We start from the raw sequence: 57,245 nt of genomic DNA on the forward strand, positions 1-57,245 counted from the left end.
GCGAAGACGAGCGGCAGCCCGGTTTCGATCACCTGCCTGATCGCCGTCTGATGGCGCACCTCCACCTTGCCGCGATAATAGGGCGAGCCATTGGGCACGAGCAGGATTTCCGCCCCGCTTTCGGCGAGCGTCTCGCAGACGCCGAGATCGCCCCAGATATCCTCGCAGATGGGAATACCAAGCCTAACGCCGCGGAAATTGACCGGCCCCGGCAAGGCGCCCGCCTGGAACACCCGCTTCTCGTCGAACTCGCCATAATTCGGCAGATCCACCTTGAAACGCTCGGCGATCACCTCGCCGCCATCGAGCACCATAACCGAATTATGGAGGCCGCTCTCGCGCCGCAATGGCGTACCGATAATGACGCCCGGCCCGCCATCCGCCGTGTCGGCGGCGAACTCCCGCACCGCCCTCTCGCAGGCGGCAGTGAAAGCCGGGCGCAGCACCAGATCCTCAGGCGGATAGCCGGAGATGAAAAGCTCGGTGAAGAGCACGATATCCGCCTTCTGCCGCGCGGCGTCGGCGCGTATTTCGCGTGCCTTGGCGAGATTGCCATTTATGTCGCCGAGCACGGGATTGAACTGGGCGACGGCGATGCGAAGTATATCGGGAGAGGAAGACTTTACAATCATAAGTGAACTTTTTACTAAGAGGTTGGAATAACCGCATCTAAACTTATGGATCGTCAGGAAACAAGCAATATTTTAGTTTTAAACCCCTTGCTGATATTGGTCGATGCCTCGGAAAGCAGGGATGAACATCCAGCTCGGAATAAAGAATAATAATCACTTTGGCCGACCGCCGAATGCGGACAGCCGCTCTATCAGAATTTACTTGGAAATCTTAGTGTCGCATCGCGATCGTCAGCGCCGCGCCGGCCATGAAGGCGGCGGCGGTGCGGTTGAGGCGCTTCAGCGCGCGCGGGGCTTGCAGCAGCATGCGCGCCTTGGCGGCGAGGATCAGATAGGGCACCAGCACCACCAGCAGAACGACGACCGTGCAGGCAACCAGGCCGCCATAATCGGAAAAAGTCAGATGCTGCAGATCGACCAGGGTCGGCGCGAGCGCGAGATAGAAGATCATCGTCTTCGGATTGCCCAGCGTCACCAGGAGGCCGGCCATGAAGCTGGAGAAAGCGCCGCCGCTCGCCTTCTTCGCCTCGATCTTTTCGGCGGTAATGCCCGCGTTCCAAAACGTCCAGGCGAGCCATGCGAGATAGGCGACGCCCAGCCATTTGATGACGAGAAAAGCCGTTCCGAAAGCCTGTGCGACGAAGGCAAGGCCCAGAACCGTGGCGGTCAGATAGGTGAGGTCGCCGAGAACGAGGCCGAACGCCATGTAGAGCGACGACCGGAAGCCGGAACCCAAGGCCCTCGCCACCAGCGCTGTAACGCCCGGCCCCGGTATGGCGGCGGCGACGGCCAGCGCGCCGCTATAGGCAATAAATCCCGCAAGATTCATTCTCGGTTCTCTCGCATGTCTCGCAAATCTCTTGCGGCTTATTTACCTCACTTCCTTTGCGGATGGAATGGAGAGAAAGAGAAGAGAGCGCCGACCCCTCCCCTTCTTTATTCCGCCTGATGGGCGACACTGCCCGATGGGCGCGCGCGGCGCTGAAGCGCCTTGACGCCGAGGGCGATGATCGCGAACAGCCCGCCCAGAATGGAAACGCCGTGCCAGCCGCCATAGCCCCAGGCGACGGTTGCCAGCGCCGACCCAGCCGAGCCGCCGAGGAACATGCCGGTCATGAACACGGTGTTGAGCCGGCTGCGGGCCTCGCCGTCGAGCGCATAGATGATGTGCTGGCTCGACACCTGCGCGCTCTGTATGCCGAAATCGAGAATGATCACCCCGGCGACCAGTGCGAAGAGCGAGCTCCACGCGCCGAACACCACCCAGGCGAGGAGCGTAAGCGCCGCGCCAAGCCAGACGACGATGTGCGGGCCGCGCCGGTCAGCGATGCGCCCGGCAAGGGGTGCAGCGAGGATGCCGACCATGCCAACGATGCCGAACAATCCGGCGACATCGGCGCCAAGGTTGAAATGCGGGCTTTGCAGGTACAATGCGAGGATCGTCCAGAAGGCCGAGAAGGAGCCGAACAGCGACGCCTGCGTCATCGTGGCCGTCCGCAGTTGCGGCTCCCGCTGCCAGAGATGCGCGAGGGAGCGAAGGGCGCTTAGATAGCCCATGCGCGAGGTGGCGCGGTGATCCGGCAAGGTCAAGGCCATCGTCACGGCGGCGATAAGGGCGAGCGGCACGCCGAGCCAGAACATCTCGCGCCAGCCCGCATGTTCGCCGACGAAGCCGGATACGGTGCGGCTCAAGAGAATGCCGGAAAGTAGACCCGCCATGATCGTGCCGATGGTCGCGCCGCGTTTTTGCGGTGAGGCGAGCGTCGCGGCAAACGGGATGATCTGCTGGGCCACCGTCGCACAGGCTCCGACTGCCAGAGATGCAAGCGCTAGCCAAAGGGCTGACGGCGCAATGGCCGTCACCGTGAGCGCCGCCGCCAGCAGGATGAATTGCCCGACGATCAGCTTGCGCCGGTGAAGAAGATCCCCGAGCGGCACGAGGAAGAACAGCCCCAGCGCATAGCCGAGCTGCGTGGCCGTCGGGATGAAGGCCGTTGCCGGCTGGCCGCGGAAGTCTGCCTCGATCAGGCCCAGCATCGGCTGGTTGTAATAGATGTTGGCAACGGCAATGGCGCAGGCCGCCGCCATGGCGAAGAGGGTCACCCGCCCGATACCGCCGCCATCGGGCGATTGATGCTGCTGATGCGATGTCATGCTGCTGCCTTTTACAGAGAAATGGTTGGTTGCAGCTATCTAGATTATTGGTCTCGCGCGTTCTAGTGTCGGCCGCTGTTCGACTGGAATAACGGATTTCGATATAATGAATATGAATATCGACGATATCGAGGTCTTCGTCGCGGCGGTCAGCGCCGGCAGCCTGGCGGGGGCCGCGCGGCGGCTGGGGCTGACGCCGATGGTCGCAACGCGCCGCCTCTCCTCGCTGGAGACGGACCTCGGCATCAGGCTGCTTCACCGCACCACGCGGTCGCTGGCGCTCACCCCCGAGGGTGAAACCTTCCTGCCCTATGCCGAAGCATTGCTGGAGACGAAACGGGAGGCGCTGACGCGGCTGCGCTCGGAAACCGGCACGGCGGTGGGGCTATTGCGCGTATCCGCGCCGGTCGCCTTCGGCGTCAGGTTCATCGCGCCGTTCATTCCGAAGCTGCTGGAAGAAAATCCGGAAATGCGCATCGCGCTCGACCTGACCGACAGCCTGCCTGATCTGGTTGCGACGGGCACCGACCTCGCCATACGCATCGCCCGCCTGCGCGACAGCAGCCTGATTGCGCAGAAACTGGCCGACAATCCGCGTGTGCTCGTCGCGAGCCCCGATTATATCGCCCGCTATGGCCTTCCCGCCTCCACGGACGATCTCGTCCGGCATATCTGCCTGCCCTTGTCGGGCGTCACCCATTGGACCTTTCTCATCGCGGGCAGGGAGAAGAAAGTCCGCCTGAGCGGGCGATTTACCTCCAGCACGATCCAGGGCTGCCACGCAACCTGCCTCGCCGGCGGTGGCATCGCCCTGCTCGCGGCATGGAACGTTGCCGACGACCTCAAATCAGGCCGCCTCCAGCGCGTCGATATAAAAGAGGCCGAGCCTGAGCCGCTCAATATCTGGGCCGTCTATCCGACCACGCGGCTGGTGCCGCAAAAGGTGCGGGTCTTCATCGCGCATTTGCGTGATGCGCTCAAAGCGGCCGGATCGTCGTGACGTAGGTTTCGAAGAAATCCGAGAATTTCCCCACCCGCATCGGCAGTTTGTCGTAAGGGGGATAATAAAGCGTCAGCCACAGTTCGGGCGGTTGCCAGTCGGGCAGGATCTGGACAAGGTGGCCCGCGCCGAGCGCCTCTTCGACGATGAAGAAGGGTAGGAGCGCCACGCCCTCTCCATTTTCGGCAAGCCGTGCGATCAGGTCGCCATTGTTGGCGGCCAAGACCTTGCCGGCCCGCACCCTTCGCGTTCGTCCGGCATGGGTGAGTTCCCACCCCTCGGCCAATGCCTCCTCGTCATAGGCGATGCAGGCCGCGTCATCGAGATCGTCGGGCATGTCCGGGGTGCCATTGACGGCGAGATAGCCGGGCGAGGCGACCAATATGCGGCGTACCCGGCAGATCTTGCGCCAAATCGTGGATTTGTCGCGCGGCGGCTCCGAAATGCGTATGGCGAGGTCGAAACTGTCATTGACGATATCGATGAAGCGGTCGGTCAGCGTTGCCGACACCGCGATGCCGGGATGCTCCGCGCGGAAGCCGGATATGATGTCGGGCAGGATCCGCTGGCCGAGCGACAGGGGCGCATTGAGCCGGATCAGCCCCGCCGCTTCGCCCTCTTCCGCCCTCACCTCCTCAGCCGCCGTATCGAAGGCTTCCAGCAACGGCCCGACCCGTGCGGCATAGACCGCGCCCGCAGAGGTGAGCGACACCTGTCGCGTGGTGCGCAGCAGCAATTGCACGCCGAGCCGCTGCTCCAGCGAGCTGACGGCGCGGGTCACGCTTGGGGCGGTCATCGACAATTGCCGTGCGGCGGCGACGAAGCTCCCTTGCCGGGCGACAGCGAGGAATACGCGGATGTCGTTCAAATCGGTCATCGGCAGATTATTGCATTAATTGCAATTATATCGTCAATATTATTTCTATTCTCTTTATGGCTCGGTTCCCCCATCTTTCCACCCAGAACGAAGGCGCGAGGGCGCCTGATATAAAGGAAACCCGCCATGCTTACCCAGATCAAAGGCCTGCACCACGTCACCTCGCTTGCCGCGGACGCACAGGAGAACAGCGACTTTTTCACCAGGACGCTGGGCCTGCGCCGCGTCAAGAAGACGGTCAATTTCGATGCTCCTGAAGTCTATCACCTCTATTATGGCGACAGGGTGGGGACGCCCGGCTCGGTCATGACCTATTTCCCCTTCCCGCATATCGCGGCGGGACGCCCCGGCGCCGGCGAAGTGGGCGAAACCTATTTTGCCGTGCCGAAAGGCGCGCTCGGCTATTGGAAGGGTCGGCTCGAGGCGCTCCAGGTGAAGGGCCTTCAGGAAACCGAAGCGTTCGGCGAAAAGCGGCTGCGCTTCCTCGGGCCTGACAATGACCGCTTCGCGCTGGTTGAAGTGGATGACGACCGCCGCGAGGGCTGGCTCACCGATGAAATCGGCGCCGCCGAAGCGATCAAGGGCTTTCATGGCGCGAGCATGCGCCTCCGGGATGACGGCGCGGCGCGCGAGCTTCTCGGCTTCATGGGCTATCAGGCGGTGGAAAGCAGGGACAACTGGTCGCGCTTCGCCATCCCGGGCGGTAATGGCGCTGACTTCATCGACATCGAGACGCTGCCACAGGCGGATTTTGCCCGGCAGGGCGCCGGTTCCGTCCACCATATCGCCTTCGCGGTCGAAAACCGTGCCGCGCAACTCGAAGTCAGGAAGGCGCTGCTCGATACCGGCTATCAGGTGACACCCGTCATCGACCGCGACTATTTCTGGGCGATCTATTTCCGCACACCCGGCGGCGTGCTGTTCGAAATCGCCACCAACGAGCCCGGTTTCGACCGCGACGAGGACACCGCCCATCTGGGCGAGGCCTTGAAGCTGCCGGCGCGCTACGAGCCGCTGCGCGCAAAAATCGAAGACCTGCTGGAACCGATCAGGGACTGAAGCGTGATCGCGAAAAGTTGCAGACTTTTCGATCAGGATTATGCGCCGTCATACGTTATGGATGAAACCAAAAGCGGGCGGGCATCAAGCCCTGTCCGCTGGAGACAAATCATGCCGGATTCCTACGAAGCTTACAGGAAAGAGCCCGCCGCCGGGGCGCCGCTGGTCTTCACCTTCCACGGCACGGGCGGCAATGAATTCCAGTTCACCAGGCTGGTGGCCGAGATGCTGCCCGATGCGGGCATCGTTTCGCCAAGGGGAGATGTGTCGGAATTCGGCGCGTTGCGCTTCTTCCGCCGAAGGGGCGAAGGCGTCTATGACATGGAGGATCTGGCGCTGCGCACGGAAAAGATGGCAGGCTTCATCACCGCTCATGTGGCCCAGCATCCCGACCGGCCGGTCTATGGCCTCGGCTATTCGAACGGCGCGAATATTCTGGCCGCGGTTCTGTTCCGATATCCCGAGCTGTTCGACCGCGCCGCGCTACTGCACCCGCTGATCCCGTGGACGCCCCTGCCCCAGCACGGATTGGAGCACAAGCGCATCCTCATCACCGCGGGCGAGCGCGACCCGATCTGCCCGATGCAGGAGACGGAGGCGCTGGCGCAATGGTTCCGGCAGCAGGAAGCCGAGGTCGAGCTCAGCCTGCACTCCGGCGGGCATGAAATCCGCCAGAACGAGCTTTCGGATTTGCAGGCGTTTCTGACCCGCTAAGTCGCATAACCATTTCAATCATCAGAGACGTGCCCGGGAACACGCCGGTTGCGCGCAGGAGATTTATTATGATCCTCATCCACGAAAACATGAGCCGCGGCCGCACGAAAAAGGGCTGGCTCGACTCCTACCATACCTTCTCCTTCGGCGGCTTTCAGGACCCGACGCGCATGGGCTTCGGCCCGCTGCGGGTGATCAACGAAGACTCGATCGCGCCCGGTTCCGGCTTTTCCGAGCACGGGCACGACAATATGGACATTCTCACCGTGGTTCTTAAGGGAGAGATCGAGCACCGGGACACGATGGGCAATGTTTCGACCATCGCACCGGGCGAAATGCAGCTGATGTCGGCCGGGACGGGCCTTCGGCATTCCGAAATGAACGCCTCCGAAAGCGAGACGGCGCATCTCCTGCAGATCTGGCTCATTCCTGAGGTCCTGAACCGTGCGCCGGCATATCAGCACATCCGCCTGCCCGCGCCGGAAGAGACACGCGCGTGGACGCTGATCGCCAGTGGCGAGGCCGGTAAAGCGCCGCTCACCCTGCTCTCGGGCAGCCGGATTTCGATTGCTCATCCGAAGGATGGCGACCGGATGGGCATCCCGGCAGTCCCGAACCGGCTCGCCTTCGTCCATATCGTCGAAGGGTTGGCCCGGATCGGCGACGAGACGCTGCGCACCGGTGACGGACTCCAGATCGCTAACGCAGAGGTGCCTGACATCGAGTGGCTGACGGATGGCAAGGCCCTGCTCTTCGATATGCCGCGCTGATAAAATGGTCAGAGAAAACCTTTTCCCTATTGACAACATCACTGGGAAAAGGTTTTCTCATATCAAAATAATGGAGGCGGAAACTGGAGGGACAAAAAGGGCGGATAACCATCCATGACGTGGCCGAAGCGGCAGGGGTGAGCATTTCGACGGCGTCGAAGGCGCTCAACGATACCGGGCGCATCGGCGGGGAGACGCGGGAGAGGGTGAAACGCATCGCAGCCGAGATCGGCTTCCGGCCCAATGCGCTGGCGCGGGGCCTGCTCAGCAAGCGCAGCTTCACCATCGGCCTTCTCACCAACGACACCTACGGACGCTTCACCCTGCCTGTGATGGCCGGCATATCGGAGGCGCTGGTGGATCGTGGGGTTTCCGTCTTCCTCTGCGCCATCGAGGATGATCCGGCGCTCGGGCAAATCCATGTGGATGCCATGCTCGACAAGCAGGTGGATGGCATCATCGCCACGGGCAAGCGGGTGGACCGCTCTTTGCCGGTCGATCTGTCCGGCCTGCGGGTGCCGGTGGTCTATGCGTTCGCCGAAGGGCCGCCGAACAGCGTGACGCTTCGCTCGGACGACGCGCAAGGCGCGAGGCTGGCGGTGGAGCGGCTGATGGAGTCAGGGCGCAAGCGCATCGCCCATGTCACCGGGCCGGTGAGCTTCTTCTCGGTGCGCGAACGCGCCGACGCTTACCGCGAGCTGGCGGGCGATGCGATGCCGGTTCTCTACGGCGCGTGGTCGGAAAGCTGGGGCCACGCGGCGGTGGCGGACATCTGGGAGCGGGATGGCGAGAAGCCGGATGCCATCTTCTGCGGCAATGACCAGATCGCCCGGGGCGTGATCGATGCCTTGCGCGAACGGGGCATCCGCGTGCCCAACGATGTGGCGGTCATCGGCTTCGACAATTGGGAGATCATGGCGGAGCAGACACGCCCGCCTTTGACCTCTGTCGATATGGGCCTGAAGGCGATCGGCCGGGAGGCGGGCTTGACGGTTCTGGCTATGGCGGAGGGCCAGGAGGTTGGGCGAGGTGTGCGCAAACTGCCTTGTCATCTGGTGGTTCGGGAGTCTTCATAAAATGCATCGGGCGCGGGAGGCGCGCCGTTTTTGGGAGGGAAATCGATGATCAAACGCTTGCTTATGGCGACTGTCGCCAGCTTATGTCTCGCATCGGAAGCATCGTCAGCCGAAACGGTGGAAATGTGGGTGCGAACCGGAATTGGCGATGCCTTCAAGAAGGTGGTCGAGGCGTATAATGCCAGCCACGAGAACAAGGTCACGGCAACGGAGGTGCCGTTCTCGGAACTCGTGCAGAAATACGCAACCGCCATTGCCGGCGGGCAGGCGCCCGACGCGCTGTCGCTCGACCTGATCTACACCCCGGCCTTCGCTGCCGCGGGCCAGCTTGAAGATCTGACCGACTGGGCGAAGCAGCTCCCCTATTTCAATTCGCTTTCGCCGTCGCATGTGCGGCTCGGCACCTATCAGGACCGCATTTACGGCCTGCCGCTTTCAGTGGAAACCTCTGTCTTCGCCTGGAACAAGGACCTCTATAAAAAGGCCGGGCTCGATCCGGAGAAGGCTCCCGCGAGCTGGCAGGAAATCGAAGCCAATGCCGAGAAAATCCGTAAAGTCAGCGATGACACCTACGGCTTTTATTTCTCGGGCGGCGGTTGCGGCGGGTGCATGATCTTCACCTTCACCCCGCTCATCTGGGGCTCGGGCGCGGACATTCTCTCCGCCGACGGCAAGACGGCGACGCTCGACACGCCGCAAATGCGCAAGGCGGTGGACGCTTATCGCAGCATGGTCAAAAAAGACCTCGTCCCGCCAGGCGCCGCGAGCGACAATGGCACGAATTTCCTTTCCTTCACCAATGGCAAGATCGGCCAGCAAAGCCTCGGCGCCTTCGCCATCGGCACGCTGGTGACCGAGCATCCCGACATCGATTTCGGCGTCACCCTCATTCCGGGCATCGACGGCGGCACGTCGTCCTTTGCCGGAGGTGATAATTTCGTCGTCACCAAGGGCACGAAGAGGCTCGCCGCGGTGAAGGAATTCCTCGAATATGTCTATTCGCTCGATGGCCAGAAGGTGATGGCGAAATATGGCAGCCTGCCCACGCGCGCGGATATTGCCGATAAGGCGCTGGAAGGCCTAGACCCGCGCATGCAGGTGGGCCTGAAGGCGATCAGCGTCGCCAAGACGCCCTACACGCTGCAGTTCAACGATTTGATCAACAGCGCCAACGGCCCGTGGGCCACGTTCACGAACGCCGCCATCTTCGGCGACGACGTGGACGGCGCGTTTGCCAACGCCCAGAGCGAGATGCAGTCGATTATCGATAGCGGGCAGTAACGTAAACGCCGACGCCCTCCTTCCCCCTTGCGGGGAAGGTGCCCGCGGAGCGGGCGGATGGGGGTGGTGACGTTTGCGCTTTTGCTGACAAACGTGCGCAAGCGTCACCACCCCCACCCGACCCCTTCGGGCCACCCTCCCCGCAAGGGGGAGGGAGGGCGCGAACCCATCAGGAGCACCCCATGACCGACGCCGGTCAACCTCCTTCTACCCGCAAACGAAAGCGAACCACGCAATGGCGCGGCCTCCTCTACATCGCCCCGGCGATGGCGCTCGTCATCGTCTTCTTCGTGGTGCCCGTCATCTTCACCGCATGGATGAGCCTCCACAACTGGCCGCTGATGGGGACGCATCGCTGGATCGGGCTCAATAATTATTTCCGCATGGTCAACGATGCCCGCTTCCTGGCGGCGCTGCGCTTTACCGCCTGGTACACCATCATCGTCACGACAGCGATTTTCGCCGTCGCGTTTCCGCTCGCCATCTTCGTGGAAAAGGAGCGGCGGTTCGTCGGCGCCTACCGCACCGTCATCTTCCTGCCCGTCGTCATCGGTCTTGCCACGGCCTCGCTGCTCTGGGCTTGGCTTGCCAATGTCGATGGCGGGTTTATCGCCCCTGCCCTGAAAGCGCTGGGACTGGTGGAGAAAAGCCCGAACCTGCTGGCGAATTTCGATACGGCCTTCCTCACCATCATCGTCATGGTCGTCTGGAAGATCGCCGGCTTCACCATGATCATCCTGCTGACCGGCCTGCAGGCCATTCCCGCTGAGCTTACCGAAGCGGCGCGGATCGACGGCGCGGGCCGCTGGCAGCGCTTCCGGTATCTCACCCTGCCGCTGATGCGGCGGACCATCGCGCTGGCGCTGATCATCTCCGTCACCGGCTCGATCCTCGCCTTCGACCAGTTCTACATCATGACCTCGGGCGGCCCGCAAAACCGGATGATCTCGGTCGTCTACCACATCTTCAACCAGTCCTTCGTGTCGTTCAATCTGGGCTATGGCGCAGCCCTCTCCATCGCGCTGCTCGTCATCCTGGTGCTGATCAGCATCGTGCAGTTGCGGCTTCTGAAGATCGGGGAGGAACGGCCATGAGCACCGCAAAGCAACGCCGCGCCGTCAAGGCCCTCCGCGCCCTCGCGGCCTATCACGGCGCCGGCATCATCATCGCGCTGTTCTTCCTCGCGCCGCTTGCCATCGTCTTCCTCGCCTCGTTCCGCCATGGCACCGAGGCGCGGCAGCCGGCATTGCCGCCCTGGCCGACCGAGGGCTTCAGCCTTGAATCCTACCGCTCGCTCGACAGCTTCGGCGCGGGTATCTGGCAGCATACGGTCAATTCGCTCGCCGTGTCGCTGGCGACGGTGGTGCTGACCGTCGCCGTCAGCCTGCTCGCGGGCTATGGCTTCTCGCGCTACCGTTTTCCGCTGAAGAACGTGCTCTTCGTGCTTGTCATCGCCACGCTGATGATCCCGTTCCAGTCGATCCTGACGCCGCTCTTTATCATCCTCGCCAAGCTCGGCCTCAGCAATTCGCTGATTGGCCTGACATTGGTCTATGTCACGCTGCAACTGCCCTTCTCCGTGTTCATGATGCGCAATGCCTTCGACGCGGTGCCGAAGGAAATCGAGGAGGCGGCGCGGATCGATGGGGCGCGGGATCTGCGGCTGCTCTTGCGCGTGCTTCTGCCGCTCGTGCTGCCCGGCGTGGCGACGGTGGCGATCTTCGCCTTTCTCAACGCCTGGAACGAGTTCCTCGCCGCGCTGGTGCTCTTGTCCAGCAATGAGAAATACACCCTTCCCGTCCTGATGATGGCGGTGCGCGCCGGACGCCTCGGCGCGATCAACTGGGGCGCGGTGCAGGCGGGCGTCGCCGTGATGACCATCCCCTGCCTCATCGTCTTCCTTCTCCTGCAACGCTATTACATGCGCGGGCTCATGGCCGGCGCGGTGAAATAATCTCAAGAAAGACAAGCCATGACCAAAGCCAAAAGAGACCGCCAGTTCCGTCCCCTCCCCGTCCCCAGCGTCGAGATCGGGGGCCTGTTCGGCGACCGGCAGGATGCCATCTGCAATACCACCGCCGAAACACTGCTCGACCGCTGCGTCGAGGCGGGCATGGTCAAAGCCATCGATGTGGACCAGCCCTCTCCCGGCATCGTCATCCCGATCCAGCCCTGGGGCGGCACGACGCAGATGTTCTGGGACAGCGACCTCGGCAAATCCATCGAAACCGTCGCGTATTCGCTTTATCGCCGGCCCAACCCGCAATTGGAGGCCCGCGTCGATGCCATTATCGACATGTATGAGAAGCTTCAGGACAAGGACGGCTATCTCAACGCCTGGTTCCAGCGCGTTCAACCCGACCGGCGCTGGACGAATCTGCGCGACCATCACGAGCTCTATTGCGGCGGCCATCTGATCGAAGGCGCGGTCGCCTATTATCAGGCGACCGGCAAGCGGAAGATGCTCGACATCATGTGCCGCTATGCCGATTATCTCACCACGGTGTTCGGGCGCGGCGAGGGCCAGCTTCGCGGCTATTGCGGCCATGAGGAAATCGAGCTGGCGCTGGTGAAGCTCGCCCGCGTAACGGGCCAGAAGAAATATCTGGACCTTGCCAAATTCTTTATAGACGAGCGCGGGACTGAGCCGCATTTCTTCGATGAAGAGGCCCGCCGCGACGGGCGCGACCCGAAGGATTTCATTCAGAAATCTTATGAATACGGGCAGGCCCATCTTCCGGTGCGCGAGCAGAAAAAGGTGGTCGGCCATGCGGTGCGGGCCATGTATCTTTATTCCGGCATGGCCGACATCGCCACGGAATACAATGACGACAGCCTGACCTCCGCCCTCGAGACCCTGTGGGACGATCTGACGACGAAGCAGATGTACATCACCGGCGGCATCGGTCCGGAGGCGTCGAACGAGGGCTTCACCGATTACTACGATCTGCCCAACGAAACCGCCTATGCCGAAACCTGCGCCTCGGTCGGCCTCGTCTTCTGGGCGAACCGGATGCTCGGGCGGGGGCCGAACCGGCGCTATGCAGACATCATGGAGCAGGCGCTCTATAATGGCGCGATGGCGGGCTTGTCGCTCGACGGCAAGACCTTCTTCTACGAAAATCCGCTCGAAAGTACCGGCAAGCACCACCGCTGGGTCTGGCACCATTGCCCCTGCTGCCCGCCCAATATCGCCCGGCTGATGGTGTCCATCGGCTCCTATATGTATGCGGTCGCCGAGGATGAAATCGCCGTGCATCTCTATGGCGAGAGCAAGGCGCATTTCGAAATCGGCGGCGCGAAGATCGATCTGACGCAAAAGACCCGCTACCCCTGGGACGGCGCGATCCGCTTCGAGCTTGCGGCAGACCGGCCAGCCCGCTTCGCCCTGTCGCTGCGCATTCCCGGCTGGGCGCGTGGTGCTTCGGTCAAGGTCAATGGCGAGGCGCTCGATCTGGCGTCGGTGACAGTGGACGGTTATGCGCGTATCGAACGCGAGTGGCAGGCGGGCGACCGTGTCGAGCTCGACATTCCGCTCATCCCCCGTGCGCTCTGGGCGAACCCGCTGGTACGGCAGGATGCAGGCCGCGCGGCGCTGATGCGCGGGCCGCTCGTCTATTGCGCTGAAGGCGTCGACAATGGCGACAATCTCAACGCCATCGAGCTGACGGGCGATATTGCGGGGGCACGGACCGTCGAAGTCCCCGAACTCGATGGCGCGGTGGCGCTGGACCTCTCCGTCATCAGCGACGAAGCCGACTGGGGCGATACGCTCTACCGCACCGCGCCGCCGGCCAAACGGGAAAGGACGGCGCGCTTCATCCCCTATCCGTTCTGGGACAATCGCGCGCCGGGCGAAATGCTGGTCTGGATGCGGGCGGGGACTCTCAGCCATGGATAGGACGGTCCGCACGGGAGTCGTGCTTAAAAATATCCGCAAGAGCTTCGGCAATGTCGATGTCATCCATGGCGTCGATCTTGCCATCGATGAAGGCTCGTTCGTGGTCTTCGTCGGCCCTTCCGGCTGCGGGAAATCCACGCTTCTGCGCATGATCGCCGGGCTGGAGGAGGTGACGGATGGCGACATCTCCATCAATGGGCGCGACGTCACCGATCTCGATCCCTCCACACGCGGCATCGCCATGGTGTTCCAGTCCTATGCGCTCTATCCGCATATGAGCGTGCGGGACAATCTCGCCTTCGGGCTGAAAATGGCGCGCACGAAGCCGGAGGAGATCGAGGCGCGGGTGAAATCAGCCGCCGCGATCCTCAAGATCGATCATCTGCTCGACCGCCGTCCGGGCCAGCTCTCCGGCGGCCAGCGGCAGCGCGTCGCCATTGGCCGGGCCATCGTGCGCAAGCCCGATGTGTTCCTGTTCGATGAGCCGCTTTCCAATCTCGACGCGGAACTGCGCGTCTCCATGCGCGTCGAGATCGCCCGGCTGCACCGCGAGCTTGGCAACACGATGATCTATGTCACCCACGACCAGACGGAGGCGATGACGCTCGCCGACAAGATCGTGGTGCTGCGCAATGGCCGGATCGAGCAGGAAGGCAGCCCGCGCGAGGTCTATGAAGACCCGGCCAACACCTTCGTCGCCGGCTTCATCGGCTCGCCGCGCATGAACCTGCTTGATGCCGTGTGGAGCGGTGACGGTGAGGTCGAATTGGCGGGACGGAAAATTCGCTCTCCCCTCGCCCGCCCGCCTGTGCCGGGAACGAAGATCACCTTCGGCATCCGTCCGGAAAATCTCACCCTTGCCGAGGCGTCCGATACGGCGATTCCGGCAAAGGTGGATTTCGCTGAATATCTCGGCGGCACGCAATATCTCTACTGCCAGCTTGAGGATGGCCAGCCGCTGGTGGCGGAATATAGAGGCACTGCGCCAGTGCCAGCGGGCGCGCATATCCAGCTCGCCTGCCGTGCGGATCATCACCGCCTGTTCGACTCCGCGGGGGTGCGGTTGCGATAGAGCAAGGCTTGACCTTCCCATCGTTGTAACCCGTAGGCTTAGAGCATGAATCCCGACAAACTGCAGACTTTTCGGGGACGATCATGCGGCAAGAACAAGGCCGAATCCGGGATTTGCTTGATGGAGACGACTATGCACCGACGCGCATTTCTGAGTGGAGTGGCAACCCTCGTGCTGGCAGGCCCTGCCAGCGCACAGATGCACCATATGCCCGGCATGGACATGGAGGAGCACGGCGGCCACCAGACGTCCGCGCCAGGCAAAGCGCCCGTGCTGCCCGAAGGCGAACCATTGCGCGAATTGCCCCGCCTCGCGAACGAAGCCGCCGCCCCCGGCCTGTTCAAGGCGCGGCTCACCGCCGGCCCGGCCACGGCGCAATTTGCCAAAGGCCTCGACACGCCGATCCTCGCCTATAACGGCATGAGCCCCGGCCCGCTCATCGAGGTGACCGAGGGAGACCGCGTGGAAATTGCTTTCCGGAACGATGTTCCGGATGAAGAAAGCACGATCCATTGGCATGGCATGCCGGTGCCTGCGGACCAGGACGGCAACCCGATGGACGCGGTGGCGCCGGGCAACGAGCGCATCTATGCCTTCCAATTGCCGGAAGGGAGCGCCGCATCCTACTGGTATCATCCGCATCCCCATGGCAAAACAGCGGAGCAGGTCTATCGCGGCCTTGCGGGCGTGTTTCTGGTCAAGCCGAAGCACGATCCCATCCCCGCCCAATATGGCGACACGGTGCTGATGTTTACCGACCTGCGCCTCGCCGCCGATGGCACCATGCCGCCAAGCACGATGACCGACATGATGAACGGGCGGGTCGGCGACCATGTGCTTACAAACGGTCAGAAGAACCCCGTCCTCGCAGTGCGTCCCGGCGAGAAGCGGCGGCTGCGCCTCTACAACGCCACCAATGCGCGTTTCCTGCGGCTCGCTTTCGAGAATGCCCGCATGACGATCGTTGGCACTGATGGCGGCTTGCTCGAAGCGCCCGTGGAGGTGGAGGAAATTCTGCTTACCCCCGCCGAGCGTGTCGATCTCGTTGTCGCCTTCGACCAGCCGGGGCAGGCCCGCCTCGAGACGCTCGACTACGACCGCGGCTGGATGGGACCGGGCAAACCTGATGATGCGGGCCTGCGCTTGCTGACGGTCGATGTCTCCGGCGTGCCCGCTTCGGACGTTCCCCCGCTTCCCGAAAAGCTGCGCACCATCACCCCGCTCAGCAGCCCGACGGTCACGCGGCGCCTCGTCCTGACGGAAGCCATGGGCGCGGATCACGGAGCGATGCAGTTCCTCATCAATGGCGCGGCCTTCGACATGAATCGTGTCGATCTCGTCGCGAAACGCGGCGCGACCGAGCTCTGGGAAATCGTCAACCGGGCCGACATGGACCACCCCTTCCACGTGCATGGCACGCAGTTCCAGGTGATCGAGCACGAGCGAGACGGGAAAGTGTCGAAACCGGCCTATCTTGCCTGGAAGGATACGGTGAATGTCGCGCGCGGCGAAACGGTACGGTTCCTCATCCGGCAGGACCTCCCCGGCCCGCGCATGTACCATTGCCACATCCTGGAGCACGAGCAGCTGGGCATGATGGGCATCATCGACGTGCAGGCCTGATCTGCGGCATTCTCTTAGAGCGTGATGCGATCAGGCCCGTGCGGGTATCACGCTCTAGCCCTCGGCCTTGATCGTTTTGGCGATCTTCAGCAATTTCTCGCGATCCGTGCCGTGCTTTTGCACCAGATCCCGCGCTTGAAGCGGCGAAAGGTCCGTATTCTCCGCCAGATAGCGAATCTCCTCGTCCTCGCTGCCACGAGAATTAAGCCACCCGATATCAGCGTTACGCTCAGTTCCGGTCATGATGTCCTCCTAACTCGTTGTTTTCACGCATGATCTTGACCGGGAAGTCTGCGACTCTTCGGGACCATGCTCTGGAGGAAACTGACGGGAATTCCGAATGTTCCCATGGCTGGAAACTATCCCCGCCGGTGGATAACCCACGGAAAAATGTTGCGGCCCCGCAACAGCGTCAAAAGAACTGACCCCACGCACGGCTTCGCGGGACGGGCATGGGGTCAGTCACCCTGCAGCCCTGTGGGCTTTAAGGGCACCTAACCATACAATTTTCAACCTAAGCGGACAATCCATGCTATGATAACACTTTCGAGTTTAGTTAAGGGAAATGGTAAGCACTAGGCAAAGTAAGTATTGACTTGTAGTTTTCGATAAAACGGAGTTGTAACATGTCGGCGAACTATAAGCAGATTTGCAGTATAGTTGACCAATGGAGCGATAATTTACCCTTTTTAGCAGATTTTCCTAAAAAAAGACGAGGGATTGTAGATAGCACTTACTTGCAGTTTTTTATGGCGTTGACGACTTTAGGCTTTACGGAGAGTGAAATAGAGACCGCAACCGGAGGATTATACCATCTGATCGAGCGCAGGCTCGACGCGATTTACCGGTCTGGACTCGTCATTTTGAAAATGGATAAAGATGTCCTCACACAGGATTGACCCGCTTTTATATGATCCACCCATCGGCGGACACGCCGCAGCCCTCCGCAGCGCGCCGTTCAACGCATGGCGCTTGGGCAATGTCGGCGCTTCTCCCGATAACCGCAGCACCGTCATCTCCCCGTTATGAACGCCCCTTATAGCTCCGCTCGCTGAGGGGCATCTTCCGCCCCTCGTTGCACAGCTGTGCAAAGGGTGAAAATGGGCGAGGATGCATTTCTTAAGATCAGGGATCTGTCGGTCGGCTATGGCGCGACGCGGGTTCTGCATGGGCTCAGTCTCGGTATAAGCAAGGGCGAGTTCGTGGCGCTGCTGGGCTCTTCCGGCTGCGGAAAGACCACGCTCTTGCGCGCCATTGCCGGTTTCGTGCAGCCATCCGCGGGCAGGATCGCCGTGGCGGGCAAGGATGTGACGCCGCTTTCCCCCGATCGCCGCGGCATGGCGCTGGTCTTTCAGTCCTATGCGCTCTGGCCGCATATGACGGTGGCGCAGAACATCGGCTATGGATTGAAGCTCAAGGGTCTGCCGCGCGCGGACATCGCCCGGCGCGTCGGCGAGCTGGAAGAATTGCTCGGCCTTTCCGGCCTCGGAAGCCGCAAACCCGCCGCGCTTTCGGGCGGCCAGCGCCAGCGTGTGGCGCTTGGCCGGGCGCTGGCCGTGGACCCGCAGATCCTGCTGCTCGACGAGCCGCTCTCCAATCTCGACGCGCGCATTCGCCTGAAAGTGCGGCATGACATCACCGCGCTGCAAAAGCGGCTCGGCATCACGGCGGTGCATGTCACTCATGACCGCGAGGAAGCCATGGTGATGGCCGACCGCATCGTCATCATGGCGGCAGGGGAGATCGCGCAGCAGGGCACCCCGCAGGAGGTTTATAACCGCCCCGCCTCCCCCTTCGTCGCCGCCTTCATGGGCGCAGAGAATATGCTCGCCCTGACTGGCACCGTCGGCGGCGATGAGATCATGATCGACGCCGGGCCCGGCAATGCCCGCGCCGTGCTGCCGCTCGACGGGCGCAACCTCGTAAGCGGCGCGTTCGAAGCGCGCTTCCGTTCCGAGGCGGCGGAGTTGGTTTCCGGCGAGGCGAGCAGCGGACTTCCATCCGGCGCGCTGGAACTGATTGGCCATGTCGAGGCGGCGAGCTATCCGGGCGGCCTCTGGCGGCATTCGGTGCGCGTCGGGCCGCAGGTGCTGCTGGTCGACGCCCCCTCCCCTTACGAGCGCGGTGAGGCGGTCCGGATACGCATCCCCGCGGACAAGCTCTTTCTCTTCAACACCCAATCCCGGCAGGCGGGCGGAAATACCCGAATGCCGGAAGCATCCGACGCATGATTTTCACCAACCGGAGACGCAACCGATGAAGACACTCCTTCAGGCAACGCTCGCCCTCAGCCTCGCGGCTTCGCCCGCTGGGGCGGCGGAACTCACCATCATGACTGCCGGCGACCAGAACATGGTCGACTACGTCAACAATTACCTCGGGCCGCTTTTCGAAAAAGAGAACCCCGGCAACACCGTGCGCGTCGTCGGCACCGGTCCGGGCGATGCCGGCTCGCAGAAGATCGTCGAGCGCTTCGAGGCGCAGACGCAAGCCGGCGCCAAGGTCTGGGATACGGACGTTGCCGTCGCCCATGAAAAATTCGTCGGCCCGATGGTCGAGGGCGGCTATCTGGACGCCTATCGCGACCGCATCTCCACCGGCAAGCTGGTGACGCGCGCCAATGCCGACAAGGTGCTGGGTGCCGATGTGCGCGGCTATGTCATGCCGATGTTCAACAGCCAGACGGCAATTGCCTATAACCCGGCGCTCGTTCCGAACCCGCCCAAGAGCTATGCGGAACTGGCGGAATGGGCGAAGGCCAATCCCAAGCAGTTCGGCTATAACGGCATCAAGGGCGGCGCATCCGGCGTCAGCTTCGTCATGGGCTGGATTTATGCCTTCGGCGACGGTGACGCCAACAAGCTGATGAACGGCCCGTTCGAGGAAGCCGAAACCAAGAAGTGGGACAAGGCTTTCGCCGGCCTCAAGGAATTCACGCAGAACGCCACGCTCACGCCCGGTAATGCCGGTACGCTCGACCTGCTCTCGCGCGGCGAGATCGCCATGGGGCCGGTCTGGGTCGACATGTTCTATTCCTGGCAGGCGAACGGCCAATTGCCGCCCGAGTTCAAGCTGTTCCTCCCCGCCCCCGGAATGCCCGGCCAGCCGATGCATTATGTGATCCCAGCCAATGCGCCCAACAAGGAACTGGCTGAGAAGTTCGTGGAGCTCGCCACCAGCCCGAAGGTGCAGGCCGAAGGCATCGTCAAGCGCTTCAACTGGTATCCCGGCATCGATGCGCAGCATGTCAAGGCGGAGCTGGACGACGCCACCTGGAACAAGCTGTTCGTGGACATCACCCCTGATGACCTCGCCAAGAACGGCAAGCCTTTCCCGATCGCGCCCTATAACAAGGCGATCCTGGAAGCGTATGAGCGGCAAGCGGTGAATTAAGCCAGACGCCCTCCCTTCCCCTTACGGGGAGGGTGGCCCGAAGGGTCGGGTGGGGGTGGTGACGTTTACGCTATTTTCTCCAGCAAAAGCGCACCCGTCACCACCCCCATCCGCCCGCTAACGCGGGCACCTTCCCCGCAAGGGGGAAGGAGACGCCCGGCATCCTAACCGCTCATTTTGAACCCCATGCCCAAATCCCTCCTCGGCCTCCTGCTCGTCCTCCCCGCGCTGGCGGTGATCGTCCTCCTCTTCGTCGTCCCGCTGGGCGCGTCTGTCATCGGCGCGTTTGCGCTTGAAGGGGGCTATGGCCTCGGCAACTTCACCAAGGCGTTCGAGCTTTACACCTCCGACATCATCTTCACAGTCGTCATCGTCAGCCTCTCCACCGCGCTGATCGGCATCTTTTCCATCGCCATCGGAGGCTATCTGACGCTGGGCGAGAACCCGCGCGCGGTGGCGATCCTGCGCTGGCTCTACCGCTGGCCGCTTTTCATCCCCTTCATCGTGGTGGGCCAGATTCTACGGACCTTTCTTGCCAAGAACGGCCTCATGAACAATGTCCTCGTCGCCTCCGGCATCGTCACCCCGTTGCAGGCGATGAGCTTTCTCGACTGGCGCGGCATCGTCATCGCCTTCGTCTGGAAGCAGACGCCCTTCGTCACGCTGCTGGTGGCGGGGGCAATGGCCTCGGTCGACCGTGGCACCATCGAGGCCGCGCGGAATCTTGGCGCTTCGCGCCTGCGCATCCTCACTGAAATCCTCGTTCCGCAAGTCGCGTCCTCGCTGATGGTCGGGCTCATCCTTTCCTTCGTCACTATGATGTCGGTGCTGTCGGTGCCGCTGATGATCAACGCCCAGTCGCCGACCATGCTGACAGCGGACATTGCATTCCGCATCAACGCCTATGGCGATTACGGCCTCGCCAATGCGCTCGGCCTCATCTCGCTGCTGATCACGGTCTGCGCCGCCTGGGCTTACCTGCGCCATAGCATGAGGGAGCGGGCATGAGCCTCAAATGGATACCCCGCGCCCTGCTGCTCGGGCTTCTCGCCTTCATCATCTTCGGGCCGCTCGCCAACCTCCTGCTCTGGACGGTGGCGGAACGGTGGTATTTTCCGCATGCGCTGCCTCTCGATTACGGCTTCAGCTATTGGGAGCGCGTGTTCAGCCCACGCGGCAACGCGCTGGAATCGCTTGCAAATAGCGTGTTCGTGGCGGCGCTGACTGTCATCGTCGCGCTGGCGCTCGCCATTCCCGCCGGCTACGCCCTCGCCCGGCTGAAACTGCCGTTCCGCGCGGCGATCCTGCTCGCCTTCCTCATCCCGCAGGCGTTTCCCAATCTGCCTGTTTATGTGAACATCGCGCGGCTGTTCTATCAGTTCGGCCTCAACGGTACGATCGCCGGTGTCGTCCTCGTCCATGTCACCCATGGCCTCGTCTATGCGGTGTGGATCGCGACAGCTGCCTTCGCGGCGGTGGATAATGAACTGGAGCAGGCGGCCCGCTCGCTCGGGGCAAGCGCCATGCGCGCCTTCCGCGACGTGACCCTGCCGCTTGCCGCACCCGGCCTTCTCGCCAGCGCCATCTTCGTGTTTCTGGAATCGCTCGATGAGTTCACCGGCAGCTATTTCGTCGGCGCGCCGGATGTGAACCTTTTGCCGCTGCTGCTCTATACGGCCAGCGCCGGGGGCAATTACCAGGTGGCGTCGATCACGGCGCTGCTGCTGCTCATCCCCTCCATCGCCTTCATGCTGGTCGTGGAGCGCTTCCTGAAATCGAACGTCTTGTCAAAGGTCGGGCATTGAAAATTTCACCGGTAGAGCAACGCGGTTTTGTCAGCGCCCAGCAGGTCGCCGAACGGGCGGGGGTTTCCCGTTCCGCCGTCTCACGCGCGTTCACGCCGGGCGCGAGCATCGCGGCCGAGACACGCGAGAAGGTGATGCGCGCGGCGGCGGAACTGGGCTATCAGGTCAACGATCTCGCGCGCGGGCTTCTTGCCAATCGCAGCCGGCTGGTCGGCCTCGTCGCCACCAAGCCGGAACTGGGCTTCCGCGCCCATCTGGTGACGGCGCTGACGCGCGGTCTGATCCGGCGCGGCAATGTGCCCCTCCTCATCAACACCGGCAGTTCGGGCGAAGAGGTGCGGGCGGCGGAAACGGCGCTGTTCGGCTACCGTGCCGAGGCGACGATCATCCTTTCCGGCTCCCCGCCCGCTTCCTTCGCTGAGCTTGCCCGCCAGAACGGCCAGCCCCTTGTCATGATCGGCCGCTCGGAGCCCGATTGCGACCATGTGCGCATCGACAATGCCGGTGCGGCGAAGAAGGCGGCGGCGCTGTTCGTGGCGCGGGGTGCGCGGCGGCTCGGCCTTGCGGGCTCGGCTTCCGGCACCCCCAGCATCGTCGAGCGCCAGCGCGCCTTTGTCGATGAGGCGCGGCGGCTCGGCGCTGACGTGACGGTCGCCGCGGGCGGGGATTCCGATTATGCGGGCGGCCAGGAAGCTGCGAAAATCCTGTTCGACCGCCCGGACCGCCCGCAGGCAATCTTCTGCGTCAACGATCTCATTGCCTTCGGCCTCATCGATGCCGCGCGCCATCGTTTCGCGCTGCGTGTGCCTGACGATGTCTCGGTCATCGGCTTCGATGACATACCGGAAGCCGCGTGGGAGGCATACCGCCTCAGCACCTTCCGGCAGGACCCGTCGGAAATCGCCGCCCGCGCCATCGAGCATCTCGACCGCCGCCTCGCCGACCCGCATGCCCCGCCTTCCACCGCCCATCTCGAAGCGGGCTTCATCGAGCGGCAAACCACGCTTGGCGGAATATGATAGAAAGCCCCCGTTCTCCTTGGGAATCACGCCATGAAAATCATCCAGGTTTCCGATCTTCATCTGACCGCGCCGGGCGCGACGCTTTCCGGCATCGACCCGCTCGCACGGCTGGAAGATTGCATCGCCGATTTGAACCGCCATCATGCCGATGCGGACCTCATCGTTTTCTCGGGCGACCTGACGAATAATGGCGAACCTGAAGCCTATGCGGCGCTGAAGGACCGGCTCTCCACTCTCGCCGCCCCCCACCTGTTGATGATGGGCAACCACGACGCCCGCGCCACCTTCCGCGCGGCTTTCCCCGATGCGCCTGGGGAGGACGGCTTCATCCAGTCTTTCACCGATCTGGGCGGGACGAGGGCCATTCTCCTCGACACGCTGGAGGAAGGGCATATTGAGGGGCGTCTATGCGAGAAGCGGCTTGCCTGGCTCGACAGCGTGCTCGCCGGTACGCCAGACGGCGCGCTCATCTTCATACATCATCCGCCCTTCTCTATCGGCATTCCCTCGCTCGACAAATGGCGGCTCGCCGACGCCGAAGCGCTGCGGGATGTGCTGAGCCGCCACTGCAATGTGCGCCACATCTTCGCCGGGCATGTCCATCGCTTCGCCGCAGGAAGCTGGAGCGGCATTCCCTTCGTGACGGTGCGCAGCACTGCCGTACAGTCCGCGCTGCAATTGACTGGGCCGCATAAGCCGAGCTTCGAGGCTCCCGCCTATGCAGTCATTCTTGCCGACAACGAGGATATCATTGTCCACCTGCATGAGTTTCCGTGCAGGGATCGTTCAGCCCCGTAACAGCCGCCCCAAAATCCCTGCCGCGTGCTGAAGCGCCGTGTCCCTGGCGCGGCGCTTGTGCCAGGCCAGATGAAGCGTGAAGCCGGGGACAGGGATAGGCGGAGCGAAGGTTGTGAGCGTACCCGCCGGTACGCAGCGCGAGGGCAGCATCGCAATCATATCAGAGCCTTGCAGGAGCGGCGGCACCATCTGGAAGTTCGGCACCACCAGCCCGACGCGCCGTGCGAGGCCATGCCGGGAGAGCTCCGCATCGAGCGGCGAGCGCACATCGCCCTTTCCGGAAACCAGAATGTGCGGATAGGTGAGCCATCGCTCGAGGCTGAAATCTTTCGCCGCCGGATGATCTTCGCGCATGGCGACGACATAATGCTCGTGCAGCAGTTCTTCGCGGTGAAGATCGTCCTCCACCGGCGGGAAAACTGAGATTGCCAGATCGCTCGTCCCGCCGGTCAGCGCCTCACGCGCCGCATCCGCCCCATGCCAGGGCTGGATGATGAGATCGATGCAGGGGGCCGACCTTTGCAAGTCCTGCTGCAGCGGGACGATGACAAACCGCGCCGGAGAATCCGCCATGGTGATCCGCAAGGTCTGTCTGATATCGCGGAGCGGTATTTCCGGCGCGTCGATAAGCCCCGCCGCGTCCGCAAGCAGCGATTTCAGCGGCGACCGCAATGCCTCCGCCTTTGGGGTGAGGCGCATGATGCCGCGTCCTCGCTCCAGGAGATCGTCACGAAAGAGATGGCGGCAACGCTGCAATGCCGCCGATGTGGCAGGCTGCGAAAGGCCGAGCCGGTCGGCGGCGCGGCTGACATGAGCTTCATCCAGCAGCGCATCGAGGATGACGAGCAGATTGAGATCGATCGAGCGTAAATTCATAAAATGAATAATAGACCATATCGTTAATCGATTGGAGTAATTTCTTCATTCCCTTCATCATGCCTCCATCGCTACATCGAAAGGAGGCAAAAGTGCCGAAAACCCTGATCCTGCTGTTCCACCCCGATCTTTCCCGCTCCAGGGCCAATGCCGCGCTGGCCGACGCGGCACGCGCAATTCCTGATGTCGAGCTTGTCGATATGCAGGCGCTCTATCCCGGTGACATCGACCTCTTCGGGGATGGCGAGCGGGAAGCGGCACGGCTGCTCGCGACCGACCGGATCGTGCTGCAATTCCCGGTGCAATGGTATTCCACCCCGCCGCTGCTCAAGGCCTGGCAGGATGCGGTGCTCACCCGCATGTTCTACATCGCCTATGAGGCGGAAGGCCGCGCGCTCGAGGGTACGCCGCTGCTCATCGCCGCGACGGCGGGCAATGTGCCGGAGGCCTATCGCCCCGGCGGACGCAACATGTTCGCCATGGAAGATCTGTTCGCCCCTCTGCGCGCAACGGCGAACCGCTGCGGACTCGGCTGGACCAAGCCCTTCGTGCTCTATCAGGCCGACAAGCTGGATGCCGAAGCGCTGAAAGATGCCGCAGCCCAGTACGTTTCGGCTCTGCGCGACTGGATCGAGACGACACCCGCACGGCAGAGCAAGGCGGCGTGATCAGCTCCCCGCCCGCGCCACCCAGCGGTGCCAATCCTCGACGCTGCCGTTAAAGGCGTTGAGATCGATCTTGCCGTCCACGCCATGCGACAGGCCCGAGCCGGAATATTGCCAGAACAGCCATTTACGGCCCGGATAGACCTTGGAAGGATGCGCGGCGACCGAGCGGAGCCAGAAGGGATAATCGAGGAATTCGCCCCTCAGATTGTCGCGATAGAAATCGGGCGCAGTGTAAATGATGGGGCGCTGGCCGTAATGGCGCTCCAGCTTCTCCATGAAGACCTTCATCTTCTCCAGCACGCGCTTGCGCGAGATGCGCTGGCTGCAGCGGGATTCGCCGTTCCATTCGACGTCGATGACCGGCGGCAGCGCGCCTTCCACCTTCGGCACGTTGCGGATGAACCAGTCGGCCTGCTCGCCCGCGGTACGGCACCAATAGAAGAAATGATAGGCGCCGCGCTTCAGTCCGGCCTCATGCGCCCTGCGCCAGTTCTTCCTGAACATCGGGTCGAGATGGTCGCCGCCATCGGTCGCCTTGATATAGGCGAAGTTGGCGCCCTGCGAGCGCAGCTTCTCCCAGTCAATTTCGCCTTGCCAGCGCGAGACATCGACGCCGTGCACGGGGAGCGCTTTGGGAGAGGCGCGGCCGAAATTGATCGGCTTGGCGTCACGGAAACGGCGGCTATAGACGCGGCTGCGCTCGACCGGCCCCGAGGGCTTTTCCGGCACCACGAAAGCGACGGACTCCACCTTGGGCCGCGGCTCTGGCACCCGGACGGGCGGCGCGGGCATGACGGGCGCCGCCACGGGCGTCACCAGCGCCATCTCCTGCTGCTGCGGCTGCGCAACCGGGGCGGGCGGCACCGGAGCGGGCGGCGTGACATCAACCGGCGGCGTGATGGAACTTGTCGTCTCAAGCGATGGGCGCGCCACGAGTTCGTCCAAGCCGTCGCTCGTCGATGAGCAGCCGGCCAGAACCATGCAGATAGGCACTATGGCCGACATGCCGGGAAAACGCATGGAACCCTTTACGCAATACAAGAATAAGATCCAATCCCAAGGCCCCATAACGCCGGAGCCTCCTTCAGCAATTGCTAAAGCCAAATTCCAAATAAAGATTGAATCGAATTTTAACTTTTAGCTCGTTCTGCCGATTCCCCCTGCGGACATGCGAAAGCCCGCTCCGTTTCATCTCACTGTTACATCCGGCTTCTACAGATTGGAAACGCTCTAAATGGGGGCAGTTTTTACGTTGAGGATAGCCAGATGAACGAGACCGTTTCACAGCAAGCCCTGTTCAAGACAAGTCAGCTTGAGGAAGCCGACAGCGCGCCGCGCAACCCGACCGACAACCCGACCATGGGTGAGATCATCACCAAGCGCTTTTCGCGCCGTGGCTTTCTCCAGGGCTCGCTGGCGGTATCGGCCATTGCAATGACGGTGAGCCCGCTGGCGCTCATGGCCGCCGACGATGCCAAGGCGGCAGGCAACGGCTCCGCCTTCACCTTCAAGGAAGTCGAGGCGGGCGTGGATGACAAGCACCATGTCGCGGAAGGCTATGACGCCGACGTGCTCCTGCGCTGGGGCGATCCGCTCTTCCCCGATGCGCCCGCTTTCGACCCGACGAAGCAGACGGCTGACGCGCAGGCCAAGCAGTTCGGCTATAACAACGACTATGTCGGCTATATCCCGCTCGACGGCTCCTCGACGCACGGCCTGCTCGTGGTCAACCACGAATACACCAACCCGCATCTGATGTTCCCCGGCCTCGTCACCGTTGCCGATGGCAAGATCAAGCAGAACGCGCTGACCAAGGACCAGGTCGATGTCGAAATGGCTGCCCATGGCGGCACGATCGTCGAGATCAGGAAGGTGGACGGCAAGTGGCAGCCGGTGCTGGACGGCAAATATAACCGCCGCATTACTGCCAATACCGAGATGCAGCTTTCCGGTCCTGCCGCCGGCCATGACCGTCTCAAGACCAAGGCCGACCCGACCGGCACCAAGGTGTTCGGCACGATCAACAATTGCGCCGGTGGTGTGACGCCCTGGCATACCTACATCATGGCCGAGGAAAACATTCACGGCTATTTCAGCGGCGAACTGCCGGCCGATCACCCCGAAGCCGCCAATTACAAGCGCATGGGCATTCCCGAGGGCGCTTATGAATGGGCGAATTTCTACGACCGCTTCGATCTTTCCAAGGAGCCGAACGAGCCGAACCGCTTCGGCTGGGTGGTCGAAGTCGACGCTCTCGACCCGACCTCCACGCCGAAGAAGCGCACCGCGCTTGGCCGCGTCAAGCATGAGGGCGCCGAGTCGATCGTCAACAAGGATGGCCGTGTGGTCTTCTATCTCGGCGATGACGAGCGCTTCGACTATGTCTACAAATTCGTCACTGCGGGCAAGTTCAATCCGGATGACCGCAAGGCCAATATGGACCTGCTCGATGAGGGCACGCTCTATGTCGCCAAGTTCTCCGAGGACGGCACGGTCGAGTGGCTGCCGCTCACCTTCGGCCAGGGCCCGCTGACCGCCGAAAACGGCTTCAAGAGCCAGGCCGATGTGCTGATCGAGACCCGCCGCTCCGCCGATTTGCTCGGCGCGACCAAGATGGACCGCCCGGAAGACGTCCAGCCCAATGGCGTCAACGGCAAGGTCTATGTGATGCTGACCAACAACACCAAGCGTACGGACGAGCAGGTGGACGCCGCCAATCCGCGCGCCAAGAACGCCTTCGGCCACATCATCGAGATCGCCGAAGACGGTGGCGACTTCGCGGCCACCAAGGGCAAGTGGGAAGTGCTGCTGAAATGCGGCGATCCCTCGGTTGCGGAAGTCGGCGCAACGTTCTCGACCGATACGACCAAGAACGGCTGGTTCGGCATGCCCGATAATTGCGCTGTCGACTCCGCCGGACGTCTCTGGGTCTCCACCGACGGCAACAACAACAAGCAGACCGGCCGCACCGATGGTCTTTGGGCTGTGGACACCGAAGGCGGCGCGCGCGCCACGTCGAAGCTCTTCTTCCGCGTGCCCGTCGGCGCCGAAATGTGCGGCCCGCTCTTCACGCCTGATGATGAGACAGCCTTCGTCGCGGTTCAGCATCCCGCCGATGGCGGCGAGGACTGGGAAGGCCACGGCCGCCCGTCCTATTACGAAGACCTCTCGACCCGCTGGCCGGATTTCCGCAACGACATGCCGACGCGCCCGTCCGTGGTGGCGATTACCAAGCAGGGCGGCGGGAAGATCGCGGTTTAAGCTTGGCACCCCCTCCCCCTTGCGGGGAGGGTGGCCCGAAGGGTCGGGTGGGGGTGGTGACGTTTGCGCTCCGGTTTTCGAAGCAAGCACCAACGTCACCACCCCCATCCGCCCGCGAGAGCATTTTGTTTTTAGACGGAAGCAACAAAGCTTCCTTTATAGATGGTGACAACTTCGCCGTAGAGGAATGGATCCCAGTGACAAGCACTGGGATGACGAGGTGGAGAGGTTTTCGCCCAACTGGACAACGGTTGTGGCAGATGGAACGGTTGGAGATTATCTGGAACAGCCATCCCATCCGTCATCCCAGTGCTTGTCACTGGGATCCATTCCTCTACCTATCCATTACAACTACGGTCAAAATGCTATTCAGGTGATTCCATAACAACACAACTTGCTCTAGCGCAGGCACCTTCCCCGCAAGGGAGAGGGAAGGTGTCGGTGCTACTCCGCCGCCTCACTCACCGCCCGCCGCGTATCCAGTATCGCCCGGATCTCAGCCCGGCATGACCCGCAATTGGTCCCGGCCTTGAGCGCCGCGCCGATTGCCTCCACCGAACCGCAGCCGCCATCGATAGCCGCCGTGATCTGGTTGATGCCGACCGAAAAGCACGAGCAGACGATAGCGCCGATATCCGGCTGATCCGCCCCGGGCCGCCCTGCCAATATGCCCAAGCGCCGTCGCGCCTCGCCATGCGCCGCGCCAAGCTGCGCCACGGCCCAGCTGCGCGAAACGGCCACCGGGCTTCTCGCGGCGTAAAAGGAAAGCATCAACCTGTCGCCGTCGAAGAAGGCGATACGCCGGTCGCCGGTCTCCCGGTCGTGATAGGCGAGCGCGGAGAGCGCTTCGGGGAGTTGCCAGGTTTCCCGGCACCATGCCTCCCAATTCTCCGGCGCTTCAGCAAACGCGCATTCCATGCGGAAACCGTGCTCAACCTTGGCAAACGCGAAATAATCCGCATTGACGACATTCGGCCTGTGCACCGAAACCGCGAAGCCATAATAGCCCGCATCATAAGACACCATCGACACCGCCACATGCTTCAACGCGGGCTGCCCGGACACCGGGTCCGTCACCGGCGGCACCAGAGCATCGACGCGGGCATTGGAGGCGAACTGGTCCGTCCAGTGCATCGGCACAAACGCCGCCCCGCGCGACTGGCGGGTGGTGATCAGCGCGCGGACGAGGATCTGGCCGTGGGGGCTGGTGACCCGCACCAGCGTGGCATCGGTAATGCCCAGTCTTTTCGCGTCAGCAGGATTTATCTCCGCGAAAGGCTCGGCGAGATGGGCGGAAAGCCGGGCGCTTTTGCCTGTCCGGGTCATGGTGTGCCACTGATCGCGAATCCGGCCAGTGTTGAGTACCAGCGGATACGCCGGGTTGATGCGCTCCGTTGCAGCGGATCGAACGGGGATGAAGCGGGCTTTGCGGTCGGGGTGGTAGAAATGACCGTTGGCGAAGAAGCGGATGGGGTGGCGCTCACCTCCCTCGGCCCTGCCGGGCATCTCCCTTTCAAGGGGGGAGATTACGCCGTCATGGACGCTCGGCACCAATCGCTGGCGTTGCAAGGTGAAGATAGAGCGTCGTGTCACCCGATCTCCCTCCTTGAGGGGGAGATGGCCGGCAGGCCAGAGGGGGGGGTCTCGCACCGGCGCTGGCCATTGAAACGGCTGCAAACGATCATAGCTCTCCCCTTGAATCGTCGCATACCCCCCGATATCGAAATCCCGCTCGCCCTCATTCTCAAACGCCGACAGCGCCGCATGTTCGGCAAAAATCTCCGCCGGGCTTTCAAAATCGAACGCCTCGCCAAAACCCATCCGAACCGCGACATCGCAAATGATCCGCCAATCCGCGCGCGCCTCGCCGGGAGCCTCAAGAAACGGCCGTTGCCGCGAAATCCGCCGCTCGGAATTGGTGACAGTGCCGTCTTTCTCTCCCCAGCCCAGGGCGGGCAACAGCACATGCGCATATTGCGTCGTGTCCGTGTCCCGCACGATGTCTGAAACCACCACGAACGGGCATTTACGAAGAGCGTCCGCCACCGCATCGGCATCCGGCATCGACACCACCGGATTGGTGCCCATGATCCAGAGCGCCTTGATCCGCCCATCGGCCACGGCCTTGAACAGCTCGACCGCCTTCAAGCCCTGCTTGTCCGCAATCACGGGCGCGTTCCAGAAGCGCTGGACCTTTTCCCGATGCTCGGGGTTCTCGATCGCCATATGCGCGGCGAGCATATTGGCGAGGCCGCCGACTTCGCGTCCGCCCATGGCGTTGGGCTGGCCGGTCAGCGAGAACGGTCCCATGCCCGGACGCCCGATGCGCCCCGTCGCCAGATGGCAATTGAGGATGGCGTTGACCTTGTCGGTGCCCGAAGAGGACTGGTTTACCCCCTGGCTATAGCAGGTTACCACCCTCTCGGTCGCCTCGAACACCCTGTAAAACGCCTCGATATCCCCCTCCGAAAGGCCGGTCAGGGAGGTAATATCCCCCTCACTCGCCTGTGCCGCAGCCAAAGCCTCGGCGAAGCCGTTGGTGTGCTCGCGGATGAAATCCTCATCCAGCGCCGCGCTGCGGGCAAGATAGGCCAGCAATCCGTTGAACAGCGCCACGTCGCCATCGGCAAGGATTTCCAGATGCATATCCGCGATGTCGCAGGTCATCGTCCGGCGCGGATCGATGACCACGATCTTCATCTCCGGCCGCTTCTGCTTCGCCGCTGCAAGGCGCTGGTAAAGCACCGGATGACACCAGGCGAGGTTCGAGCCGGTGAGGATGACGAGATCGGCCAGTTCCAGATCCTCATACACCCCCGGCACCGTATCCGAGCCGAAAGCCCGCCGGTGTCCCGCCACCGACGAGGCCATGCAGAGCCGCGAATTGGTGTCGATATTGGCCGAGCCGATGAAGCCTTTCATCAGCTTGTTGGCGACGTAATAATCCTCGGTCAGCAATTGGCCGGAGACGTAGAAGGCGACCGAGTCCGGTCCGTGCTCATGTATTGCGTCGGAGAATTTCCGGGCCACGAGATCGAGCGCCTCGTCCCAATCCGCCCGCGTGCCGCAAACTTCAGGATAAAGCAGCCGCCCGTCGAGATCGATCGTCTCGGCCAGCGCCGAGCCCTTGGAGCAGAGCCGGCCAAAATTTGCCGGGTGCTCCGGGTCGCCGCGCACACTGACCGCGCCATTGTCCGAGACATCAGCGATCACGCCGCAGCCGACGCCGCAATAGGGACAGGTGGTTTTGACCTCACACATGAGCAATCTGCCCCCTCATCCTCAAAAGCTGCATGACTTGAAAAACTGCGGATAAGTGTGTATATAAATGCGCATCAATGGAGAGCTGGATGGAACGGAACAGCCGCAAGATCATCCAGCGCCTCAAGGACGAAGGCTTCGATCTCATCGCGGTCAGCGGGTCACACCATAAGTTCCGCAAGGGTGATAAAACGGTGATCGTGCCCCATCCGAAATAGGACCTGCCGCTGGGAACAGCCCGCAACATTGCCCGGCAGGCCGGCTGGCTGTGAAGCGAAAGGAAAATGGCACTATGCGCAACTATCTCGCGGTCGTTCACAAGGACCCGGACAGTGCTTTCGGAATTTCCTTTCCGGATATTCCCGGCGTCTTTTCGGCTTCTGATACCGAGGAAGACATGATCGGCAATGCCATCGAGGCCTTGCGGCTCTGGGCCGAAGATGAAGCACTGCCTGCCCCTTCCCCGATAGAGAAAATTCTGCGGCGAGACGATGTCCGAGCCGAACTGGCCGAAGGCGCGTTCCTGATCCGGGTTCCGCTGATCGAGGACGACACGCGTGTCGTCCGAGCCAATGTCACTTTCGAGGCGGGAACCTTGCGCGCAATCGACGAAGCCGCCGCCAGGCGCGGTTTGAGCCGCTCCGCTTTTCTGGCCAGTTGCGCGCGCAAGGAGATTGAGGCGGCTGGCTGACATTATTCAGCCGCCGCCAGCATCAGGTTTTCAAGCGCGATGGAAAGCTTGCCGCCCTCGTTGCGCACCGGAATGGTCCGCACCGCGCCCTCATCGGCGCCAAGCGCCCTGCCCGATTCCAGCGAGATCACCCAATTATGCAGAGGGCAGGTAACCGCCCGGCCGTGGACGATGCCCTGACTCAGCGGTCCGCCCTTGTGTGGGCAATGGTCTTCGATGGCGAAGACCTCGTTTTCCGCCGTGCGGAACACCGCGATCTTGCCCTGCGGGGTTTTCACGCAGCGTGCGCCGCGCAAGGGAATGTCGGAAAGCGTGCCGATTTCGATCCAGTTCATGTCCATCTCCGTCACTCAGCCGCTCCCGCAAATTCCACCGTCGCCATCGGCTTGAACTCGTGCTTGTCCTTGCCCGAAACGCGCTCGGACCAGGGGTCGACCTGGGCGAATTTCTGGGAGAAGACGAAGCGGTCGTAAAAGGCCTTGCGCCGCTCCTTGTCGTCGAGAATCTGACGGCGGATTTCGTCATAGCCGACGCGCTTGGCCCATTTATAGATGCGCTCCAGATAGCGGGCCTGCTCGCGATACATCTGCGTCAGCGCCACGATCACCTCCAGCGCCTCATCCTCGGTCGAGACGAGCCCAAGCTTTTCCGTGCCCTTGATGTCGAGGCCCGCGGCACCGGCAAAATGAATCTCGAAGCCTGAATCGACGCAGATGACGCCGATATCCTTGCAGGTCGCCTCGGCGCAATTCCGGGGACAGCCGGAAACCGCCATTTTCAGCTTGGCCGGCGTCCATGAGCCCCACATGAACTTTTCGATGCGGATGCCGAGGCCGGTGGAATCCTGCGTGCCGAAGCGGCACCAGTCGGAGCCGACGCACGTCTTCACCGTGCGCAGCCCCTTGGCATAGGCCTGACCCGAGACGAAACCGGCCTTGCCGAGATCGGCCCAGACGGCGGGCAAATCCTCCTTCTCGATGCCGAGCAGGTCGATGCGCTGCCCGCCCGTCACCTTCACCAGCGGCACGTTGAACTTATCGACCACATCGGCAATGGCGCGCAGTTCGGCGGCGTTGGTCACCCCGCCCCACATACGCGGCACGACCGAATAGGTGCCGTCCTTCTGGATATTGGCATGGACGCGCTCATTGATGAAGCGCGACTGGTAATCGTCGGCATATTCATCCGGCCAGTCGCAGACGAGATAATAGTTGAGCGCCGGGCGGCACTTGGCGCAGCCGCAGGAGGTCTTCCATTCCAGTTCCTGCATGACCGCCGGAATGGTCTTCAGCTTCTTGGCCTTGATGAGACGGCGCACATCGTCATGGCCGAGATCGGTGCAGGTGCACATCGGCTGGACGGCGGCGGGGTTGTATTTGTCGCCCAGCGTCAGCTTCATCAGCTGCTCGACAAGCCCGGTGCAGGAGCCGCAGGAGGCGGAAGCCTTGGTATGCGCCCGGACGTCGTCCAGCGAAGTCAGGCCCTTTTCATTGATCGTGCCGACGATCTTGCTCTTGCACACGCCGTTACAGCCACAGATTTCCGCCTCATCCGGCAAGGCTGCAACGGCCGCCATAGGGTCCAGCGGGGCTCCTCCCTGATAAGCCTGGCCGAAGATAAGCGTGTCGCGCATATCGGAGACATCGGTTCCCTTGCGCAGCATGTCGAAGAACCAGGCGCCATCACCGGTCTCGCCGTAGAGCACCGCGCCGAGAATGCGGTTTTCCTTCAGCACCAGTCGCTTGTAGATGCCGGCGCTGGCGTCACGCAACACGATTTCCTCGCGGTCGGGCGCGTCGGCGAAATCGCCGGCGGAGTACAGGCTGACGCCGGTCACTTTCAGCTGCGTCGCCGTCTCGACGGGACGGAACGCCGCCGCCTCGCCCACCAGCGTCTTCGCCGCCACCTTCGCCATGTCATAGAGCGGCGCGACGAGACCGTAGCAAATGCGCTCATGCTCGACACATTCGCCGATGGCGAGGATGTCCGGGTCGGAAGACACCATCTGGTCGTTGACGACGATGCCGCGCTCGACATAGAGCCCCGCATCATTGGCTATACGCACTTCAGGCCGGATACCGACCGCCATCACCACCAGATCGGCCGGGTAAATCGTGCCGTCATCGAGCAGCACACCCTCGACATGGGTCGTGCCGAGGATCGCCTGCGTCTGCGCCTTGCAATGCACCTTGATGCCGCGGCCTTCCAGCTCCTTTTGCAACAGATACCCTGCCGCCGGGTCGAGCTGGCGCTCCATCAGATGCCCCATCAAATGGAGCACGACCACCTCCATGCCGCGCAGCCGCAGCGCCGCCGCCGCCTCGAGGCCGAGAAGCCCGCCGCCGATCACGACTGCCTTGGCGTTCGGCTTGCCCGCCGCCTCCACCATGGCGTTGACATCGTCAAGATCGCGGAAGGCGCGCACGCCCGGCAGGTCCTTGCCGACGATGGGGATGATGAACGGCGCGGAGCCGGTGGCGACGACGAGCTTGTCATAGGGCGTCTCGCCCCTGGCGGTGAAGATGGTCTTGGCCTTGCGGTCGATCTTCGTCACCGTTTCGCCGAAGCGGCAATTCACACCGTGCCTGGCGTACCATTCGGCATCGTGGGTGACGATCTGCTCATAGGTTTTCTCACCCGCCAGCACCGGCGACAGCATGATGCGGTTGTAGTTGCCGCGTGGCTCCGCCCCGAAGAGCGTCACCTCGAAGCTGTCAGGAGCCGCCTCGAAAAGGTGTTCGAGCATACGGCCCGAAGCCATGCCGCTGCCGATGATGACGAGTTTTTCTGCCATATGTCTATTCCTGTAGATTAAGCCGCCACTGCGGAAGCTGGGTGCTGTTGGCGCTGCATCTGCTTGACCGACAAATGCATCCAGATGAGGGAGGCCGCGACGATTGCGAAGAGCAGCATGAAGCAGCTGGACCAAAGGCCGGTCATGTCCTTGAGAAGGCCGAAGACGATCGGCAGGATGAAGCCGCCGAGGCCGCCCATCATGCCGACAATGCCGCCGACCGCGCCGATGCTATCGGGGTAATAGGCCGGGATGTGCTTGTAGACCGCCGCCTTGCCCAAGCTCATCATGAAGCCGAGCACGAAGATGACGACGATGAAAACGAGCGGCGAGATGCTGGCCGCGGGAAGCGACAGGATGAGCGTCGCCACCGCCGACACCGCGAACATGGCATACATGACGCTGCGCGCGCCCTTTTTGTCCGAGAGCACGCCGCCGAAAGCGCGGAAGATGCTGCCCGGGATGGAATAGGCAGCGGCGATCATGCCGGCGACTTCGAGGTTGAAGCCATAGACGCCGACGAGATAGCGCGGCAGCCACAGCGACAGGGCGACGAAGCCGCCGAAAGCGAAGAAATAATAGAGCGAGAAGCGCCAGACCTGAACATTCCTAAGCGGCGCGAATTCCTGGGCGAAGCTTTTCGGCGCCGTGCTGCGCGAGCGGCGCTCGCGAAACGCCGGATCGTCCGTGGTGGTGAACCAGAAGACCACGGCCATGACCACAAGCGCGGCGGCCCAGATCTCCGCCACCGCCTGCCATCCCCAGGCGACAAGCACGAAGGGCGCGACGAATTTGGTGACGGCCGCGCCGACATTGCCCGCGCCGAAAATGCCAAGCGCGGTTCCCTGCTTTTGCGGCGGGAAGAACGGCGCGACATAGGCAACGCCGACGGCAAAGGAGCCGCCCGCGAGGCCGACGCCGAGACCGGCAATCAGCATCTGCGGATAGGTCGTGGCATAGGAGAGAAGAAACGTCGCCAGCGCCGCCGCCAGCATGGTGAGCGTATAGACGAGACGTCCGCCATAGCGGGTGGTCCAGATGCCAAGCACGATGCGGATGAGCGAGCCGGTCAGGATGGGCGTGCCCACCAGCAGGCCGAACTCGGCTTCGGTAAGATTCAAATCCTGTTTGATGCGAACGCCGATGATCGCGAAGATTGTCCAGACCGCGAAACAGACCGTGAAGGCGAGCGTCGACATCCACAATGCCCTGGCCGGCTCGCTGGCCGGTATCGACTGTGTATCCTTAAGAGTGGTCATGCGCAGGTTCCCCTTGAGCGTGGAATTCGGGCATAAAAAAACGTCGCTTAAGGATCTGGCACTCGGGCTTGGGAGCCCCCGGGTGGCAAAACCTTGCGACGTCGTTGTCTTTGGGTAGAGCGTCTCTTTGGCGCTCCAGCTTGCTCCGATCTCCGTTGACCGAAGCATTTTAAGAGAAGCAAGCAGCGTGCCAGTTTCAAAGGTGAGTTTTAAGCGATTGATTCTTATGGAATAATTCTAAAAATTTGAAAGTGATTGAAAAATAGGCGGCGGTATTTTAGATCATTTTTTAGGCTGGTGAGCGCGGGCGAACCGGGGCGCTGCCGATTCATTGAGCAGATGCAGCATTGGGATGGTCTTGTACTTCCGTTGCCTGATGCCATATGATATATATCCTATATATCAATGGAGAACGCGATGCGCGCCCTTATCGACATGACCGATGCTCAGGTTGAAGCTCTCGATGCTCTTGCCAAGCGGGAGCATCAATCGCGCGCAGCCCTGATCCGCGCGGCGATAGACGATTATCTCGCCCGCCATCGCCGTGAACAGGTCGAGGATGGTTTCGGCTTATGGGGAGAACGCAAAGTCGACGGCATGGCCTATCAGGAGAAGGTGCGCCAGGAATGGTAGGCGCGCTCTTCGACACGAACATCCTCATCGACCATCTAAACGCCTTCCCTCAAGCTCGTACGGAAATCGAGCGTTTCGAAAACCGGGCCATCAGCATCATCACATGGATGGAGGTGATGGTGGGAGCAAATGCCGACCTGATGGAGCCGACCCGGCTTTTCCTTGAAGGCTTCGAGGTGATTGCCCTTGACGATACCATAGCCAACCGTGCGGTGGAGCTGCGGCAAAGGCATCGCATCAAACTGCCCGACGCCGTGATCTGGGCCACGGCGCAAACAGCTGGGCGATTGCTTGTAACGCGCAATATCAAGGATTTTCCGCCTGATAATCCGGGAATACGCGCGCCTTACGTTCTGTAGCGGAGCCTTTTATTCGTGCGACGCGGCAGCCGACTGCACCGTCCCTATCGCAAACTCCGCAACATATTCCTCGATCTTTGCGGGATCGAAGACATGACCGTCGATAAACCCCTCGCCCGGTTCCGCGCCTTCAATGCGCAGGTCATTGTCAGCGGGGGCGGCTTCATGCCCCAGAATTTTGCGATAAAGGTCTGGCCGGTAGGCCGATGCCGCCGCCTCGGCGCCGATCCTGGAGAAGGCCGTCTGTCCCCAGCGGATCATCTGGCTGTAAATCCATAGCGCGTGGCTCGGGCGCGGGTAGTTGGCGTGACCGGCGTGGAAAACAAAATAATCCTCGATGATCCGCTCGCTCCCCTGCGGATCGATGGTGAACCGGCCGGCGAGGACGCGGCGGAGAATATCGACCGGCACCGCCACATAGCGCGGATCGGCCAGTGCTTCCGCCAGCGCATCGCGGTTTTCCGGCTGGCCGCACCAGCGGGCGGCGGCGTCGAGCGCCGTGATGAGGCGAGCCAGCGTCTCCGGCTTGGTTTCCGCCCATTCCGGCCGCATGCCCAGCACCTTTTCCGGCGCGGAAGGCCACAAATCCTGCTTGGTCGCGACGATCCGGCCGACGCCGCGCTCCGAGGCCACCATGTTCCATGGCGCGCCGACGCAGAAGCCGTCGATGGCTCCCGCTTCAAGCGCATCGGAGGTGAGCGGCGGCGGCACGACGACAAGCCGCACATCGGTGTCCGGATCGATCCCGCCCGCGGCGAGCCAATAGCGGAACTCGTAATTGTGGGAGGAAAAGGGATAGGTCATTCCCAGCGTCGGCAGCGGCTCATCCCGCTCCTTCATGCGATGGATGACGCGCGCCAATGCCTTGGCATTTTCGAGCGCATTCTCCGGTTCGGCGAGGCCGCCCTCTTCCTGCATCCGCGCGTAAAGCCGGGTCGAGAGGGTTATCGCATTGCCGCCGCGCCCCAGCGAGAACGGCGCGATGGCAGGCGACGGGTTGGAGCCGAGGCCGAGCATGGAGGCTACGGGCATCGGCGAAAGCATATGCGCGACATCGAACTGGCGGAAGGCGAGCCGGTCGCGAACATTCGCCCAGGAGACTTCTTTGACCAGATCGAGCGCAATCCCCTCGCGCGCCGCAAAGCCGAATTCCACTGCAGCGATAAGCACCGCGCTATCCACCAGCGGAATGAACCCGGCACGAACGACCCGCGCGCCTTCGCTTGCGATCCTCCCCGGCAGCGGCGCGCCCTGCCCCGCCATGTCATGCACCATGCTGTTCACGTCGCTTTCCTCATCGCGTAAGAAGTCCCGCGGCGGTGACGACGCTCTGGGCAATCTCCGCCAGCTTCTTCTTCTCGTTCATGGCCGTCTGGCGCAAGAGCGCAAACGCCTCTTCTTCAGAGAGGTTGCGCATCCGCATCAGAATGCCCTTGGCGCGTTCGACGATCTTACGCTCCTCCAAAGCCGATTTCGCATCCGCCAGCTCGCGCTGGAGACGGCTGAACGCGTTGAACCTGACGACAGCGACATCCAGAATCGGCTTGACGCGCTCCTTTTTTAGCCCATCGACGATATAAGCCGAAACCCCCGCCTCTACCGCCGCCTCGATGGATGCGGAATCGGCGCGGTCGACGAACATGGCGATGGGCCGGCTGACGGAGCGCGTCAGTTGAAACAGGTGCTCCATCATATCGCGGTTGGGGTTCTCGATATCGATGACGATGACGTCAGGCTGCAGCGTCTCGATAATGCGCGCCACGCCCTGCACTTCATGGATGACGGTCACCCGCGCATGTCCGGCCTCACGCAATCCCTCCTCGATAATCGAGGCCCGGATGGCGTTTTCGTCGATCACCAGAATGGTAAGGTCGCGATGCAGCATGATTCATTCATGCCGCAGGAGCCATATTTTCGCAATGCAATATTGCCGAAATGATTTGCAATATCGATGCTGCATAAAAAATGGGCGAAGTGACCTATAGCCGTCCGCGGCCCAGGTCACTTCAGCTTCAATGTTCACACAATTCGCGTCTGAATCTCCCCTACCCCGTCAATGCCGCCTTCGATCGTATCGCCGCGCTTGACGGCGCCGACGCCGGCGGGGGTGCCCGCGAAGATCAGATCGCCGGGCTGGAGCGTGAAGAGGCGTGAGAGATAAGAGATCATCTCCGGCACTTTCCAGATCATCTGCGCGAGATCGCCGTTCTGGCGCAGCTCGCCATTGACCTTGGCCCAGATCGCGCCTTTCGACGGGTGACCGATTTGCGCGACTGACACGAGCGGCGTGCAGGGGGCGGAGAGTTCGAAAGCCTTGCCGGTTTCCCACGGACGGCCCAGCTTCTTCGCCTCGCCCTGCAGGTCGCGCCTGGTCATGTCGAGGCCGACGGCATAGCCGAAGACATGGTCGAGCGCCTGCTCCAGGGGAATATCCGTGCCGCCCTTCTCCAGCGCCACCACCAGTTCGATTTCATGGTGGAGATCGTTCGTCTCAGATGGATAAGGCATGTCCTCGCCCGAAAGCAGGATCGAATCCGGGTTCTTCTGGAAGAAGAAGGGCGGCTCGCGGTTGGGGTCATGGCCCATCTCGATGGCGTGATCTGCGAAATTGCGCCCGACGCAATAAATCCGATGCACGGGGAAGAGCGCGTCCGTGCCCTCGATCGGCAGGGTGGGAATGGGCAGCGGCGCAAAGAGATAGTTTTCAGGCATGGACAGAGCTTTCGTTCATGAATGTCGGACGCATCTTTAAAACGCTGAAAGCCCGGATGGAAGCGCTCATACGCAATCGGCCCGGGAACTTTCGATCCCCGGGCCGACACATTGAGCCAATTCCAGGCGCGGAATTATTTGTTCTTGTTATAGACGTCGAAGACGACAGCTGCGAGCAGCACGAGGCCCTTGATCACCTGCTGCCAGTCGACATTGATGCCCATGATCGACATGCCATTGTTCATGACGCCCATGATGAAGGCGCCGATGACGGCTCCCATCACCTGGCCGACGCCGCCCATAGCCGATGCGCCGCCGATGAACACCGCCGCGATGACGTCGAGCTCGAAGCCGAGGCCTGCCTTCGGCGTTGCCGTGTTGAGGCGCGCAGCAAAGATGAGGCCCGCCAGCGCGGCCAGCACACCCATGTTGACGAAGGTGAGGAAGGTCAGCCGGTCGGTGCGGATGCCCGAGAGCTTCGCCGCCTTTTCGTTGCCGCCCATCGCATAGATGCGGCGGCCGATGGTGGTGTGCCGGGTGACGAAGGCGAAGAGCGCGATCAGCACCGCCATGACGATGAGGACGTTCGGCAGGCCCTTATACGACGCCAGCAGGTAGCACAGGTAAAGGGCAAGGCCGCCGATAATCAGGTTCTTGGCCGCGAACAACGCGAAGGGCTCCGCGTCATAGCCATTGCGCTCGCGCTTGATGCGGCGGCGAATGCCCGACCAGATCATGAAGCCGACAACCGCAACGCCGATCAGCATAGACGTCATGTGGATGCCGTAACCGGGGAAGAAATCCGGAATGAAGCCCGAGCTCAGGAGCTGGAACTGCGGCGGGAACGGACCGATCGACCGGCCGCCCAGAAGCGCGAGCGTCAGCCCGCGGAACACCAGCATGCCTGCGAGCGTGACGATGAAGGACGGTATCTTGTGATAGGCGACCCAATACCCCTGGGCCGCGCCGATGAGGCCGCCCATGGCAAGGCAGAGGATCGTCGCCGGAACGTAGTGAATGCCCCATTGCACCATCATCATCGCCGAGAGCGCGCCGATGAAGCCCGCGACCGAGCCGACCGACAGGTCGATATGCCCCGCCACGATCACCAGCAGCATGCCGAGCGCCATGATGATGATGTAGCTGTTCTGCAGCACCAGATTGGTGAGGTTCAGCGGGCGGAACAACGTTCCGTCCGTCGTGAACTGGAAGAACAGCATGATCAGGATCAGCGCCGCAACCAGCCCGTATTCGCGGAAATTGGCGTAAACGGACAGCGACTGCTTCTGTTTCGCCGCTTTCGTTTCGGAAGATGCGATTTCACTCATAGTTGTTACACCCTTCCCTCAGCACGGATGATCGTTCGCATGATCTTTTCCTGGCTGGCTTCGCTGGCTGGCATTTCTCCGACGAGGCGGCCTTCGTTCATCACATAGATGCGGTCGCACATGCCGAGAAGCTCGGGCATTTCGGAGGAGATCACCAGAATGCCCTTCCCTTCATTCGCCAGTTTGTTGATGATTTCATAGATTTCGTATTTCGCGCCGACATCGATGCCGCGCGTCGGCTCATCGAGGATCAGCAGTTCCGGGTCCGAGAACAGCCATTTCGACAGCACGACCTTCTGCTGGTTGCCGCCAGAGAGATTGCCGGTCACCTGATACACATTCGATGAGCGCAGCTTGGTCTTGGTCCGGTATTCGTTGGCGACCTTCAGTTCCGCGAAATCGTCGATGACGCCGCTCTTGGACACGCCCTTGAGATTGGCAAGCGTCACATTGTGTTTGATATGGTCGATGAGGTTGAGGCCGTAGGTCTTGCGGTCCTCGGTCGCATAGGCGAGGCCGTTATCGACCGCCTTGCTGACCGTCGAAACATCGATCTTGCGGCCATGGAGAAAAACCTCGCCGCTGATATTGCGGCCGTAGGATTTGCCGAAAACGCTCATCGCGAACTCGGTGCGCCCCGCGCCCATCAGCCCGGCAATGCCGACGATCTCGCCCGCGCGGACATTCAGATTGATGCCCTTGATCATCTGGCGGTCGGGGTGGTGCTGGTTATAGACGACCCAGTTCTTCACCTCGAACAGCACGTCGCCGATCTTGGGCGTCCGCTTCGGATAACGATCCGACAATTCGCGGCCCACCATAGCGGTGACGATGCGCTCGTCGCTGATATCGGCCTTCTCGATGGTTTCCACCGTCGTGCCGTCGCGCAGCACGGTGATGCGGTCGGCGACCTTTTCCACCTCGTTGAGCTTGTGGGAGATGAGGATCGAGGAAATGCCCTGCGCCTTGAACTCGAGCAGCAATTCGAGAAGCGCGTCGCTGTCCTTTTCGTTGAGGCTCGCCGTGGGCTCGTCGAGGATCAGAAGCTTCACTTCCTTGGAGAGCGCCTTGGCGATCTCTATCATTTGTTGCTTGCCGACACCCAGATTGGTGACCAGCGTCGAAGGATCTTCGTTGAGCCCGACTTTCTGCAGCAGCTCGCGCGTCCGCTTCTCGGAAATGTCCCAGTCGATGACGCCGCGATGCGCCTGCTCATTGCCGAGAAAGATATTCTCGGTAATCGAAAGCAGCGGGACGAGCGCCAGTTCCTGATGGATAATGATGATGCCGAGGCGCTCGCTGTCCTGAATGCCGCGAAAGCGCTGCTCCTCACCATTATAAATGATCTGGCCTTCATAGCTGCCATGGGGATAGACGCCCGACAACACCTTCATCAGTGTCGATTTGCCGGCGCCGTTCTCACCGACGAGCGCATGAATCTCGCCCCTGGCCACGGCGAGATTGACATTATCCAAGGCTTTCACACCGGGAAAGCTCTTGGAGATATTCCGCATTTCAAGGATCGTATCCATGCTGATCCACACCCGCATAAATCAAGCCGCCTTCATCGCCATCCCCCAGGGGATCACCATCCCGAAGGAGGCGGCGATAAAGCGGCAGGAAGGGCCCCGGAAAATCCCGAGGCCCAGTGTCCAGACCCTTACTTGAGCTGGTCTTCCTTGTAATAACCGGAACCGACCAGAACGTCCTTCCAGTTTTCCTTGGTCACGAGCACAGGCTTCAGCAGGTAAGCCGGAACGACCTTGACGCCATTGTTGTAGGTCTTGGTGTCGTTGACTTCAGGCTCCTTGCCGGTGCCAAGAGCATCGATCATGTTGGCCGTAACCTTGGCGAGTTCACGGGTGTCCTTGAAGATGGTCGAATATTGCTCGCCGGCGATGATCGACTTGACGGACGGAACTTCCGCATCCTGGCCTGAGACATAGGGGAACGGCTGGTCCTTGGTACCGTAGCCTACGCCACGCAGCGAAGAGAGGATACCGATGGAGATGCCGTCATAGGGAGACAGCACGGCGTTGACCTTCTTGTCGGTGTAGTAGGCCGAGAGAAGGTTGTCCATGCGGGCCTGCGCAGCGGCGCCGTCCCAGCGCAGCGTTCCGACCTTGTCCATGCCCATCTGGCCGGACTGCACGACGAGCTCGCCCTTGTCGATATAAGGCTGCAGCACGGACATCGCGCCGTCATAGAAGAAGTAGGCGTTGTTGTCGTCAGGCGAGCCGCCGAACAGCTCGATGTTGAACGGACCCTTCTTCTCCGGCAGGCCGAGCGCGTCGACGAGCGACTTCGCCTGCAGGACACCAACCTGGAAATTATCAAAGGTCGTGTAGTAATCGACATTCGGCGTGTCGCGGATCAGGCGGTCATAAGCGATGACCTTGATGCCGGCGTCATGGGCCTGCTGCAGCGCGCCGGAAAGCGTCGTACCGTCGATCGCGGCGACCACGAGGACCTTCACGCCCTTGGTGATCATGTTCTCGATCTGCGACAGCTGGTTCGGGATGTCGTCTTCAGCGTACTGCAGGTCGGTCTTATAACCGCGCTCCTGCAGGATCTTCACCATGTTGTCGCCATCGGCGATCCAGCGCGCGGACGACTTCGTCGGCATGGAGATGCCGATCGTGCCCTTCTCCTGCGCCATGGTCGGAGCGGCGGCGGCTCCCATCCAGGCGACAGACAGCAGCGCTGCCAAAGCAGTTTTGAGTATTTTCACGGGTATCCTCCCAGTTGCTGATCACATTTCAGCCGCACCCATCCTGAAGCCGCTACGCGATGGCGTTGGCTCAAGACAGGGACGACCAATCCCACCCAAGCCCGGAAATTGGAAAACTCTTCCCCTCGATCCCGATCTCAGGATCAATTACGCCTAACGCTGCAGGGAAAATGACTCCGCCTCCCGGACTTAAATTATATGATATGATTTTTTAAAACGGTTCATTTGTCAACTGGGATGGAGACGCCGCTATGTTTATTCTACCGGAGCGGGCAATTTCAAGCATTTCACCACCTCCTTCTGCACCTGCCTGAACGGGGTATTCCGCAGGTTCGTGCTTAAGTCCTACAGCGTTTTGCAGCCATTTTACGTAAAAGGAAACGCCTCTGCTTGAGGATGACGCGAAAATGAAGGGCGTGTTACCCTGGCAGGCCGTTCTGCGAGGATAGGTTCAACGAAATTGGGGAAAACTTTTTCCCAAGAAAAAGCGGGCTATGCGATATACCGCCATTCGCCCAGAAAAAAGGCGGGAGGCAGTTGGCATGAAGAGTGAAACAGAGAGCGGCAAGACGGAGGCACAGACCCCGCCGGAGAGCGACAGGCCGACCCTGAAGACCATCGCCTTCATGGCGGGGCTTGGCGTCACGACCGTCTCCCGCGCGCTGAAGGACGCGCCTGAAATCGGCATCGAGACGCGCAAGCGCGTTCAGTTGATCGCGCGGCAGGTGGGCTACCGGCCCAACCGCGCCGGCGTGCGCCTGCGCACCGGCAAGACAAACGTCATCGCCCTCGTGCTCAACACGCAGGACGAGATCATGGGCTTCACCTCGCATGTCGTCCACGGCGTTTCCGAGGTGCTGGCCGATACGCAATATCACCTGATCGTCACGCCCTATTCCCATTCCAAGGACCCGATGGAGCCGATCCGCTATATCGTCGAAACGGGTTCGGCTGACGGTCTCATTTTCTCGCGCACGGAGCCCGACGATGCGCGGGTGCGTTACCTGACCGAGCATAACGTCCCTTTCGCCACCCATGGGCGCACGGATATGGGCATTGAGCATCCGTTCCATGATTTCGACAATTACAGCTTCGCCCGCAATGTCGCGGCGCGGCTTGCCGAACGCGGACGCCGGCGGCTGGCGATCCTGACGCCGCCACCGCATCTGACCTATTACAGCCATATGGTGAATGGCTTTTTTGACGGCGCGCGTGAAAATGGCTGCGCCGCCCATATCCTGCCCGGTATCGATATCGATGCGCCGCTCGACATTTTGCGCGAGCGCATCCAGGCCATCGTGCGCCAGGGTGACCGCCCGGACGGGATCATCTGCGCATCGAGCGCTGCTGCCATCGCCACCGTCGCCGGTCTGGAGGCGGCGGGGTTGCGGCTGGGAGCGGATGTGGACGTTGCCGCGAAACAATCCTCCGATATTCTGCCCTGGTTCCGGCCCGAGATGATCGTCGTCAGCGAAAGCTTCAAGCTCGCCGGGCGCAAGCTGGCCGAGGCAGTGCTTGCCCGGATCGCGGGCGCTGACCCGAGCACGCTGCAAAGCATAGGGTAAGACGCGACCTCGTTACCCCTCAAGCCATTTCAGCTGTTCCGGCGTGAGCTTAATATCGAGCGCCGAGAGACTATCCTCTAGCTCGCCGACAGTGCGGGGGCCAATGAGAGGAATCACCGGGAAGGCTTGCGCGACGACATAGGCGAGCGCGACGTGGATCGGGTGGCGGCCAAGCTGCTCTGCCAATTCTATGGCCCTTTCACGGCGTTCGAAATTGCGGTCGGAATACCAAGTCCGCACCATTTCCTCGTCATCCCGCTTGTCGCGTCCCGCCCGCTCGGTGAAGAAGCCCCTGCCCTGGCTTGACCAGGCGAAATTGGGAATGTTGCGCGCCTTCAGCCACTCCTTCCATTCGTCGTCTGAGGCGGCAACGCATCCCGCCCAGATCGGCTCCAGCATTTCGGCGAGCGAGAAATTGTTGGAAAGCGCCGCCGGGGCCGTCTTGCCGGATTTTTGCGCATAGGCGATGGCTTCGTCCATGCGCTCGCGCGTCCAGTTCGACCCGCCGAAAATGCCGCGAATGCGTCCGCGCCGCACTTCCGCATCCATGGCGTCGACGAACTCACCCACGGGCACGTCCGGATTGTCGCGATGCATGAAATAGACATCGACATAATCGGTTTTCAGCCGTTCCAGCGACTGGTCGAGCTGCCTGGCGATGACATCGGGGTAGCAAAGCGGGGAATGGGCCCCCTTGCCGATCAGCACGATCTCCTCGCGCGGCACATTGCGGCTCGTGTGCCAGTCGCCGAAAATCGCTTCCGTCCGCCCGCCGCCATAGATGAAGGCCGTGTCGAACAGATTGCCGCCCGCTTCATAGAAAGCGTCGAGCGTCAGCGAGGCCGAGGCGAAATTGGGGAAGAACTCGAACCCCAGCGCGACAGTGGAAGCGAGTTTGGCGAGGCCGGGAATCTGCCGTTTCGGTATGGAATTGCCGGGGCGTACCGTTCCGCCCGCAATATTCTTCACCCGCTTCGCCGCTCTCTCGATGCCATATTCCAGGCCTACGGAAGCGCGCCAGCGATCCATCACCCTGAGATTGCCGAGCGAATCCTCCCAGCTCATGCCGGGGCTCGCAAATTCCTGCCGCCCCGCCCGAATCGCCTCGCCCGCCGCGTCCACTTCGAAGGCATAGAGCCATCCGTCCTCGCGGACCTCGACCGTTTCCCGCTCGTTTCCCCTGATAATCTCGATGCGCCCCACCCCGCCCTTATGGCCCGAAGCGTACCAGAAATCCTCAACCTCGATGCGTCCGCTCGCGCCGATAATGCGCAGCACATTGTCCTGCTTCGCCATGATGGAGCACGACACATCCGCGATAATACCGCTTGTAAATTTCAGCACGGCGGATGCCCATTCATCGACACCGGAGCCCCCGAGATGGGCGACGCCGAACACCTTTTCCGGTTCTGCGAAAGGCTTGCCTTCCGCCGCGCCCGCGATGAGCCGGGCCATGGAAACCGGATAGCCGCCCACGTCGAGAATGCCGCCCCCAGCGGTATCATTGGCGAACAGGCGGTGATCGGGCCGGAAGCTACCCATGCTGAAGCCGAAGCTGGAGCGGATGATACGGATAGCGCCGATAACGCCCTCTTTGACCAGCTCGACGAGCTTCGCCGTTTGCGGATGCAGGCGGTACATATAGGCCTCGCCCGCAAAGACACCGGCCTTCTTCGCCTCATAGAAAATCGCATCGGCGTCATAGGCCGAAAGCGCAATCGGCTTTTCGACGAGCACATGCTTTCCGGCGCGGATGGCCTTGATCGCCCATTCGGCGTGGAGCGTGTGCGGGGTGGCGATATAGACGGCGTCGATGTCAGGATCGCTCAGAAGCGCCTCATAGCCATGGACCACCCGCGCGCCGGGAAATGCCTCGGCAAGCCCTGGCTTGTCCGGATTGCGCGTGGCGATGGCCGAGAGTTCCCCGGTGTTTGAATGGGCGATGCCATCGGCAAAGGTGCGTGCGATGGTGCCTGGGCCGATAATGCCCCAGCGGATCTTTTGGGCGGATATCATTGAAAAACCTCTGGAATGCTCGGGTTGAACGGGAGGATCAGCGCAGGCGTTGGCCGTCTGCGCCGAAGAGGAAGAGTTTGTGAAGAGGGATGCCCACCGTCAGGTGGCTCTGATTGGCAAGACCGCGCGAATCCGGACGCTCGATCACCAGCGGCTCGCCTCCCGCGAGACGGGCATGGACGTAACTGGTGTTGCCCAGATGCTCCGCCATATCGACATGGACGGTCAAATCCACATCGCCCATGCCGCTATGGCGAAAATGCTCAGGCCGGATGCCCAGCGTGACGGGCGTGCCCTCGGCAAGTTGTGTCGCAAGCGGCAGGGTAAGTCGCAGGGCTGGATCGCCGTCGAGCGAGACGGTGACTCCGCCCTCGCTCGCGCCTGATATCTTCGCCGCCAGGAAGTTCATCTTGGGCGAGCCGACAAAGCCCGCGACGAACCGGTTGGCGGGGTTGTCATAAAGGTCCAGCGGCGCGCCGACCTGCTCGATATTGCCGCCGCGCATCACGACGATCTTGTCGGCGAGCGTCATCGCCTCGGTCTGGTCATGCGTGACATAGATCATCGTCGTGCCGAGCTGCTTGTGCAGCCGGGCGATCTCCACCCGCATCTGCACGCGCAGTTCGGCGTCGAGATTCGACAGCGGCTCGTCGAAGAGAAACACTTGCGGCTCGCGCACAATGGCGCGGCCGATGGCGACACGCTGGCGCTGTCCGCCCGAGAGCTCCTTTGGCCGCCGGTGCATCAGCTCGGCGATCTGCAGGATTTCGGCAGCGCGCCGCACGCGCTTCGCCGTATCCTCCTTCGGATTGCCGTTCATCCTCAGCCCGAAGGAGAGGTTCTCCTCGACCGTCATATGCGGATAGAGCGCATAGGACTGGAACACCATGGCAATGCCGCGGTCGGCGGGCTCGGCATCGTTGACGACTTTTCCGCCGATGGCGATCTCCCCGCCGGAAATATCCTCCAGCCCCGCAATCATGCGCAGCAGGGTGGATTTTCCGCAGCCGGAGGGGCCAACGAACACCACGAACTCGCCATCGGCGATATCGAGATTGGCGCCGTGAATGATTTCCAGCGTACCGTAACGCTTGACGACATTTTTGAGGACAAGGCCAGCCATGACGCTCCCCGATTATTTGACGGCGCCGGCGGCGATGCCGGCAATGAAATGGCGCTGCAGGAAGACGAAGACGGCAAGCACCGGCGCGGTCAGCAGCACGGCGCCCGCCATGATGCCGCCCCACGAAACCTTGGTAAGACCGATGAGCGTGCCGAGCGCGACCGGAGCGGTCATCATGCCGGGCCGGGAATTGATGAGCAGCGGCCAGAGATAATTGTTCCACGAAGCGAGGAAGAGGATGATCGACAGCGCCGCCATGGTGGGCCGCGCCAGCGGCAGCGCGATACGCAGGAAGATCTGCCATTCCTTCACACCCTCGACGCGGGCGGCATCGAAAAGTTCCGATGGCATCATGGAAAAGGCCTGCCGCATGAAGAGCACACCGAGCGAATTGAAGAGCGGCGGCACGATCAGCGCGATCCAGGTGTTGGCGAGCTTGAACTCCCGCGCGACCATGATGAATTGCGGAATAACCACCACCGCGAAGGGTAGCGTGATGGTGCCGAGGATGATGGCGATGACCACCGATTTTCCGGCGAAGCGATAGCGCACCAGCGCCCAGCCGGCCATCGAGGTCAGAAGCACCGATAGAACGGTGTAGATGACGGCGACCGTGATAGAGATGAACATCGCCCGCAGGAAATTGGTGTTGCCCTGCAGGACATGGAAATTCTCCATGAAATGGGTCGATGGCGTCAGGACGATCTCAGGGCTGAAAATGCCGTGATCAGGCATGGTGGAGAAGATGAACATCATCCACAGCGGAAACAGCCAGATCAGCGCCAGCGGCGTCAGCACGGCATGAAGGCCGATCTTCTGCCAGAGCAGGGTCTTCGATCTGGATCTCATTTCGATTCCCTCCCGGCCCATAGATTGAGAAGCGATATGGCGATAGCGAGCGCGGCCATGATGTAGGCGATGGCCGAGGCGTAACCGAAATTCAGCGAGGTGAAGCCCTGTCGATAAAGCAGGAGGCCGAGCGTCTCCGTCGCCCCGCCGGGGCCGCCTCTGTTGGTGATGAGGAACGGTTCGGTGAAGAGCTGCATCGTGCCGATGACCGACAGGACGACGCAGAACATGATGATCGGCTTTAAGAGCGGCAGCGTGATGTGAAAGAATTGCTGGCGCTTGCTCACCCGGTCAAGCGTGGCCGCTTCATAGACATCAGCAGGAATGGACTGAAGCCCGGCAAGGATGATGATGGCGTTATAGCCCGCCCAGCGCCAAGTGACGGCGATGATGAGCAGTGCCATTGCAGCATTGCCATTGTCGAACCAGGAGACGGGCGCAAGTCCCACCGAGGTGATCAGCTTGTTGATAATGCCGAAATCGGCGCTGAACATCACCCGGAACACGGCGGCATAGGCGACCTCGCCGACGACGACGGGCGCGAAGAAGGCGAAGCGATAGAACGGACGCGCCTTCAGTAGCGGCGAATTCAGGAGAACCGCCATGATCGTCGCGAGCGCGATCATGACAGGTACCTGTATCACAAGGATAATCAGCGTGTTGTACAGCGCGTTATAAAAGGCCGGGTCGGCGATGAGCCGGCCCCAGTTGAGCGACGGCGCGAAACGCCATGGATTGACGCGGGTGTTCTGGAACGACAGCAGGAACGAGTCGATGATCGGCCAGACCCAGAACACCGCGAAAATCAGAAGATAGGGGGCGAGGAACGCATAAGCGATCCGGTTGTTGAGCCGCATGGCTTGCCTCCGAAATATCCTTGGAGCTTTTGTTCAGAAGGAAGCATCGGCRGGACATCTCCCCCTCTGTCCTGCCGGACATCTCCCCCTCAAGGGGGGAGATTGGCTGACCTCACCCTCCACCGCCCATTCTGCGACGCTTGCGATTGGTGCCGCGCGTCGATGACGGCTAATCTCCCCCCTTGAGGGGGAGATGTCCGGCAGGACAGAGGGGGGGTGCCTCGCGATTCCCTCCAAACGTCGACGCTCTTCACTGAGCTACCGGCAACCCCGTTGCTGCTTCGATCTGCTTGGCAGCATCATCCAGCGCCGCCTTGGCATTGGGATAGCCTCCCGCGAAATATTTGGTCTGAGTTGCCATGTAGATAGCGTCGGCGTCGGTCTGGAAGGCCGTGCCGCGGGCGGGCACGATCTTCGGCAGGGTCGCCAGGATCTCGGCCCAGACCGGCTGCCCGCCCCAATAGGGCTGCGCCTCCTTGACGAAGGGATCGTCGATGGCCGAGAGAAGCGACGGCACCAGGCCGAAGGATTTCAGCATCGTTACCTGCGCCTCATTGGTGGTGAGGGCATAGTCGATGAATTTCCATGCCGCTTCCTTGTTCTGCGAGGCGGAGCTGATGGCGAGCGAAGAGCCGCCGATATTGGCGGCGCGCGGTCCGTCAGGCGTCAGGCTGGGCATGAGATAGACGCCCCATTTGCCCGAGAGATCGGGCGAGTTGGTGCGGATCGAGCCTTCATACCAGGCGCCATACATCTGGCTCGCGGCCTTGCCCGCCGTGTTGGCCTGGATTTTCTCGTCCCAGATCGCGGCAGTTATGATGCCCGCGTCCTTCATCTCCTTCAGCTTTTCCAGCGTGGCGACGCAAGCCGGCTGGTTGATGGTGATGCTTTGCCCGTCAGTGGAGAAGTAGCCGCAGCCCTGCTCATTGGCGATCATGCGGAACCATTCGCTGTCACCGTTGAAATCGGCCTGCGCCATGACTGTACCGGGATTGGCCGCCATGACCTTCTTGCCGGCGGCAATGAAATCATCCCAGGTCTTGATCGTCTGCGGATCGACCCCGGCCTTTTCATAGAAATCGCGGCGATAGAAGACCGCGACCGGGCCGGAATCCCAGGGCATGGCATAGGCAACCCCGTCCACTTCCAGTTCGGTGCGCTTGAAATCGGGGAACAGCGCCTGTTTTTCGGGCGTATAGCCAAGCTGGGTCAAATCCGTGAAGCAATCCGGGAAACGGGCCCAGAACACTTCCGCCTCGAAATTCTCGACGGTGACGATATCAGGCAGCCCCTCCCCGCCCGCGGCGCAGGCGGCCAGCGTCTTGTCATAGACCGGATCATTGCCGAGATCTTCGATATTGACCTTGATATCGGGGTATTTCTTGTTGAACCCTTCGAGCGTCGACTTCAGCGACGATGCGGCGACGTTCCAGCTCCAGATGGTGATGGTGGTGGTGGACTGCGCGGACGCAGGCACAGTCAAAAGCGCAAGCGACAGCGCCGCGCCAAGAAGTTTGAAGCACATTGAAAACCTCCCTTTTCCAATTGCCGTTCTTCAGCGAACCTGTTGAGATTAGCGTCCAGCGGAAAACTGTCTCGTCGAAAGGGAATGTCGATTTGGCGGAAAGTAAGGTTGCCGAAAGAGCCATCTACCAGCCCGGCGCAAGCAGTATCGAGGGCTTGCCCACCACCCTGCAGTTTTTTCACAACCACCCGCCCATCATGCTGAGGCCGCACTGGCACGCGCAGGTGGAGGTCAATTACATCATGCGAGGCTCCGTCCATTACCGGATGGGCGATTATGGCCTTCGGCTCGCCGCCGGGCAGATGTGCCTGTTCTGGGGCGGACAATCGCATCAGCTGGATGAATCCTCGAGCGATTCCCTCTATGCGGGCGCGCATCTGCCGCTCGTCCATTTTTTCCGGCTGCGCCTGCCGGCTCCCGCCTCCGCGCAATTGATGGGCGGCGCGACCATATTGACCTCGCACACCGACCGGGCCGACGAGGAAAATTTTGCCCGCTGGTTTCGTTATGCGCGGTCGGGCGATCCGGCAAAGGCGGAACATGCGGTGGCCGAACTGCTGCTGCGCATCGAGCGCATGTTCCTGGAGCCCTATTCGGTGACATCCGCCGCGACCGGCGAGCGAAAGGCAGGCCAGGATGGCGGAACAGGGCCATCCTCAAGCGTCGCGCGCATGTGCGATTATATCGCCGCGCATTTTCTCGATGATATCGACGCGACGGACATCGCCCGCGCGGTCCAGCTTCATCCGAAATACGCCATGGACCTCTTTCGCAAATCGACCGGGATGACGCTCATCAAATATCTGACGTTGCTCCGCCTTTCGCGCGCGCAGGCCATGCTGATGAACGGAACGGAGAACATCCTCCAGATCGCGATGGAAAGCGGCTTCGGCTCCGTCAGCGCCTTCAACAAGGCGTTCCGGCAGATCGCCGGGATGTCCCCTTCGGACTTCCGGCGCGAGATGCGCAACGCCATTTGCTGAAAAGTGCGGCGCGCGCGATGATGAATTAGGTTTTCCGCCGGACGAAATAGGCCCCGCCTGCGCTCATCAGCGCCAGGGCATACCAAGTGAGAGCATAGACGAGATGAGTGTTGCGGAAATGGATAATTGTGAGGCCGCCCACCGGCAAGCCGCCGGGGTTCGCGGTCGCGTCGGCATCGATGAAATAGGGCGCGACGGTCTGGAGATGCTCTGAGGCAGCGATGGCGGCGACATCGCGGGAATACCAGCGGCCCGCCTTGGGATCGTTCGAGCGAAGGAATGCGCCGCCCGGCTCGCTGAGGCGCAGAAGGCCGGTGACCGTGGTGGTGCCTGAAACTTCGCCAGCAGCGCGCGCGGCGCGGTCACGCCGGTCATTGGGCACGAAGCCGCGATTGACGAGGATCGTCGCGCCATCCGGCTGGCGAAGCGGCGTGATCACCCAGAAGCCGGGCCCGCGTTCCGTCACCGCCTGGACGAGCACGTCCTTGCCGTAGTCGAACGTGCCGGAAGCGGTGACGCGCCGGTATTCATCGTTCTTCGCTGTTATATTGGGCCAATCGGACGGACCCGGTGCAGGTACCGGCGCGGCGTGAACACGGGCATCGACGCGGGCGATCAGGTCCAGCTTCCAGAACAGCCGCTGCACCTGCCAGGTGCCGAGGCCGACAAAAACAGCCGTCATGAACAGCAGCGCGCCGATCATGAACGCTCTTGAGCGGCGCGGGCTTCCTGGATTTGCCGGCTCCAGCTCCGCCGAAGAAGCATCGTCCACGACATCATCTCCTTTCAGAGCGGCCCGTCTTGGCGGTCCGCTTAGAACCGTTATGCAGGCGGAAATGTCGAGGCATGGATTCCTGTGACAAGCACAGGAATGACGGATTGCATGATCGTTTTAGATAACAATCAACGTCTTTGCTTGCGCAGCGGTTCCAGGTGGATGGTGCCCGCCTCTACGCCCGTCATTCCTGTGCTTGTCACAGGAATCCATGCCTCTCCGTTGACGCTGCCACCTGGATGAAAGAAGCGGCAGCGTCCAAAATGAATGCCCTAAGGCATGTTCTTCATCACCTCTGGCGACATGGGCATCATGTTGTAGTTCAGATGATGCATGACCCAGAGCGAGCCGGCGAGGAGGATGCCGACGAGCACCAGCGTGAAGATCAGCGCCATGATCGTCCAGCCGCCTTCCGAGCGCGGGTTCATGTGCAGGAAGAAGATCATGTGGACGACGATCTGTATCGCGCCGAGGCCCATGACCAGCACCGCCGTGAGCGCCTTGCTGTCGGTGGCGCCGCTCATGACCAGCCAGAACGGGATGGCCGTCAGGATCACCGACAGCAGGAAGCCGGTCATGTAGCCCTTGAAGGTGCCGTGCGCGGCCCCATCGTCGTGATGGGCGTCTGCTGCACTATGGTGAGCGTGAGAATGCGAACTCATCCGAGGACTCCCATCAGATAGACGAAGGAGAAGACGCCGATCCAGATGACGTCGAGGAAGTGCCAGAACATCGAAAGGCACATCAGCCGGCGCTTGTTCTCCGGGATCAGCCCGTATCTTGCCACCTGCACCATCAGCGTGATCAGCCAGATGATGCCAAAGGTCACGTGCAGGCCGTGCGTGCCGACCAGCGCGAAGAAGGACGAAAGGAACGCCGAACGCTGCGGGCCCGCGCCTTCATGGATCAGATGGCTGAACTCATAGAGCTCGAGCCCGATGAAGATCGCGCCGAATATGCCGGTTATGCCGAGCCAGAGCAGCGTCTGGGTCTTGGCGCCCTTATCCATCCACAGCATGGCGAAGCCATATGTGATGGATGACAGGAGCAGCATCGCCGTGTTGATGGCGACGAGCGTGAGGTCGAACAGATCGGCGGGCGAAGGCCCCGCCGCATAATTGCGGCCGAGCACGCCATAGACGGCGAAGAGGACGGCGAAGATCAGGCAGTCGCTCATCAGGTAGATCCAGAAGCCCAGCATGGTGCTGCCTTCCGGATGATGCTCATCCTTCAGATAGAATTCCTGGTCTTCCGCTGTCGGTGTCGCCAGATGGGCGTGGGCGTGTGCTGCTATACTCATCGTTTCAGTTCTGTCCCGCGAGCAGTCTAGTGCGCGCGTTTTCGGTCGCGGTCACGGTTTCGGCAGGGATGTAGTAATCCCGGTTGTAGTTGAAGGTATGGCCGATCGCGATAGCGATCATGGCGACGAAGGTGAGGATCGCCAGCCACCATATGTGCCAGACCATACCGAAGCCGAAGGCGACGCTGAAGGCGGCGAGGATTGCGCCCGTGCCGGTATTCTTCGGCATGTGGATCGGTATGTAGCCCTCCAGCGGACGCTTATGGCCGCGCCTCTTCATGTCGTACCAGCTGTCATGGTCGCGGACGATCGGCGTGAAGGCGAAGTTGTACTCCGGCGGAGGCGACGAGGTCGACCATTCCAGCGTACGGCCATCCCAGGGATCGCCGGTCAAATCGCGCAGCGACTCGCGCTTGCGGAAGCTGACGAAGAGCTGGATGAGGAACGAGGCGATGCCGATAGCGATGAGCACGGCGCCCAAAGCGGCGATCTGGAACCAGATCTGCAGCGACGGGTCGTCGAAATGGCTCATGCGACGCGTCACGCCCATCAGGCCCAGCACATAGAGCGGCATGAAGGCGACGAAGAAGCCGATCTGCCAGAACCAGAAGCTCATCTTGCCCCAGAACGGATCGAGCTTGAAGCCGAACGCCTTGGGGAACCAGTAGGTGATGCCTGCGAACATGCCGAACAGCACGCCGCCGATAATCACATTATGGAAGTGCGCGATCAGGAACAGCGAGTTGTGGAGCACGAAGTCGGCAGGCGGCACCGCGAGCATGACGCCGGTCATGCCACCTATGGTGAAAGTCACCATGAAGCCGACCGTCCATAGCATCGGCAATTCGTAACGGATCCGGCCCTTATACATGGTGAAGAGCCAGTTAAACATCTTCGCGCCCGTCGGGATCGAGATGATCATAGTGGTGATGCCGAAGAAGGCGTTGACCGAAGCGCCCGAGCCCATCGTGAAGAAGTGGTGCAGCCACACGATGTAGGAGAGGATCATGATCACGCAGGTTGCGTAGACCATCGAGGTGTAGCCGAACAGGCGCTTGGACGAGAAGGTCGAGACCACCTCGGAGAAAATGCCGAAGGCCGGCAGGACGAGGATGTAGACCTCTGGGTGTCCCCAGATCCAGATCAGGTTCACGTACATCATCGGGTTGCCGCCGAGATCATTCGTGAAGAAGTTGGTGCCGACATAGCGGTCGAGCGACAGGAGCGCGAGCACCGCGGTCAGCACCGGGAAGGAGGCGACGATCAGGATGTTGGTTATGAGCGAGGTCCAGGTGAAGATAGGCATCTTCATGAAAGTCATGCCCGGCGCGCGCATCTTGACGATGGTTGCGATCAGGTTGATGCCCGAGAGCGTCGTGCCGATGCCGGCCACCTGCAGGCCCCAGATATAATAATCCACCCCGACATCAGGACTGTACGCGATGCCCGACAGCGGCGGATAGGCCAGCCAGCCGGTCTTGGCGAACTCGCCGATGAACAGCGACAGCATGATGATGATCGCACCCGCCGTGGTCATCCAGAACGAGAAATTGTTGAGGAAGGGGAACGACACGTCGCGTGCGCCGATCTGCAGCGGCACGACATAGTTCATCAGGCCCGTGACGAGCGGCATCGCCACGAAGAAGATCATAATGACGCCATGGGCCGTGAAGATCTGATCGTAATGGTGCGGCGGCAGATAGCCTTCATTGGCGCCGAAGGAGATAGCCTGCTGGGCGCGCATCATGATGGCGTCGGCAAAGCCGCGCAAGAGCATAATCAGCCCGAGGATGATATACATGATGCCGATCTTCTTGTGATCGACACTGGTGATCCAGTCGCGCCAGAGCGTACCCCAGAACCGGTAATAGGTGATGAGGCCGAGCACGGCGAGGCCGCCGATCGCGACGCCGATGAACGTAAAGACCAGAATCGGTTCGTGATAGGGAATCGATTCCAGCGTTAACCGGCCGAAGATGAACTTCAGAAGGTCAGGATTGGAAAACATGCGTCTAAACCTTTACATGGCGGCACCCTCGGGCACCGCCAGTTGCATACAAGACTATCTGAGAACCGTACCGGTCGAAACCTGGCTCAGCTCTTCGCCCTTGGGCTGGCCGAAAGCCGGGTAGGCCGAGGTTTTTTGCGGCGGCAGCACCACGCTGCCCCCCGGCCCTGCGCCTTGCGGCGTGCACTGCGACAAGAGGAACGGCCGCGACTGGTTGCCTATGGCGCCCCATTTGCGCTCGCGGTCATAGGTGAGCCGCAACACGGTGTTGGCCGATTCCTTGCCGCCGCCGCCCTGGGCGTCGATCATCGCCATTTCCTCCATGCACATCTTCGAGGGGTCAACGCACATGTTGACGATCGCATTGAAGAGATCACTATCGACAGACGAATAATAGCGCACCGGCTCCTTCTCGCTCGGCAGTTCCAGCTTCTGGTAGTCGGCCCGTGTAAGGGCGGTTCCCTTCTCCTTCACCGAGGCGACCCAGGCGTCGA

General features: G+C 61.6%; 52 protein-coding genes and 1 pseudogene (1 of these 53 running past the window's edge). 26 read left to right on the top strand and 27 right to left on the bottom strand.

The features are described 5' to 3' along the window. The 3 genes from ACOWVG_RS14240 to ACOWVG_RS14250 form a co-directional block, all read right to left on the bottom strand. A partial coding sequence (locus ACOWVG_RS14240) for a nitrilase-related carbon-nitrogen hydrolase (protein WP_420962911.1) occupies nt 1-632 on the bottom strand: 632 nt, incomplete at its 3' end. 211 nt (nt 633-843) lie between these two features. Further along, complete coding sequence (locus ACOWVG_RS14245; protein ID WP_420962912.1) at nt 844-1,461, bottom strand: LysE family translocator; 618 nt, start codon at nt 1,459-1,461, stop codon at nt 844-846. Nucleotides 1,462-1,568: 107 nt separating this feature from the next. Beyond that, nucleotides 1,569-2,786, bottom strand: coding sequence for an MFS transporter (locus ACOWVG_RS14250; protein ID WP_420962913.1), 1,218 nt, complete (start codon nt 2,784-2,786; stop codon nt 1,569-1,571). Nucleotides 2,787-2,898: 112 nt separating this feature from the next. On the opposite strand from ACOWVG_RS14250, the gene ACOWVG_RS14255 reads away from it, so the two are divergent. Further along, nucleotides 2,899-3,786, top strand: a complete 888-nt coding sequence (locus tag ACOWVG_RS14255) for a LysR family transcriptional regulator (protein ID WP_420963094.1) — start codon at nt 2,899-2,901, stop codon at nt 3,784-3,786. On the opposite strand, the gene ACOWVG_RS14260 is transcribed toward ACOWVG_RS14255, so the two are convergent. After that, nucleotides 3,764-4,663, bottom strand: a complete 900-nt coding sequence (locus ACOWVG_RS14260) for a LysR substrate-binding domain-containing protein (protein ID WP_420962914.1) — start codon at nt 4,661-4,663, stop codon at nt 3,764-3,766. The two genes, ACOWVG_RS14255 and ACOWVG_RS14260, sit on opposite strands and share 23 nt — an antisense overlap. Nucleotides 4,664-4,789: 126 nt before the next feature. Between ACOWVG_RS14260 and ACOWVG_RS14265 the strand changes: the two genes are divergently transcribed. The 10 genes from ACOWVG_RS14265 to ACOWVG_RS14310 all read left to right on the top strand — a co-directional run bounded on the left by ACOWVG_RS14265 (nt 4,790) and on the right by ACOWVG_RS14310 (nt 16,159). Then, a complete protein-coding gene (locus ACOWVG_RS14265; RefSeq protein WP_420962915.1) occupies nt 4,790-5,722 on the top strand; it encodes a VOC family protein in 933 nt (310 codons plus the stop codon). 108 nt (nt 5,723-5,830) lie between these two features. Further along, nucleotides 5,831-6,436, top strand: a complete 606-nt coding sequence (locus ACOWVG_RS14270; RefSeq protein ID WP_420963096.1) for an alpha/beta hydrolase — start codon at nt 5,831-5,833, stop codon at nt 6,434-6,436. A 68-nt stretch (nt 6,437-6,504) separates the two neighbouring features. After that, nucleotides 6,505-7,206 (top strand): pirin family protein, encoded by a 702-nt coding sequence (locus ACOWVG_RS14275; protein WP_420962916.1) that lies wholly within the window; start codon nt 6,505-6,507, stop codon nt 7,204-7,206. An 83-nt stretch (nt 7,207-7,289) separates the two neighbouring features. Then, entirely contained in the window at nt 7,290-8,282 is a 993-nt protein-coding gene (locus ACOWVG_RS14280) for a LacI family DNA-binding transcriptional regulator (RefSeq protein ID WP_420963098.1), read from the top strand. A gap of 45 nt (nt 8,283-8,327) precedes the next feature. Further along, entirely contained in the window at nt 8,328-9,563 is a 1,236-nt protein-coding gene (locus ACOWVG_RS14285; protein WP_420962917.1) for an ABC transporter substrate-binding protein, read from the top strand. A gap of 182 nt (nt 9,564-9,745) precedes the next feature. Continuing rightward, nucleotides 9,746-10,657, top strand: a complete 912-nt coding sequence (locus ACOWVG_RS14290; protein ID WP_420962918.1) for a carbohydrate ABC transporter permease — start codon at nt 9,746-9,748, stop codon at nt 10,655-10,657. Beyond that, a complete protein-coding gene (locus tag ACOWVG_RS14295) occupies nt 10,654-11,517 on the top strand; it encodes a carbohydrate ABC transporter permease (RefSeq protein WP_420962919.1) in 864 nt (287 codons plus the stop codon). The genes ACOWVG_RS14290 and ACOWVG_RS14295 overlap by 4 nt, the downstream gene beginning before the upstream one ends. 18 nt (nt 11,518-11,535) lie before the next feature. Beyond that, complete coding sequence (locus ACOWVG_RS14300; protein WP_420962920.1) at nt 11,536-13,464, top strand: glycoside hydrolase family 127 protein; 1,929 nt, start codon at nt 11,536-11,538, stop codon at nt 13,462-13,464. Next, a complete protein-coding gene (locus tag ACOWVG_RS14305) occupies nt 13,457-14,536 on the top strand; it encodes an ABC transporter ATP-binding protein (RefSeq protein ID WP_420962921.1) in 1,080 nt (359 codons plus the stop codon). Before ACOWVG_RS14300 ends, ACOWVG_RS14305 begins: the two co-directional genes overlap by 8 nt. Nucleotides 14,537-14,668: 132 nt before the next feature. Further along, complete coding sequence (locus ACOWVG_RS14310; RefSeq protein WP_420962922.1) at nt 14,669-16,159, top strand: multicopper oxidase family protein; 1,491 nt, start codon at nt 14,669-14,671, stop codon at nt 16,157-16,159. Nucleotides 16,160-16,213: 54 nt separating this feature from the next. Here ACOWVG_RS14310 and ACOWVG_RS14315 read toward each other — a convergent pair whose 3' ends face one another. Further along, on the bottom strand, nt 16,214-16,402 hold the full coding sequence (locus tag ACOWVG_RS14315; protein ID WP_420962923.1) for a hypothetical protein: 189 nt from the start codon (nt 16,400-16,402) through the stop codon (nt 16,214-16,216). Between the two features lie 383 nt (nt 16,403-16,785). On the opposite strand from ACOWVG_RS14315, the gene ACOWVG_RS14320 reads away from it, so the two are divergent. The 7 genes from ACOWVG_RS14320 to ACOWVG_RS14350 all read left to right on the top strand — a co-directional run bounded on the left by ACOWVG_RS14320 (nt 16,786) and on the right by ACOWVG_RS14350 (nt 23,177). Then, nucleotides 16,786-17,058: a hypothetical protein gene (locus tag ACOWVG_RS14320; protein ID WP_420962924.1), complete on the top strand. Its 273-nt coding sequence runs from the start codon at nt 16,786-16,788 to the stop codon at nt 17,056-17,058. A gap of 201 nt (nt 17,059-17,259) precedes the next feature. Beyond that, on the top strand, nt 17,260-18,390 hold the full coding sequence (locus ACOWVG_RS14325) for an ABC transporter ATP-binding protein (protein ID WP_420962925.1): 1,131 nt from the start codon (nt 17,260-17,262) through the stop codon (nt 18,388-18,390). Between the two features lie 25 nt (nt 18,391-18,415). Further along, the gene (locus tag ACOWVG_RS14330; protein WP_420962926.1) at nt 18,416-19,552 is read left to right on the top strand and encodes an extracellular solute-binding protein; all 1,137 of its coding nucleotides are present in this window, start codon (nt 18,416-18,418) and stop codon (nt 19,550-19,552) included. A 186-nt stretch (nt 19,553-19,738) separates the two neighbouring features. After that, nucleotides 19,739-20,560 (top strand): ABC transporter permease, encoded by an 822-nt coding sequence (locus tag ACOWVG_RS14335; protein ID WP_420962927.1) that lies wholly within the window; start codon nt 19,739-19,741, stop codon nt 20,558-20,560. Beyond that, a complete protein-coding gene (locus ACOWVG_RS14340; protein WP_420962928.1) occupies nt 20,557-21,357 on the top strand; it encodes an ABC transporter permease in 801 nt (266 codons plus the stop codon). Before ACOWVG_RS14335 ends, ACOWVG_RS14340 begins: the two co-directional genes overlap by 4 nt. 2 nt (nt 21,358-21,359) lie before the next feature. Next, nucleotides 21,360-22,376, top strand: a complete 1,017-nt coding sequence (locus ACOWVG_RS14345) for a LacI family DNA-binding transcriptional regulator (protein WP_420963099.1) — start codon at nt 21,360-21,362, stop codon at nt 22,374-22,376. A gap of 33 nt (nt 22,377-22,409) precedes the next feature. Next, the gene (locus ACOWVG_RS14350; protein WP_420962929.1) at nt 22,410-23,177 is read left to right on the top strand and encodes a phosphodiesterase; all 768 of its coding nucleotides are present in this window, start codon (nt 22,410-22,412) and stop codon (nt 23,175-23,177) included. Here ACOWVG_RS14350 and ACOWVG_RS14355 read toward each other — a convergent pair. Then, a complete protein-coding gene (locus ACOWVG_RS14355) occupies nt 23,166-24,053 on the bottom strand; it encodes a LysR substrate-binding domain-containing protein (protein WP_420962930.1) in 888 nt (295 codons plus the stop codon). The genes ACOWVG_RS14350 and ACOWVG_RS14355 overlap by 12 nt on opposite strands. 92 nt (nt 24,054-24,145) lie before the next feature. On the opposite strand from ACOWVG_RS14355, the gene ACOWVG_RS14360 reads away from it, so the two are divergent. Further along, a complete protein-coding gene (locus ACOWVG_RS14360; RefSeq protein WP_420962931.1) occupies nt 24,146-24,721 on the top strand; it encodes an NAD(P)H-dependent oxidoreductase in 576 nt (191 codons plus the stop codon). Here ACOWVG_RS14360 and ACOWVG_RS14365 read toward each other — a convergent pair whose 3' ends face one another. After that, on the bottom strand, nt 24,722-25,741 hold the full coding sequence (locus ACOWVG_RS14365) for a GH25 family lysozyme (RefSeq protein WP_420962932.1): 1,020 nt from the start codon (nt 25,739-25,741) through the stop codon (nt 24,722-24,724). 246 nt (nt 25,742-25,987) lie between these two features. Here ACOWVG_RS14365 and ACOWVG_RS14370 point away from each other — a divergent pair, with 246 nt between their 5' ends. Further along, nucleotides 25,988-27,982, top strand: a complete 1,995-nt coding sequence (locus ACOWVG_RS14370; RefSeq protein WP_420962933.1) for a PhoX family protein — start codon at nt 25,988-25,990, stop codon at nt 27,980-27,982. 444 nt (nt 27,983-28,426) lie between these two features. Here the strand turns inward: ACOWVG_RS14370 and ACOWVG_RS14375 are convergent, their stop codons facing one another. Next, nucleotides 28,427-31,243, bottom strand: coding sequence for a molybdopterin-dependent oxidoreductase (locus tag ACOWVG_RS14375; RefSeq protein WP_420962934.1), 2,817 nt, complete (start codon nt 31,241-31,243; stop codon nt 28,427-28,429). A gap of 89 nt (nt 31,244-31,332) precedes the next feature. Between ACOWVG_RS14375 and ACOWVG_RS14380 the strand changes: the two are divergent. Then, a pseudogene (locus ACOWVG_RS14380) lies at nt 31,333-31,458 on the top strand (type II toxin-antitoxin system HicA family toxin); the annotation flags it as partial. A gap of 77 nt (nt 31,459-31,535) precedes the next feature. Next, complete coding sequence (locus tag ACOWVG_RS14385; protein WP_420962935.1) at nt 31,536-31,934, top strand: type II toxin-antitoxin system HicB family antitoxin; 399 nt, start codon at nt 31,536-31,538, stop codon at nt 31,932-31,934. A 2-nt stretch (nt 31,935-31,936) separates the two neighbouring features. Here ACOWVG_RS14385 and nirD read toward each other — a convergent pair whose 3' ends face one another. The 3 genes from nirD to ACOWVG_RS14400 are packed head-to-tail and all read right to left on the bottom strand — an operon-like array spanning nt 31,937 to nt 35,987. Next, entirely contained in the window at nt 31,937-32,275 is a 339-nt protein-coding gene (gene nirD / locus ACOWVG_RS14390) for a nitrite reductase small subunit NirD (RefSeq protein ID WP_420963100.1), read from the bottom strand. Nucleotides 32,276-32,280: 5 nt separating this feature from the next. Beyond that, nucleotides 32,281-34,728, bottom strand: coding sequence for a nitrite reductase large subunit NirB (gene nirB, locus ACOWVG_RS14395; protein ID WP_420962936.1), 2,448 nt, complete (start codon nt 34,726-34,728; stop codon nt 32,281-32,283). 17 nt (nt 34,729-34,745) lie between these two features. Further along, on the bottom strand, nt 34,746-35,987 hold the full coding sequence (locus ACOWVG_RS14400) for an MFS transporter (protein WP_420962937.1): 1,242 nt from the start codon (nt 35,985-35,987) through the stop codon (nt 34,746-34,748). 417 nt (nt 35,988-36,404) lie between these two features. Here ACOWVG_RS14400 and ACOWVG_RS14405 point away from each other — a divergent pair, with 417 nt between their 5' ends. After that, the gene (locus ACOWVG_RS14405; protein WP_420962938.1) at nt 36,405-36,620 is read left to right on the top strand and encodes a ribbon-helix-helix domain-containing protein; all 216 of its coding nucleotides are present in this window, start codon (nt 36,405-36,407) and stop codon (nt 36,618-36,620) included. Then, the gene (locus tag ACOWVG_RS14410; RefSeq protein ID WP_420962939.1) at nt 36,614-36,979 is read left to right on the top strand and encodes a type II toxin-antitoxin system VapC family toxin; all 366 of its coding nucleotides are present in this window, start codon (nt 36,614-36,616) and stop codon (nt 36,977-36,979) included. The genes ACOWVG_RS14405 and ACOWVG_RS14410 overlap by 7 nt, the downstream gene beginning before the upstream one ends. A 9-nt stretch (nt 36,980-36,988) precedes the next feature. On the opposite strand, the gene ACOWVG_RS14415 is transcribed toward ACOWVG_RS14410, so the two are convergent. The 6 genes from ACOWVG_RS14415 to chvE form a co-directional block, all read right to left on the bottom strand. After that, nucleotides 36,989-38,254, bottom strand: coding sequence for a CmpA/NrtA family ABC transporter substrate-binding protein (locus ACOWVG_RS14415; protein WP_420963101.1), 1,266 nt, complete (start codon nt 38,252-38,254; stop codon nt 36,989-36,991). 19 nt (nt 38,255-38,273) lie between these two features. Beyond that, complete coding sequence (locus ACOWVG_RS14420) at nt 38,274-38,864, bottom strand: ANTAR domain-containing response regulator (RefSeq protein WP_420962940.1); 591 nt, start codon at nt 38,862-38,864, stop codon at nt 38,274-38,276. A 134-nt stretch (nt 38,865-38,998) separates the two neighbouring features. Next, nucleotides 38,999-39,691, bottom strand: a complete 693-nt coding sequence (locus tag ACOWVG_RS14425) for a fumarylacetoacetate hydrolase family protein (RefSeq protein ID WP_420962941.1) — start codon at nt 39,689-39,691, stop codon at nt 38,999-39,001. A 134-nt stretch (nt 39,692-39,825) separates the two neighbouring features. Next, nucleotides 39,826-41,019, bottom strand: a complete 1,194-nt coding sequence (gene mmsB, locus ACOWVG_RS14430; protein WP_420962942.1) for a multiple monosaccharide ABC transporter permease — start codon at nt 41,017-41,019, stop codon at nt 39,826-39,828. Nucleotides 41,020-41,024: 5 nt separating this feature from the next. Next, nucleotides 41,025-42,551, bottom strand: a complete 1,527-nt coding sequence (mmsA, locus tag ACOWVG_RS14435; protein ID WP_420962943.1) for a multiple monosaccharide ABC transporter ATP-binding protein — start codon at nt 42,549-42,551, stop codon at nt 41,025-41,027. Between the two features lie 128 nt (nt 42,552-42,679). After that, nucleotides 42,680-43,702 carry a multiple monosaccharide ABC transporter substrate-binding protein gene (gene chvE, locus ACOWVG_RS14440; protein ID WP_420963102.1) on the bottom strand — a complete coding sequence of 341 codons (1,023 nt, stop codon included), beginning with the start codon at nt 43,700-43,702 and terminating at the stop codon, nt 42,680-42,682. A 590-nt stretch (nt 43,703-44,292) separates the two neighbouring features. Between chvE and ACOWVG_RS14445 the strand changes: the two genes are divergently transcribed. Beyond that, nucleotides 44,293-45,315, top strand: a complete 1,023-nt coding sequence (locus ACOWVG_RS14445) for a LacI family transcriptional regulator (protein ID WP_420962944.1) — start codon at nt 44,293-44,295, stop codon at nt 45,313-45,315. Between the two features lie 12 nt (nt 45,316-45,327). Here the strand turns inward: ACOWVG_RS14445 and ACOWVG_RS14450 are convergent, their stop codons facing one another. The 5 genes from ACOWVG_RS14450 to ACOWVG_RS14470 form a co-directional block, all read right to left on the bottom strand. Further along, entirely contained in the window at nt 45,328-47,331 is a 2,004-nt protein-coding gene (locus tag ACOWVG_RS14450; RefSeq protein ID WP_420962945.1) for an aldo/keto reductase, read from the bottom strand. 37 nt (nt 47,332-47,368) lie between these two features. Continuing rightward, nucleotides 47,369-48,454 carry an ABC transporter ATP-binding protein gene (locus tag ACOWVG_RS14455; RefSeq protein ID WP_420962946.1) on the bottom strand — a complete coding sequence of 362 codons (1,086 nt, stop codon included), beginning with the start codon at nt 48,452-48,454 and terminating at the stop codon, nt 47,369-47,371. Between the two features lie 12 nt (nt 48,455-48,466). Beyond that, nucleotides 48,467-49,303, bottom strand: a complete 837-nt coding sequence (locus ACOWVG_RS14460; RefSeq protein ID WP_420962947.1) for a carbohydrate ABC transporter permease — start codon at nt 49,301-49,303, stop codon at nt 48,467-48,469. Then, nucleotides 49,300-50,160 carry a carbohydrate ABC transporter permease gene (locus tag ACOWVG_RS14465; RefSeq protein ID WP_420962948.1) on the bottom strand — a complete coding sequence of 287 codons (861 nt, stop codon included), beginning with the start codon at nt 50,158-50,160 and terminating at the stop codon, nt 49,300-49,302. Before ACOWVG_RS14465 ends, ACOWVG_RS14460 begins: the two co-directional genes overlap by 4 nt. Nucleotides 50,161-50,410: 250 nt before the next feature. Then, nucleotides 50,411-51,685 carry an ABC transporter substrate-binding protein gene (locus ACOWVG_RS14470; protein ID WP_420962949.1) on the bottom strand — a complete coding sequence of 425 codons (1,275 nt, stop codon included), beginning with the start codon at nt 51,683-51,685 and terminating at the stop codon, nt 50,411-50,413. A gap of 92 nt (nt 51,686-51,777) precedes the next feature. On the opposite strand from ACOWVG_RS14470, the gene ACOWVG_RS14475 reads away from it, so the two are divergent. Beyond that, entirely contained in the window at nt 51,778-52,668 is an 891-nt protein-coding gene (locus tag ACOWVG_RS14475; protein ID WP_420962950.1) for a helix-turn-helix domain-containing protein, read from the top strand. Between the two features lie 25 nt (nt 52,669-52,693). Here the strand turns inward: ACOWVG_RS14475 and ACOWVG_RS14480 are convergent, their stop codons facing one another. The 5 genes from ACOWVG_RS14480 to cyoA form a co-directional block, all read right to left on the bottom strand. Continuing rightward, complete coding sequence (locus ACOWVG_RS14480) at nt 52,694-53,371, bottom strand: SURF1 family protein (RefSeq protein ID WP_420963104.1); 678 nt, start codon at nt 53,369-53,371, stop codon at nt 52,694-52,696. 344 nt (nt 53,372-53,715) lie between these two features. Continuing rightward, nucleotides 53,716-54,105 carry a cytochrome o ubiquinol oxidase subunit IV gene (gene cyoD, locus ACOWVG_RS14485; RefSeq protein ID WP_420962951.1) on the bottom strand — a complete coding sequence of 130 codons (390 nt, stop codon included), beginning with the start codon at nt 54,103-54,105 and terminating at the stop codon, nt 53,716-53,718. Further along, nucleotides 54,102-54,743: a cytochrome o ubiquinol oxidase subunit III gene (gene cyoC / locus ACOWVG_RS14490; protein WP_420962952.1), complete on the bottom strand. Its 642-nt coding sequence runs from the start codon at nt 54,741-54,743 to the stop codon at nt 54,102-54,104. Before cyoC ends, cyoD begins: the two co-directional genes overlap by 4 nt. Nucleotides 54,744-54,747: 4 nt before the next feature. Continuing rightward, on the bottom strand, nt 54,748-56,751 hold the full coding sequence (gene cyoB / locus ACOWVG_RS14495) for a cytochrome o ubiquinol oxidase subunit I (protein WP_420962953.1): 2,004 nt from the start codon (nt 56,749-56,751) through the stop codon (nt 54,748-54,750). A gap of 54 nt (nt 56,752-56,805) precedes the next feature. Beyond that, a protein-coding gene (gene cyoA / locus ACOWVG_RS14500; protein ID WP_420962954.1) for a ubiquinol oxidase subunit II crosses the window boundary here: on the bottom strand, nt 56,806-57,245 show its 3' end. It continues 712 nt past the right edge of the window; only the last 440 of its 1,152 coding nucleotides appear in the window; its start codon lies off the right edge, out of view; the stop codon is at nt 56,806-56,808.

The organism is Brucella sp. IR073, from assembly GCF_049065735.1.
Classification (GTDB): Bacteria; Pseudomonadota; Alphaproteobacteria; order Rhizobiales; family Rhizobiaceae; genus Paramesorhizobium.

Excerpts from the sequence above, each read along its gene's own strand:
- ACOWVG_RS14245 (WP_420962912.1), bottom strand. The coding sequence starts at position 1,461 with ATGAATCTTGCGGGATTTATTGCCTATAGCGGCGCGCTGGCCGTCGCC.
- ACOWVG_RS14250 (WP_420962913.1), bottom strand. The coding sequence starts at position 2,786 with ATGACATCGCATCAGCAGCATCAATCGCCCGATGGCGGCGGTATCGGG.
- ACOWVG_RS14255 (WP_420963094.1), top strand. The coding sequence starts at position 2,899 with ATGAATATCGACGATATCGAGGTCTTCGTCGCGGCGGTCAGCGCCGGC.
- ACOWVG_RS14260 (WP_420962914.1), bottom strand. The coding sequence starts at position 4,663 with ATGACCGATTTGAACGACATCCGCGTATTCCTCGCTGTCGCCCGGCAA.
- ACOWVG_RS14265 (WP_420962915.1), top strand. The coding sequence starts at position 4,790 with ATGCTTACCCAGATCAAAGGCCTGCACCACGTCACCTCGCTTGCCGCG.
- ACOWVG_RS14275 (WP_420962916.1), top strand. The coding sequence starts at position 6,505 with ATGATCCTCATCCACGAAAACATGAGCCGCGGCCGCACGAAAAAGGGC.
- ACOWVG_RS14285 (WP_420962917.1), top strand. The coding sequence starts at position 8,328 with ATGATCAAACGCTTGCTTATGGCGACTGTCGCCAGCTTATGTCTCGCA.
- ACOWVG_RS14290 (WP_420962918.1), top strand. The coding sequence starts at position 9,746 with ATGACCGACGCCGGTCAACCTCCTTCTACCCGCAAACGAAAGCGAACC.
- ACOWVG_RS14295 (WP_420962919.1), top strand. The coding sequence starts at position 10,654 with ATGAGCACCGCAAAGCAACGCCGCGCCGTCAAGGCCCTCCGCGCCCTC.
- ACOWVG_RS14300 (WP_420962920.1), top strand. The coding sequence starts at position 11,536 with ATGACCAAAGCCAAAAGAGACCGCCAGTTCCGTCCCCTCCCCGTCCCC.
- ACOWVG_RS14305 (WP_420962921.1), top strand. The coding sequence starts at position 13,457 with ATGGATAGGACGGTCCGCACGGGAGTCGTGCTTAAAAATATCCGCAAG.
- ACOWVG_RS14310 (WP_420962922.1), top strand. The coding sequence starts at position 14,669 with ATGCACCGACGCGCATTTCTGAGTGGAGTGGCAACCCTCGTGCTGGCA.
- ACOWVG_RS14315 (WP_420962923.1), bottom strand. The coding sequence starts at position 16,402 with ATGACCGGAACTGAGCGTAACGCTGATATCGGGTGGCTTAATTCTCGT.
- ACOWVG_RS14320 (WP_420962924.1), top strand. The coding sequence starts at position 16,786 with ATGTCGGCGAACTATAAGCAGATTTGCAGTATAGTTGACCAATGGAGC.
- ACOWVG_RS14325 (WP_420962925.1), top strand. The coding sequence starts at position 17,260 with ATGGGCGAGGATGCATTTCTTAAGATCAGGGATCTGTCGGTCGGCTAT.
- ACOWVG_RS14330 (WP_420962926.1), top strand. The coding sequence starts at position 18,416 with ATGAAGACACTCCTTCAGGCAACGCTCGCCCTCAGCCTCGCGGCTTCG.
- ACOWVG_RS14335 (WP_420962927.1), top strand. The coding sequence starts at position 19,739 with ATGCCCAAATCCCTCCTCGGCCTCCTGCTCGTCCTCCCCGCGCTGGCG.
- ACOWVG_RS14340 (WP_420962928.1), top strand. The coding sequence starts at position 20,557 with ATGAGCCTCAAATGGATACCCCGCGCCCTGCTGCTCGGGCTTCTCGCC.
- ACOWVG_RS14350 (WP_420962929.1), top strand. The coding sequence starts at position 22,410 with ATGAAAATCATCCAGGTTTCCGATCTTCATCTGACCGCGCCGGGCGCG.
- ACOWVG_RS14355 (WP_420962930.1), bottom strand. The coding sequence starts at position 24,053 with ATGAATTTACGCTCGATCGATCTCAATCTGCTCGTCATCCTCGATGCG.
- ACOWVG_RS14365 (WP_420962932.1), bottom strand. The coding sequence starts at position 25,741 with ATGCGTTTTCCCGGCATGTCGGCCATAGTGCCTATCTGCATGGTTCTG.
- ACOWVG_RS14370 (WP_420962933.1), top strand. The coding sequence starts at position 25,988 with ATGAACGAGACCGTTTCACAGCAAGCCCTGTTCAAGACAAGTCAGCTT.
- ACOWVG_RS14375 (WP_420962934.1), bottom strand. The coding sequence starts at position 31,243 with ATGTGTGAGGTCAAAACCACCTGTCCCTATTGCGGCGTCGGCTGCGGC.
- ACOWVG_RS14385 (WP_420962935.1), top strand. The coding sequence starts at position 31,536 with ATGCGCAACTATCTCGCGGTCGTTCACAAGGACCCGGACAGTGCTTTC.
- nirD (WP_420963100.1), bottom strand. The coding sequence starts at position 32,275 with ATGGACATGAACTGGATCGAAATCGGCACGCTTTCCGACATTCCCTTG.
- nirB (WP_420962936.1), bottom strand. The coding sequence starts at position 34,728 with ATGGCAGAAAAACTCGTCATCATCGGCAGCGGCATGGCTTCGGGCCGT.
- ACOWVG_RS14400 (WP_420962937.1), bottom strand. The coding sequence starts at position 35,987 with ATGACCACTCTTAAGGATACACAGTCGATACCGGCCAGCGAGCCGGCC.
- ACOWVG_RS14405 (WP_420962938.1), top strand. The coding sequence starts at position 36,405 with ATGCGCGCCCTTATCGACATGACCGATGCTCAGGTTGAAGCTCTCGAT.
- ACOWVG_RS14410 (WP_420962939.1), top strand. The coding sequence starts at position 36,614 with ATGGTAGGCGCGCTCTTCGACACGAACATCCTCATCGACCATCTAAAC.
- ACOWVG_RS14415 (WP_420963101.1), bottom strand. The coding sequence starts at position 38,254 with ATGGTGCATGACATGGCGGGGCAGGGCGCGCCGCTGCCGGGGAGGATC.
- ACOWVG_RS14420 (WP_420962940.1), bottom strand. The coding sequence starts at position 38,864 with ATGCTGCATCGCGACCTTACCATTCTGGTGATCGACGAAAACGCCATC.
- ACOWVG_RS14425 (WP_420962941.1), bottom strand. The coding sequence starts at position 39,691 with ATGCCTGAAAACTATCTCTTTGCGCCGCTGCCCATTCCCACCCTGCCG.
- mmsB (WP_420962942.1), bottom strand. The coding sequence starts at position 41,019 with ATGAGTGAAATCGCATCTTCCGAAACGAAAGCGGCGAAACAGAAGCAG.
- mmsA (WP_420962943.1), bottom strand. The coding sequence starts at position 42,551 with ATGGATACGATCCTTGAAATGCGGAATATCTCCAAGAGCTTTCCCGGT.
- chvE (WP_420963102.1), bottom strand. The coding sequence starts at position 43,702 with ATGGGAGCCGCCGCCGCTCCGACCATGGCGCAGGAGAAGGGCACGATC.
- ACOWVG_RS14445 (WP_420962944.1), top strand. The coding sequence starts at position 44,293 with ATGAAGAGTGAAACAGAGAGCGGCAAGACGGAGGCACAGACCCCGCCG.
- ACOWVG_RS14450 (WP_420962945.1), bottom strand. The coding sequence starts at position 47,331 with ATGATATCCGCCCAAAAGATCCGCTGGGGCATTATCGGCCCAGGCACC.
- ACOWVG_RS14455 (WP_420962946.1), bottom strand. The coding sequence starts at position 48,454 with ATGGCTGGCCTTGTCCTCAAAAATGTCGTCAAGCGTTACGGTACGCTG.
- ACOWVG_RS14460 (WP_420962947.1), bottom strand. The coding sequence starts at position 49,303 with ATGAGATCCAGATCGAAGACCCTGCTCTGGCAGAAGATCGGCCTTCAT.
- ACOWVG_RS14465 (WP_420962948.1), bottom strand. The coding sequence starts at position 50,160 with ATGCGGCTCAACAACCGGATCGCTTATGCGTTCCTCGCCCCCTATCTT.
- ACOWVG_RS14470 (WP_420962949.1), bottom strand. The coding sequence starts at position 51,685 with ATGTGCTTCAAACTTCTTGGCGCGGCGCTGTCGCTTGCGCTTTTGACT.
- ACOWVG_RS14480 (WP_420963104.1), bottom strand. The coding sequence starts at position 53,371 with ATGATCGGCGCGCTGCTGTTCATGACGGCTGTTTTTGTCGGCCTCGGC.
- cyoD (WP_420962951.1), bottom strand. The coding sequence starts at position 54,105 with ATGAGTTCGCATTCTCACGCTCACCATAGTGCAGCAGACGCCCATCAC.
- cyoC (WP_420962952.1), bottom strand. The coding sequence starts at position 54,743 with ATGAGTATAGCAGCACACGCCCACGCCCATCTGGCGACACCGACAGCG.
- cyoB (WP_420962953.1), bottom strand. The coding sequence starts at position 56,751 with ATGTTTTCCAATCCTGACCTTCTGAAGTTCATCTTCGGCCGGTTAACG.